The sequence below is a fragment of the Egicoccus sp. AB-alg6-2 genome, from assembly GCF_041821025.1.
Taxonomy (GTDB): domain Bacteria; phylum Actinomycetota; class Nitriliruptoria; order Nitriliruptorales; family Nitriliruptoraceae; genus Egicoccus.
In genome coordinates this window covers 228,976-286,646 of sequence record NZ_JBGUAY010000004.1, presented here as the reverse complement: position 1 = coordinate 286,646, position 57,671 = coordinate 228,976, and the positions used below count along the sequence as shown (strand labels likewise).

The 57,671-nt window shown below is 71.1% G+C and carries 46 protein-coding genes (2 of these 46 only partly in view); 23 read left to right on the top strand and 23 right to left on the bottom strand.

What is annotated here, in order from left to right; translation table 11 throughout:
* Window positions 1-3,607, top strand: partial view of a pyruvate:ferredoxin (flavodoxin) oxidoreductase gene (gene nifJ, locus ACERMF_RS08555; protein WP_373668640.1) — the 3' portion only. It extends 8 nt beyond the left edge of the window; the window shows 3,607 of its 3,615 coding nt (coding positions 9-3,615); its start codon lies off the left edge, out of view; it ends in the stop codon at window positions 3,605-3,607.
* The gene (locus ACERMF_RS08550; RefSeq protein ID WP_373668639.1) at window positions 3,607-4,632 is read left to right on the top strand and encodes a dihydroorotate dehydrogenase-like protein; all 1,026 of its coding nucleotides are present in this window, start codon (window positions 3,607-3,609) and stop codon (window positions 4,630-4,632) included. Before nifJ ends, ACERMF_RS08550 begins: the two co-directional genes overlap by 1 nt.
* 28 nt (window positions 4,633-4,660) lie before the next feature.
* Here the strand turns inward: ACERMF_RS08550 and ACERMF_RS08545 are convergent, their stop codons facing one another.
* Window positions 4,661-5,164 carry an acyl-CoA thioesterase gene (locus ACERMF_RS08545; RefSeq protein ID WP_373668638.1) on the bottom strand — a complete coding sequence of 168 codons (504 nt, stop codon included), beginning with the start codon at window positions 5,162-5,164 and terminating at the stop codon, window positions 4,661-4,663.
* Complete coding sequence (locus ACERMF_RS08540) at window positions 5,164-6,021, bottom strand: tetratricopeptide repeat protein (protein ID WP_373668637.1); 858 nt, start codon at window positions 6,019-6,021, stop codon at window positions 5,164-5,166. The genes ACERMF_RS08545 and ACERMF_RS08540 overlap by 1 nt, the downstream gene beginning before the upstream one ends.
* Window positions 6,022-6,181: 160 nt before the next feature.
* Here ACERMF_RS08540 and polA point away from each other — a divergent pair, with 160 nt between their 5' ends.
* On the top strand, window positions 6,182-8,872 hold the full coding sequence (gene polA / locus ACERMF_RS08535; protein WP_373668636.1) for a DNA polymerase I: 2,691 nt from the start codon (window positions 6,182-6,184) through the stop codon (window positions 8,870-8,872).
* Window positions 8,873-8,938: 66 nt separating this feature from the next.
* Here polA and ACERMF_RS08530 read toward each other — a convergent pair whose 3' ends face one another.
* Window positions 8,939-9,298 carry a PASTA domain-containing protein gene (locus ACERMF_RS08530; RefSeq protein WP_373668635.1) on the bottom strand — a complete coding sequence of 120 codons (360 nt, stop codon included), beginning with the start codon at window positions 9,296-9,298 and terminating at the stop codon, window positions 8,939-8,941.
* A 152-nt stretch (window positions 9,299-9,450) separates the two neighbouring features.
* Here ACERMF_RS08530 and ACERMF_RS08525 point away from each other — a divergent pair, with 152 nt between their 5' ends.
* The gene (locus tag ACERMF_RS08525) at window positions 9,451-10,905 is read left to right on the top strand and encodes a lipase maturation factor family protein (protein WP_373668634.1); all 1,455 of its coding nucleotides are present in this window, start codon (window positions 9,451-9,453) and stop codon (window positions 10,903-10,905) included.
* 49 nt (window positions 10,906-10,954) lie between these two features.
* Here ACERMF_RS08525 and ACERMF_RS08520 read toward each other — a convergent pair whose 3' ends face one another.
* Both ACERMF_RS08520 and ACERMF_RS08515 read right to left on the bottom strand, forming a co-directional pair.
* A complete protein-coding gene (locus ACERMF_RS08520) occupies window positions 10,955-11,371 on the bottom strand; it encodes a hypothetical protein (RefSeq protein ID WP_373668633.1) in 417 nt (138 codons plus the stop codon).
* 46 nt (window positions 11,372-11,417) lie between these two features.
* Complete coding sequence (locus ACERMF_RS08515) at window positions 11,418-12,014, bottom strand: DNA-3-methyladenine glycosylase I (protein WP_373668632.1); 597 nt, start codon at window positions 12,012-12,014, stop codon at window positions 11,418-11,420.
* A 333-nt stretch (window positions 12,015-12,347) separates the two neighbouring features.
* On the opposite strand from ACERMF_RS08515, the gene rpsA reads away from it, so the two are divergent.
* The 5 genes from rpsA to ACERMF_RS08490 all read left to right on the top strand — a co-directional run bounded on the left by rpsA (window position 12,348) and on the right by ACERMF_RS08490 (window position 19,565).
* Entirely contained in the window at window positions 12,348-13,796 is a 1,449-nt protein-coding gene (gene rpsA / locus ACERMF_RS08510) for a 30S ribosomal protein S1 (RefSeq protein ID WP_373668818.1), read from the top strand.
* Between the two features lie 78 nt (window positions 13,797-13,874).
* The gene (gene coaE, locus ACERMF_RS08505; RefSeq protein WP_373668631.1) at window positions 13,875-14,495 is read left to right on the top strand and encodes a dephospho-CoA kinase; all 621 of its coding nucleotides are present in this window, start codon (window positions 13,875-13,877) and stop codon (window positions 14,493-14,495) included.
* A gap of 91 nt (window positions 14,496-14,586) precedes the next feature.
* Window positions 14,587-15,363 carry a GAF and ANTAR domain-containing protein gene (locus ACERMF_RS08500; protein WP_373668630.1) on the top strand — a complete coding sequence of 259 codons (777 nt, stop codon included), beginning with the start codon at window positions 14,587-14,589 and terminating at the stop codon, window positions 15,361-15,363.
* A 103-nt stretch (window positions 15,364-15,466) separates the two neighbouring features.
* Window positions 15,467-17,551 (top strand): excinuclease ABC subunit UvrB, encoded by a 2,085-nt coding sequence (gene uvrB, locus ACERMF_RS08495; RefSeq protein ID WP_373668629.1) that lies wholly within the window; start codon window positions 15,467-15,469, stop codon window positions 17,549-17,551.
* Between the two features lie 118 nt (window positions 17,552-17,669).
* Window positions 17,670-19,565 carry a diguanylate cyclase domain-containing protein gene (locus tag ACERMF_RS08490; RefSeq protein WP_373668628.1) on the top strand — a complete coding sequence of 632 codons (1,896 nt, stop codon included), beginning with the start codon at window positions 17,670-17,672 and terminating at the stop codon, window positions 19,563-19,565.
* Here ACERMF_RS08490 and fni read toward each other — a convergent pair.
* Genes fni through ACERMF_RS08455 form a run of 7 tightly spaced genes read right to left on the bottom strand, consistent with a single transcriptional unit; the run spans window position 19,555 to window position 26,978 of the window.
* Window positions 19,555-20,592 (bottom strand): type 2 isopentenyl-diphosphate Delta-isomerase, encoded by a 1,038-nt coding sequence (gene fni / locus ACERMF_RS08485; RefSeq protein ID WP_373668627.1) that lies wholly within the window; start codon window positions 20,590-20,592, stop codon window positions 19,555-19,557. The genes ACERMF_RS08490 and fni overlap by 11 nt on opposite strands.
* Window positions 20,585-22,078: a phytoene desaturase family protein gene (locus tag ACERMF_RS08480; protein ID WP_373668626.1), complete on the bottom strand. Its 1,494-nt coding sequence runs from the start codon at window positions 22,076-22,078 to the stop codon at window positions 20,585-20,587. The genes fni and ACERMF_RS08480 overlap by 8 nt, the downstream gene beginning before the upstream one ends.
* A complete protein-coding gene (locus ACERMF_RS08475) occupies window positions 22,075-23,274 on the bottom strand; it encodes a cytochrome P450 (RefSeq protein WP_373668625.1) in 1,200 nt (399 codons plus the stop codon). The genes ACERMF_RS08480 and ACERMF_RS08475 overlap by 4 nt, the downstream gene beginning before the upstream one ends.
* Entirely contained in the window at window positions 23,271-24,350 is a 1,080-nt protein-coding gene (locus ACERMF_RS08470; RefSeq protein ID WP_373668624.1) for a glycosyltransferase family 2 protein, read from the bottom strand. Before ACERMF_RS08470 ends, ACERMF_RS08475 begins: the two co-directional genes overlap by 4 nt.
* Window positions 24,338-25,063 carry a lycopene cyclase domain-containing protein gene (locus ACERMF_RS08465; protein ID WP_373668623.1) on the bottom strand — a complete coding sequence of 242 codons (726 nt, stop codon included), beginning with the start codon at window positions 25,061-25,063 and terminating at the stop codon, window positions 24,338-24,340. Before ACERMF_RS08465 ends, ACERMF_RS08470 begins: the two co-directional genes overlap by 13 nt.
* Entirely contained in the window at window positions 25,060-25,965 is a 906-nt protein-coding gene (locus ACERMF_RS08460; protein ID WP_373668622.1) for a phytoene/squalene synthase family protein, read from the bottom strand. The genes ACERMF_RS08465 and ACERMF_RS08460 overlap by 4 nt, the downstream gene beginning before the upstream one ends.
* Window positions 25,962-26,978, bottom strand: a complete 1,017-nt coding sequence (locus tag ACERMF_RS08455; RefSeq protein ID WP_373668621.1) for a polyprenyl synthetase family protein — start codon at window positions 26,976-26,978, stop codon at window positions 25,962-25,964. Before ACERMF_RS08455 ends, ACERMF_RS08460 begins: the two co-directional genes overlap by 4 nt.
* 139 nt (window positions 26,979-27,117) lie before the next feature.
* Between ACERMF_RS08455 and ACERMF_RS08450 the strand changes: the two genes are divergently transcribed.
* Together ACERMF_RS08450 and ACERMF_RS08445 are read left to right on the top strand one after the other, a co-directional pair.
* Window positions 27,118-27,519, top strand: a complete 402-nt coding sequence (locus tag ACERMF_RS08450; protein WP_373668620.1) for a hypothetical protein — start codon at window positions 27,118-27,120, stop codon at window positions 27,517-27,519.
* Window positions 27,520-27,604: 85 nt separating this feature from the next.
* Complete coding sequence (locus tag ACERMF_RS08445; protein ID WP_373668619.1) at window positions 27,605-29,032, top strand: ATP-binding protein; 1,428 nt, start codon at window positions 27,605-27,607, stop codon at window positions 29,030-29,032.
* Here the strand turns inward: ACERMF_RS08445 and ACERMF_RS08440 are convergent.
* A complete protein-coding gene (locus tag ACERMF_RS08440; RefSeq protein ID WP_373668618.1) occupies window positions 28,993-30,060 on the bottom strand; it encodes a cation:proton antiporter in 1,068 nt (355 codons plus the stop codon). The two genes, ACERMF_RS08445 and ACERMF_RS08440, sit on opposite strands and share 40 nt — an antisense overlap.
* A gap of 645 nt (window positions 30,061-30,705) precedes the next feature.
* On the opposite strand from ACERMF_RS08440, the gene ACERMF_RS08435 reads away from it, so the two are divergent.
* Window positions 30,706-30,981 carry a GlsB/YeaQ/YmgE family stress response membrane protein gene (locus ACERMF_RS08435; protein ID WP_373668617.1) on the top strand — a complete coding sequence of 92 codons (276 nt, stop codon included), beginning with the start codon at window positions 30,706-30,708 and terminating at the stop codon, window positions 30,979-30,981.
* Between the two features lie 109 nt (window positions 30,982-31,090).
* Here the strand turns inward: ACERMF_RS08435 and ACERMF_RS08430 are convergent, their stop codons facing one another.
* Together ACERMF_RS08430 and ACERMF_RS08425 are read right to left on the bottom strand one after the other, a co-directional pair.
* Window positions 31,091-31,747: an MBL fold metallo-hydrolase gene (locus tag ACERMF_RS08430; RefSeq protein ID WP_373668616.1), complete on the bottom strand. Its 657-nt coding sequence runs from the start codon at window positions 31,745-31,747 to the stop codon at window positions 31,091-31,093.
* A 21-nt stretch (window positions 31,748-31,768) separates the two neighbouring features.
* Window positions 31,769-32,776, bottom strand: coding sequence for a 2-hydroxyacid dehydrogenase (locus ACERMF_RS08425; RefSeq protein WP_373668615.1), 1,008 nt, complete (start codon window positions 32,774-32,776; stop codon window positions 31,769-31,771).
* 280 nt (window positions 32,777-33,056) lie between these two features.
* Between ACERMF_RS08425 and uvrA the strand changes: the two genes are divergently transcribed.
* Together uvrA and ACERMF_RS08415 are read left to right on the top strand one after the other, a co-directional pair.
* Entirely contained in the window at window positions 33,057-35,951 is a 2,895-nt protein-coding gene (uvrA, locus tag ACERMF_RS08420; RefSeq protein WP_373668614.1) for an excinuclease ABC subunit UvrA, read from the top strand.
* Between the two features lie 81 nt (window positions 35,952-36,032).
* Window positions 36,033-37,445: an S-layer homology domain-containing protein gene (locus ACERMF_RS08415; RefSeq protein WP_373668613.1), complete on the top strand. Its 1,413-nt coding sequence runs from the start codon at window positions 36,033-36,035 to the stop codon at window positions 37,443-37,445.
* A gap of 3 nt (window positions 37,446-37,448) precedes the next feature.
* Here ACERMF_RS08415 and ACERMF_RS08410 read toward each other — a convergent pair whose 3' ends face one another.
* Window positions 37,449-38,642: a mechanosensitive ion channel family protein gene (locus ACERMF_RS08410; RefSeq protein ID WP_373668612.1), complete on the bottom strand. Its 1,194-nt coding sequence runs from the start codon at window positions 38,640-38,642 to the stop codon at window positions 37,449-37,451.
* A gap of 70 nt (window positions 38,643-38,712) precedes the next feature.
* On the opposite strand from ACERMF_RS08410, the gene uvrC reads away from it, so the two are divergent.
* The 9 genes from uvrC (at window position 38,713) to tpiA (ending at window position 50,316) form a co-directional block, all read left to right on the top strand.
* Complete coding sequence (uvrC, locus tag ACERMF_RS08405; protein ID WP_373668611.1) at window positions 38,713-40,653, top strand: excinuclease ABC subunit UvrC; 1,941 nt, start codon at window positions 38,713-38,715, stop codon at window positions 40,651-40,653.
* Window positions 40,650-41,603: an RNase adapter RapZ gene (gene rapZ, locus ACERMF_RS08400; protein ID WP_373668610.1), complete on the top strand. Its 954-nt coding sequence runs from the start codon at window positions 40,650-40,652 to the stop codon at window positions 41,601-41,603. Before uvrC ends, rapZ begins: the two co-directional genes overlap by 4 nt.
* Window positions 41,600-42,517: a uridine diphosphate-N-acetylglucosamine-binding protein YvcK gene (yvcK, locus tag ACERMF_RS08395; protein WP_373668609.1), complete on the top strand. Its 918-nt coding sequence runs from the start codon at window positions 41,600-41,602 to the stop codon at window positions 42,515-42,517. The genes rapZ and yvcK overlap by 4 nt, the downstream gene beginning before the upstream one ends.
* Complete coding sequence (gene whiA, locus ACERMF_RS08390; RefSeq protein ID WP_373668608.1) at window positions 42,514-43,485, top strand: DNA-binding protein WhiA; 972 nt, start codon at window positions 42,514-42,516, stop codon at window positions 43,483-43,485. Before yvcK ends, whiA begins: the two co-directional genes overlap by 4 nt.
* Window positions 43,486-43,645: 160 nt before the next feature.
* Window positions 43,646-44,650: a type I glyceraldehyde-3-phosphate dehydrogenase gene (gene gap, locus ACERMF_RS08385; protein WP_373668607.1), complete on the top strand. Its 1,005-nt coding sequence runs from the start codon at window positions 43,646-43,648 to the stop codon at window positions 44,648-44,650.
* 80 nt (window positions 44,651-44,730) lie between these two features.
* Window positions 44,731-45,927, top strand: coding sequence for a phosphoglycerate kinase (pgk, locus tag ACERMF_RS08380; protein WP_373668606.1), 1,197 nt, complete (start codon window positions 44,731-44,733; stop codon window positions 45,925-45,927).
* A gap of 4 nt (window positions 45,928-45,931) precedes the next feature.
* Window positions 45,932-47,722 (top strand): ABC transporter ATP-binding protein, encoded by a 1,791-nt coding sequence (locus ACERMF_RS08375; RefSeq protein ID WP_373668605.1) that lies wholly within the window; start codon window positions 45,932-45,934, stop codon window positions 47,720-47,722.
* Window positions 47,719-49,485 carry an ABC transporter ATP-binding protein gene (locus ACERMF_RS08370; RefSeq protein ID WP_373668604.1) on the top strand — a complete coding sequence of 589 codons (1,767 nt, stop codon included), beginning with the start codon at window positions 47,719-47,721 and terminating at the stop codon, window positions 49,483-49,485. The genes ACERMF_RS08375 and ACERMF_RS08370 overlap by 4 nt, the downstream gene beginning before the upstream one ends.
* Before the next feature lie 57 nt (window positions 49,486-49,542).
* Entirely contained in the window at window positions 49,543-50,316 is a 774-nt protein-coding gene (tpiA, locus tag ACERMF_RS08365; RefSeq protein WP_373668603.1) for a triose-phosphate isomerase, read from the top strand.
* 77 nt (window positions 50,317-50,393) lie between these two features.
* Here the strand turns inward: tpiA and ACERMF_RS08360 are convergent, their stop codons facing one another.
* From ACERMF_RS08360 to ACERMF_RS08330, 7 genes are all read right to left on the bottom strand, one after another.
* Window positions 50,394-51,461 (bottom strand): ABC transporter ATP-binding protein, encoded by a 1,068-nt coding sequence (locus ACERMF_RS08360; RefSeq protein WP_373668602.1) that lies wholly within the window; start codon window positions 51,459-51,461, stop codon window positions 50,394-50,396.
* A complete protein-coding gene (locus tag ACERMF_RS08355; protein WP_373668601.1) occupies window positions 51,458-52,543 on the bottom strand; it encodes an ABC transporter ATP-binding protein in 1,086 nt (361 codons plus the stop codon). Before ACERMF_RS08355 ends, ACERMF_RS08360 begins: the two co-directional genes overlap by 4 nt.
* Window positions 52,543-53,553, bottom strand: a complete 1,011-nt coding sequence (locus ACERMF_RS08350) for an ABC transporter permease (protein WP_373668600.1) — start codon at window positions 53,551-53,553, stop codon at window positions 52,543-52,545. Before ACERMF_RS08350 ends, ACERMF_RS08355 begins: the two co-directional genes overlap by 1 nt.
* On the bottom strand, window positions 53,546-54,520 hold the full coding sequence (locus ACERMF_RS08345; RefSeq protein ID WP_373668599.1) for an ABC transporter permease: 975 nt from the start codon (window positions 54,518-54,520) through the stop codon (window positions 53,546-53,548). Before ACERMF_RS08345 ends, ACERMF_RS08350 begins: the two co-directional genes overlap by 8 nt.
* Before the next feature lie 124 nt (window positions 54,521-54,644).
* On the bottom strand, window positions 54,645-56,393 hold the full coding sequence (locus ACERMF_RS08340; protein ID WP_373668598.1) for an ABC transporter family substrate-binding protein: 1,749 nt from the start codon (window positions 56,391-56,393) through the stop codon (window positions 54,645-54,647).
* 302 nt (window positions 56,394-56,695) lie between these two features.
* Entirely contained in the window at window positions 56,696-57,229 is a 534-nt protein-coding gene (locus ACERMF_RS08335) for a PH domain-containing protein (protein ID WP_373668597.1), read from the bottom strand.
* A 10-nt stretch (window positions 57,230-57,239) separates the two neighbouring features.
* Window positions 57,240-57,671: the 3' portion of an MFS transporter gene (locus ACERMF_RS08330; protein ID WP_373668596.1), read on the bottom strand. 957 nt of this gene lie beyond the right edge of the window; only the last 432 of its 1,389 coding nucleotides appear in the window; the start codon falls outside the window, past its right edge; it ends in the stop codon at window positions 57,240-57,242.

The following is a 57,671-nucleotide window of genomic DNA, read 5'->3' as shown; positions in this document are numbered from 1 at the left end:
CCACGTCTACGACGGCAACGAAGCTGCTGCCCGGGTCGCCTATGCACTGAGCGAAGTGGTCGCCATCTACCCGATCACCCCGGCGTCACCGATGGGGGAGAGCTCCGACGACTGGGCGGCCGCCGGTCGCGAGAACCTGTGGGGCTCGGTGCCCCGGGTCATCGAGATGCAGAGCGAGGCCGGGGCCGCCGGCACCCTGCACGGCGCCCTCATGACCGGCGCCCTGGCGACGACGTTCACGGCGTCGCAGGGCCTGCTGCTGATGATCCCGAACATGTTCAAGATCGCAGGGGAGCTCACCCCCACGGTGATCCACGTCGCCGCCCGCACGATCGCCACCCATGCCCTGTCCATCTTCGGCGACCACTCCGACGTCATGTCGGTGCGGTCGACGGGTTGGGCCATGCTCGCCTCGGCGTCGGTGCAGGAGTCGCAGGACCTCGCGGCCGTCGCCCACGTCGCCACGCTGCGGACGCGCGTGCCGTTCCTGCACTTCTTCGACGGCTTCCGGACCTCGCACGAACTCAACCGCATCGACGAGCTGTCCGAGGACGACCTGCGCCGCCTCGTCGACGACCGCGACGTTCACGCCCACCGGGCCCGCGGCCTGACGCCCGACGCGCCGAAGCTCCGCGGGACGGCCCAGAACCCCGACGTGTTCTTCCAGGCCCGCGAGGCCGCCAACCCGTTCTACGACGCCGTCCCGGACGCGGTCCAGACCGCGATGGACGCGTTCGCGCAGGTGAGCGGGCGCAGCTACCACCTCGTCGACTACGTCGGGCATCCCGAGGCCGACCGCGTGCTGGTCCTGATGGGCTCGGGGATCGGCGCGGTCGAGGAGACGGTCGAGGAACTCAACCGCCGGGGCGAGCGTGTCGGGCTGATCAAGGTCCGCCTGTACCGGCCGTTCCCCGTCGCGGCGTTCCTGGCCGCCCTGCCGGCGACGGTGCGCAGCCTCGGCGTCCTGGACCGGACCAAGGAGCCCGGCGCGGTCGGCGAACCGTTGTTCACCGATGTGGCGACCGTGCTGACCGAGGCGGTCCTCGACGGCAGTCTCGACGTCGCCTCGTTGCCGCGCCTGTCGGGCGGTCGCTACGGGCTGTCGTCGAAGGAGTTCACCCCGCAGATGGTGGCGGGCGTCTTCGCGGCGCTGGCCGCCGACGACCCACCGAAGCGGTTCACGGTCGGCATCCACGACGACGTCACGCACCTGTCGCTGCTGCCGGCGGCCGACTTCGCGCTGCCGCACCAGGACGGCGACGTGGCCGCCGTCTTCTACGGCCTCGGTGCGGACGGCACGGTCGGCGCCAACAAGAACACGGTCAAGATCGTCGGTGAGCACACCGACCTGCACGCCCAGGGCTACTTCGTCTACGACTCCAAGAAGTCGGGGGCGCAGACCGTCTCGCACCTGCGCTTCTCGCGCCGCCCGATCCGCTCGACCTACCTCATCGACCAGGCCGACTTCGTGGCCTGCCACCAGTTCGGCTTCCTGCTCACCCGCGAGGTGCTCGATCGCGCGAGGCCCGGCGCGACGTTCCTGCTCAACGCCCCGTTCGGCGCCGCGCACGTCTGGAACGCCCTCCCCGAGCCCGTGCAGCGCACCATCATCGACAAGCGCCTGTCGCTGCACGTGATCGACGCCCAGTCCCTGGCACGGGAGCTCGGGCTCGGCGGTCGCATCAACACGATCATGCAGGCCTGTTTCTTCCGCCTGTCGCACACGTTGCCGTGGGACGCGGCGCGGGCCGCCCTGGAGCACTCGGTCCGCACGAGCTACGGCCGCTACGGCCACGAGGTGGTCGACCGCAACCTCGCCGCCATCGACCGAGCGATCGGCGTCCTCGCGGAGGTACCGATCCCGTCGGAGGTCACCTCGACCTTCGGGCGTCGACCGGCGGTCCCGGCCGAGGTTCCCGACTTCGTCGAACGGGTGACCGCCCGCATCCTCGAGGGCGAGGGGGACCTGCTGCCCGTCAGTGCCCTGCCGGTGGACGGAACGTTCCCGACCGGCACCACGAGGTACGAGAAGCGGGCGATCGCGCAGGAGATCCCGATCTGGGACCCCGACATCTGCATCGACTGTGGCAAGTGCGCCATCGTCTGCCCCCACGACGCCATCAAGATGAAGATCTTCGAGCCCGGGACGCTCGAAGGCGCGCCGGGGGGCTACCTCGCGAAGGACTTCAAGGCCCGCGAGTTGGCGACGCCACACCTGCTGACCGTCCAGGTCTCGCCCGACGACTGCACCGGCTGCAACGTGTGCGTCGAGCAGTGCCCCGCCGCCAGCAAGCAGGTGGCCGGGCACAAGGCGATCAACATGGAGCCGTACGCGGACCACCAGGACCGCGAGCGCGAGAACTTCGCCTTCTTCGAAGACATCCCGCGGCTCGAACGGGGCCTGCTGCCCCACGACACGGTCAAGGGGTCGCAGTTGCTCGAGCCCCTGTTCAGCTACTCGAGCGCCTGCGCGGGCTGCGGCGAGACGCCCTACCTCAAGCTGGTCTCGCAGCTGTTCGGCGACCGCCTGCTGATCGCCAACGCCACCGGCTGCTCGTCGATCTACGGCGGCAACCTGCCGACGACGCCGTGGGGGACCAACGCCGAGGGGCGCGGACCGGCCTGGGCCAACAGCCTGTTCGAGGACAACGCCGAGTTCGGCCTCGGCCTGCGCCTGGCGGTCGAGCAGCAGACCGCGATCGCGCGACGGTTGCTCCGCGACCTGGGTCCGAGAATCGGCGACGACCTCGTCACCGCCCTGCTCGACGCCGACCAGCGCGACGAGACGGGCATCGAGGCACAGCGGGGACGGGTCGTCGAGCTCCAGCACCGCCTCGCCGATGCGAACGGCGACGACTGCGCGGCACACCTGCGCACGCTGGCCGGCTCCCTGGTCCGCAAGGACGTGTGGATCATCGGCGGGGACGGCTGGGCGTACGACATCGGCTACGGCGGGCTCGACCACGTGCTCGCGTCGGGCGTGAACGTCAACGTGCTCGTCATGGACACCGAGGTGTACTCCAACACCGGTGGTCAGGCCTCGAAGGCGACGCCGCGCGCGGCCGTCGCCAAGTTCGCCAGCGGCGGCCGGGCGGTGCCCAAGAAGGATCTCGGCGCGCTCGCCATGCAGTACGGCACGGTCTACATCGCCCAGATCGCCATGGGTGCCAACGAGGTGCAGACGGTGCGGGCCCTGCAGGAGGCCGCCGCCTGGGACGGCCCGTCGCTGGTGCTGGCCTACTCGACCTGCATCGCGCACGGCTTCGACATGAAGCACTCGATGCACCAGCAGCGCGACGCGGTCAAGAGCGGCTACTGGCCGCTGTACCGCTACCGCCCCGACGAGGACGCGCACGCCAAGCCGTTCCGGATCGACTCGCGCAAGCCCGCCATGCCGGTGGCCGAGTTCGCCGGTCGTGAGGGCCGGTTCGCCATGCTGATGCGGTCCGACCCCGACCGGGCCGCGCAGCTGATGCGGCTGGCGCAGGCGGACGTCGACGAACGCTGGCGCTACTACGAGCAACTCGCCGGCGTCGAACGCAGCATCCCGCACGAGCCGGGCGCCATCGTCGACGAGGCCGGCATCGCTGCCGAGGAGGTGTCCTGATGGATCTGACCACCGACTATCTCGGGCTGCGACTGCGCTCACCGCTGGTCGCCTCCTCCGGGCCCTTCACGGGCCGCGTCGACAGCCTCCGCGAACTGCAGGCAGCCGGCGTCGGGGCCGTCGTCCTGCCGTCGCTGTTCGAGGAGCAGGTGATCCACGACGAGCTGCAGACCACGGCACTGTTCCTGCTCGGCGAGGGTGGCAATCCCGAGGCCAGCAGCTACTTCCCGGACCTCGCCGGCTACGAGACTGTCTGCGACCGCTACCTGCGCCTGCTCGGCGAGGCCAAGGACGCCCTCGACGTGCCGGTGGTTGCCAGCCTCAACGGGACGAGCGGGGGCGGCTGGACGCGGTATGCCGCCTGGCTCGAGGAGGCCGGTGCCGATGCGATCGAGCTCAACCTCTACCGCGTCGCCGCTGACGTCGCGGTGTCGGCGGCGCAGGTCGAGGCCGAGCAGCTCGAGATGGTGGCGTCGGTCGCCGAGATGGTGAGCGTGCCGGTGGCCGTGAAGGTCGGCCCGCACTACACCGCCTTCGCCGACTTCGCGCGGCGGCTGGTCGATGCCGGCGCGCGCGGCCTGGTGCTGTTCAACCGGTTCTACCAGCCCGACATCGATCCGTTCACACGGAGAGTCGTGTCTTCGTTGGCGTTGTCGAGCCCGGAGGAACTGCGCCTGCCGCTGCGCTGGACCGCGCTGCTGCACGGCTGGGTCGACGCCTCGCTGGCGCTCACGACGGGTGTCCACAGCGGACTCGACGCCGCCCGCGCCCTGTTGGCCGGGGCGGACGTCGCGATGATGACCTCGTCGCTGCTCCGTCATGGACCTGCGCACGTCGCGACGGTGGAGGCCGAGCTGACCGCCTGGGCCCGTGAGCTCGGGGTGACCTCGATCGCAGAGCTGCGCGGCAGCGCCAGCCAGCGAAACGTCGCCGATCCCGAGGCCTTCGAACGTGCCAACTACGTCGAGGGACTGGTCGCGTTCGCCAACAGCTTCGACAGCGCGCAGGGCGGCGGTCCCTGGTAGCGCCGATCTACCACGGCCGGGTCGGCCGTCAGACGACGTGCTCGGGTCGCCATTCGCCGATGCGGGCGATGCGCTCCTTGCGGACCTCGCGGCGGATCCGGGCCTGCGCCTGTCGTCGGCGCTCGTCGTCGGTCTCGGGAAGCAGCGGGGGGATCGGCATCGGGTTGCCGTCCTCGTCGATCGCGACGAACACCAGGTAGGCCGACGTGGTGTGCCGCCGCGCGCCGCCCTGCCACGGTTCGGCCTCGACCCGCACCCCGACCTCGATCGAGGTCCTGCCGACGTCGTTGACGCTGGCCTCGACGATCAGGACGTCGCCGACGTGGACCGGCGCCTTGAAGGACAGCTCGTCGATGCCGGCGGTGACGGCCGGGCGCCCGGCGTGGCGTGCCGCCGCGATGCCGGCGGCGTTGTCCACCTCGCGCATGACGACGCCGCCATGCACGTTGCCGAGGTTGTTCGCGTCGAGCACGGACATGGTCCGCGCCAGCCGGACGCGGCTGGCGGAGACGGGGCGGGGATCGAGCGCCATCAGAACAGTGCCCTCGCCAGCCTCGGGCGGGCGGCACGGACGCGCTCGTCGTCGTCACCCAGCACACCGAAGATCGCCACGAGCTGCTCCCTGGCGGCCTCGCGGTCCTCGCCGCCCAACTCCACCGCGGCGATCAGCCGGTCGATGGCCGGCTCGTAGTCACCGCGGGCGGCGAGGGCGCGACCGAGTGCCCGCAGCGTGGAGCCGTCGGCGTCGCCACGGTCGACGGCGGCCTGCAGTGCACCGAGGTCACCACGATCGTCGGCGAGGTCGACCCGGGTCAGCACGGCCTCGGCAGCGGGGTCGGGCCGGTGCGGTCGGACCAGTTCACGCGCGGCGTCGGGATCGCGGTCCACGAGCAGTTCGGCGAGACCGATCGCGGCCTCGCGGTGACCGGGTTGCGCCGCGAGGGCCTGACGCAGTGCCGCCTCGGCCTGCTCCGCCGGCAGTGCACGGGCCGTCTTCACCAGCACGTCGGCCTCGCTGGGCACCAGGCCGTCGAGGAAGCGCTCGATCTCGGTGGCGGGCACCGCACCGGTGAACGAGCCGGCGGGTCGACCGTCACGGAAGCCCACCACCTGGGGAATGCCCTGGACGCGGTAGGCCTGCGCGAGCGCCTGGTTGCCGTCGACGTCGACCTTGGCGAGCACGACCCGGCCGTCACGCGCTTCGACGGCCTGCTCGAGCATCGGGCCCAGCGTCCGACAGGGTCCGCACCAGGCGGCCCAGAAGTCGACCACCACCGGGACGGCGTGTGAGCGTTCGACGACCAGGCCCTCGAAGCTGGCCTCGTCGACGTCGTACACGCGCGGGAGGTCGCCGGCGTCGGTGTGCGGGAACGAGAAGGGTGAGGTCACGGAAACCACCTCGGTGGCGATCGGACGGGCGCTGTCGCGGCAGGGTAGGACCAGGACGGTGTGGGACACGACCGGTCAGTAGGCTCGGTCGTCCCTGGCCCGCCGCCGTCGTGCACCTGGGTCGTCCGGTCGCCTTCGTACCGTCACCGAGGTCCGCCACGTGAGCTCGCCCCGCCCCGCCGACCGTCGCTCGCTGCTGCTGCTGGACGGTCACAGCCTCGCCTACCGCGCCTTCTACGCCCTGCCGGACACCTTGCGCACGCAGACGGGGCAGCTCACCAACGCCGTCTATGGCTTCACCTCCATGCTGATCAAGATGTTGGGCGACCGGCGCCCGGACGCGATCGCGGTCGCGTTCGACAAGGGCCGCGACGTCATCCGCACCGAGGCGTTCCCGGAGTACAAGGCCAACCGGGTCACCGCGCCCGACGAGTTCCGGCCCCAGGTGGACCTGATCAAGCAGGTCCTCGAAGTCCTCGAGATTCCGATCATCGAGGTGCCCGGTGTCGAGGCCGACGACGTGCTGGCCACCATCGCCGAGCGCGCGATCGACGAAGGTTTCCACGCCTACATCGTCACCGGCGACCGGGACGCGATGCAGTTGGTCGACGAGCACCTGACGGTGCTCTACACGTTGCGCGGCATCAGCGAGATGGCCGAGATGACTCCCGACGCCGTCGAGGACCGCTACGGCGTACGGCCCACCAGCTACGTCGACGTCGCCGCCCTACGCGGCGACAACTCCGACAACCTGCCCGGGGTCCCTGGCGTCGGCGACAAGACCGCGGCGAAGCTGGTCAACCAGTTCGGCGACATCGACGGCATCTACGCCAACATCGACCAGATCTCGGGCAAGAAGGTGCCGGCCATGCTGGTCGAACACGAGCAACAGGTCCGCACCAACCAGCGGATCATGCGCCTGCGCCGCGACGTCGACTGCCCGTGCGACCTGTCCGACCTGCGCTTCGGCGACATCGACACCGCGGCCGTCCGGGCGCTGTTCGGCTCGCTGGAGTTCCGGGCGTTGTACGACCGCTTCGTCGACGAGGTGCTCGGCGAGCAGGAGGAGGCGGCCGCGGAACAGTTCGAGCGTGCGCCGACCCGGCTGGAGGCCGGCGGCCTCGAGGCGTGGCTCGACGGTGCCGCCCAGCCGCTGGCGATCGTGCCGGTCGTCACGGATCGCGTGCCGCACGTGACGCTGACGGCGATCGCGGTGGCCGCTCCCGACCGCGACCCGGCGTCGGCCCGCATCGACGACCTCGATGCGACCGACCTCGACGCGCTCGCGGCGGTGCTCGCTGATCCCACCCATGCCAAGGTCACCCACGACGCCAAGACGCTCGACCATGCGGCGCACGCCCGCGGCTGGACCGTGTCGGGGGTCACCCTCGACACCGAACTCGGCGCCTACCTGCTCAACCCCGAGCAGCGCACCTTCGACCTCGAGCGGCTGGCGCTGCAGTACCTGCAGCGCACGATCAGCCCCGAGGACGCCGCCGACGACGGCGACCAGCTCAGCCTCGAGGTGGAGGAACACGATCCGTGGGAGGAGCGGGCGCTGCGGGCCGAGGCGACCTTCGAGCTGGCCACCTACCTGGCCGGACAGCTCGAGGAGCGCGGCCAGACCGAGCTCAACGAGACGATCGAGCTCCCACTCGCGCCGGTCCTGGCACGCATGGAACGTGCCGGCGTGACCATCGACCTGCACGTGCTCGACGAGATCCGCGAGCGGCTGGCCCGCCGGATCGCCGAGATGGAGCGCGAGGTCCACGACCACGCCGGGAAGGCGTTCAACATCGGTTCGGGGCTGCAGCTGCAGACCGTGCTGTTCGACGAGCTCGGGCTGCCCAAGACGCGCCGCATCAAGACCGGTTACACCACCGACGCGCAGGCGCTGAAGAACCTCGCCGGCATGCACCCCATCATCGACGCCATCTCGGAGTGGCGCGAGACCTCGAAGCTGCTGACCACCTACGTCGACGCGCTGCCGCCGCTCGTGGATCCCGAGACCGGTCGCATCCACACGACGCTGTCGCAGACGATCGCCGCGACCGGCCGGCTGTCCTCGTCCAATCCCAACCTGCAGAACATCCCGGTCCGCCGCGAGGAGGGCCGCGAGATCCGGCGCGCCTTCGTCCCCGGCCCCGGCTTCGCCCAGCTGCTGATCGCCGACTACTCCCAGATCGAGCTGCGGATCATGGCCCACCTGTCCCAGGACGACGGGCTGCTGGACGCGTTCGCGTCGGGCGAGGACATCCATGCCACCACCGCAGCCAAGGTGTTCGACCTGCCGCTCGAGCAGGTGGACGGTCCGCTGCGGGACCGGGCGAAGGCCGTCAACTACGGGCTCGCCTACGGGCTGACCCCGTTCGGCCTCGGCCAGCAGCTGGGCATCCCGCCCGACGAGGCGGTCGAGATCGTCGACGCCTACATGGCGCGCTTCCCGAAGGTGCGCTCGTTCCTCGACGCCGCGGTCGACCAGGCCCGGCGCGACGGATTCACGACCACCCTGTTCGGTCGTCGTCGGTACCTGCCCGATCTGCTCTCGGACAACCGCAACCGGCGCCAGATGGCGGAACGCATGGCGCTCAACGCCCCGATCCAGGGCACCGCGGCCGACGTGATCAAGCTGGCGATGATCACCCTGCAGCACGCCCTGGACCGTTCTGGCCTGCGGACGCAGCTGCTGCTGCAGGTTCACGACGAGGTCGTGCTCGAGGTGCCCGAGGACGAGATGGACGCGGCGCGGGACCTGGTGGTCAGTGAACTGTCCGGCGTGGTGGACCTGGCCGTGCCGCTGGAGGTCGACACGGCGTTCGGCCCGACCTGGTTCGACGCGCAGAAGCACTGAGGGTCGAACGCGACGGCACGCGCGGCCGTCGGGCGCGGCCGTCGGGCGCGGCCGGACGACCCGCCGCTACTGGCGCGGCTCGGCGGCGACGCGGAGCGTGACCCGCTGCCCCTCGGTGACCTGGCGACCCGGCGCCGGCTCGCTGCGGTAGACGAGGTCGGGCTCCATCTCGGTGGTGCGCACCAGCCCGGTGGACACCACGAATCCGAGCTCCTCGAGTTCGGCGACCGCCTCGTCGACCGGGCGCCCGATCATGTCGGGCATCCGGGACGCCTCTTCGGCCTCCTCAGCCGCCTCGTCGGTGGTGGAGCCCGCCGGAGCCTCCTCTTCTGGCGCGGTCGTTCCGGTGTCCCCGCCACCGCACCCCGCGAGCAGCACCGCTGCCCCGAGCACCCCGGCCCACCCTGCCTTCGTCGTCGTCCTCACGTGTCCGACCCATCCTTCTCCCGAGGTGGCTCCCACCGGCGGCGAACGATAGATCCTGCGGCCCCGATCGGTCCGGATTTCCGCCTGCTCGCGCGGGAGTCGCCCGTTGGACCGGGTCGGGACCGGCGGTCCGACCAGCCTCCCGGACCACCATGGTCCCCATGGACCCCTGGAGCGCCGACGGCTACGTGATCGCCCGCGAGCTGTTCCAGCGCGGCGTCGGCCTGGTCTATGTCGTGGCGTTCGCGGCCGTCGTCCACCAGTGGCGCCCGCTGCTCGGTTCCGACGGGCTGACGCCGGTCCCCGCATTCGTGGCGCGCGTGTCCTGGCGGAGCAGTCCGAGCCTGTTCCACCTCGGGTACGCCGACCGGCTCGCGGTGGGTGGGGCCTGGTTCGGCATGGCGTTGAGTGCGGCCGTGGTCCTCGGCCTGCCCCAGGCCGCCGGAACCGCGACGACGCTGGCGACGTTCGCGGTGCTGTGGCTGCTGTATCTGTCCTACGTCAACGTCGGCCAGGTCTGGTACGCGTTCGGTTGGGAGTCGATCCTGCTCGAGGCCGGCTTCCTCGCCATGTTCCTCGGCGGCCACGACAGCGCCGTGCCGTGGCCGGCGCTGCTGCTGGTGCGGTGGCTGCTGTTCCGGGTCGAGTTCGGGGCCGGCCTGATCAAGTGGCGCGGCGATCCGTGTTGGCGCGACCTCACCTGCCTCGACTACCACCACGAGACCCAGCCGCTGCCGAGCGTGTTCAGCTGGCACTTCCACCGCCTGCCCCGGTCCCTGCACCGGATCGAGGTGGCCGCCAACCACGTGACGCAGCTGCTGCTGCCGGCGCTGCTGTTCCTGCCCCAACCCCTGGCGGGAATCACCGCCGTCGCCGTCCTGGTCACGCAGGCGTGGCTGGTCGTCAGCGGCAACTTCGCCTGGCTCAACCTCGTGACCATGGTGCTGGCGACCGCGGCCCTGCCCGACACCTGGCTCGGGGGGACGGGTGGTCCGCTGGGCGTCCTCGCCCCGCGCGAGGTGGCGGCGACGACCCCCGGCTGGTTCGCCGTCCTCGTGTCGATGGTGGCCGCCGCCCAGGTCGTGATGAGCTGGTGGCCGGTCCGCAACCTGCTGTCGCGCACGCAGCGGATGAACGCCTCGTTCAACCCGCTCCACCTCGTCGGGACCTACGGCGCCTTCGGCAGTGTCACCCGCCACCGCTTCGAGATCGTGCTGGAGGGCACGCTCGACCCGGACCCGGACGAGGACGCCGATTGGCATGCCTACGAGTTCCCGGCGAAGCCGACCGACCCCCGGCGACGGCCACCGCAGGTCGCGCCCTACCACCTGCGCCTGGACTGGCTGCTGTGGTTCGCCGCGATGCGCCCCGGGCCCGGTCCCCGCGACCGGTGGTTCCTCGCGCTGCTCGAGCGCCTGCTCGAGGGCGATCCGGGGATCCGGCGGTTGCTGCGTGTCGACCCGTTCGACGGGCGGGCGCCGACCGCGGTGCGGGCGCGCCGCTACCACTACCGGTTCACCTCCCGCGCCGAGCGCCGCGACACCGGCGCATGGTGGCACCGCGAGCGGGCCGGTGACTACACCGGCATCGTGCGCCGCCCCCCGTGACCCGCGACGGCGTCCGACGGCCAGTTGGCGTGGTCGGACGCCTGGCGCGTCAGCCGACCGTGGTCGACGTGGTGACCGGCGCCGCGGCGGGGTCGAAGGTCAGTCCGCCCGCTGCCACGTCCCGTACCTCGATGGCATACGCACCGGCCGGCCCGGACATGCGGAACCGGATGCGACCCATCAGGTCCGTCGTCCCCGAGACCACCCGCTCCCGGTCGGGACCCTGCACCCGGGCCTCGACCGCCAGGTCCGAGCACCGCTTGTCCTCGGCGTCGCGCACCTCGACGAGGAACGTGACGCGGTAGCCGTCGTCGCGTGCCTCGGGGTCGAGCGCCCGCACGGAGGCGACCCGCACCGGTTCGCTGAACAGGCCCGTCTTCGGCAGGGCGTCGGGTTGGCGCTCGAGGGTGAACGGTTGCGCCGGCCGCGCACGCCGCACGGCCCGGCGGAAACGATGGAGCACCACGGGCAGCGATCCTGCTCGGCGACGGGGGCCGCAACGGTACCGGCGGCTACGGCGCCGCCGCGCCGCGACGGAAGCAACCCACGAGGTGGTCGTCGACGATTCCCATCGACTGCTGGAAGGCGTACACCGTCGTCGGACCGACGAAGGCCCAGCCGCGACGCTTGAGGTCCTTGGACATCGCGACCGACTCGGGGGAGGTCGCGCGCACGTCGGCGGGGGAGCGGGGCGCGGATCGGTGCTCGGGTGCGAAACGCCACACGTACGCGTCCAGCGAGCCTTCGACGGCGACCAGGTCCAGGTAGGCACGGGCGTTGGTGATGGTCGCCTCGACCTTGGCGCGGTTGCGGACGATGCCCGGATCGGCGAGCAGGCGGGCCACGTCGTGGTCGCCGAACTGCGCGACGACCGCGGGATCGAAGCCGGCGAAGACCTCGCGGAACCGCTCGCGCTTGCGCAGGATCGTCAACCACGACAGGCCCGCCTGGAAGCCCTCGAGGCACAGCTTCTCGAACAGGCGGGCGTCGTCGTGGACGGGAACGCCCCACTCGGTGTCGTGATAGGCGACGTAGATCGGCTCGTCGCCGCACCACCAGCAGCGGGGGCGGCCGTCGTCGCCGCCGCCGAGTCCCTCGTCCACGGCCACCTCCCGGTCGGGGGCACCGTAGGCCGGCGTCGACCGGTGCGTCGGAGGCCACGGCCGCCTGGGGCGCGTCCGATTGACAGCGGCGGGGTCTGCTGCGACCCTTTCGGGTCATCCGCTGCGCGCGTGCGCTTCCGCATGCCCGCGTTCCGTGGCGGATCGACGTGCGACTCGACGCCGGCGGCCTGCCGGCGCGTCGTCGGCACGCCGTCCCGAACGCCCCTACAACGAAGAGACCCGACCCCGATGTCCGACGCCCCCCAGACCCCCGACACGTCCGCGACCCCCGGTGCCGCCGCGAATCCCGGCGCCGCTTCCCCCGACGCCTTCGTCGTCATGCAGGACCCCGGCAACACCATGACGTCCACCGGTGACGTCATCGTGGAGAACGACCTGTCCGACGAGGACTTCGAAGCCGCGCTCGAGGGCACCGTCGGTGCCGTCGAGGAAGGCAAGATCATCGAAGGCGTCGTCGTCAAGGTCGACCCCGACGAGGTGCTGCTCGACATCGGCTGGAAGTCCGAGGGCGTGATCCCCTCGCGCGAGCTGTCGATCAAGCTCGACGTCGACCCCAACACGGTCGTGCAGGTCGGCGACGTCGTAGAGGCGCTCGTCATGCGCTCCGAGGACGAGGAGGGCCGCCTGGTCCTGTCCAAGAAGCGCGCCCAGTACGAGCGTGCGTGGGGCACGATCGAGAAGATCTACACCGAGGACAAGACGGTCCAGGGCACGGTCATCGAGGTCGTCAAGGGTGGGCTCATCCTCGACATCGGCCTGCGCGGCTTCCTGCCCGCCTCGCTGGTCGAGATGCGCCGTGTGCGCGACCTCGCGCCCTACGTCGGCGAGACGCTCGAGTGCAAGATCATCGAGCTCGACAAGAACCGCAACAACGTCGTCCTCTCGCGCCGCAAGTTCCTCGAGGAGACGCAGAGCGAGTTCCGCAACGAGTTCCTGACCTCGCTGCAGAAGGGCGAGGTCCGCGCGGGTGTGGTCAGCAGCATCGTCAACTTCGGTGCGTTCGTCGACCTCGGTGGCGTCGACGGCCTCGTGCACGTCTCCGAGCTGTCCTGGAAGCACATCGACCACCCGTCCGAGGTGGTCGAGGTCGGTGACGAGGTCGAGGTCGAGGTGCTGGACGTGGACCTCGACCGCGAGCGCGTCTCGCTGTCGCTGAAGGCCACGCAGGAGGACCCGTGGCAGAAGTTCGCCCGCGAGCACGCGGTCGGCGAGGTCGTCGAGGGCGAGGTCACCAAGCTGGTGCCCTTCGGTGCCTTCGTCAAGGTCGCCGACGGCATCGAGGGCCTGGTCCACATCTCCGAGCTCGCGGACCGTCACGTCGAGGTCCCCGAGGCCGTGGTCAACGTCGGTGACAAGATCGAGGTCAAGGTCATCGACATCGACACCGTGCGGCGTCGTATCAGCCTGTCGCTGAAGCAGGCACAGGCGCCGGACGCCGCTCCCGTCGAGCAGGACCCCTACGACGCCGGTCCGGCCGTCTCGACGGCGTACTCCTCCGGTGGCGACGAGGCCCCGGCAGGTGGCACGCTGGCCGCCGCGTTCGCGCAGGCGGGCTTCGGTCGCGACGCCGAGCCGACCCCCGAGGAGATGGCGCTCGCCGAGGCCGAGCTTCCCGCCGAGCCGGCTGCCGAGGAGGCGCCGGCCGTCGAGGAGCCGGCCGTCGAGGCGCAGACCGACGCCGACGCGGAGACGCCGGACGCCGAGGAGCCTGCGGCGGACACCACGGACGCCGACGAGGCGGCCACGGAGGACTCCGACGAGGCATGAGCCCCTCCTGATCCACGCACGCGCCCCGGCCCCTGGCCGGGGCGCACTGCGTCCTCGCGCGCGACCCCGAGGTGGCACATGTTCCTGGTCGGCCTGACCGGCGGCATCGGCAGTGGCAAGTCGACCGTCGCTCGCCGCTGGGCCGAGCTCGGGACCACGGTCCTCGACGCCGACCTGGTCGCGCGTGAGATCGTCGAGCCGGGTGAGCCCGCGCTCGCCGACATCGCGGCGCGCTTCGGCGCGCACCTGGTCGACGACGCCGGACGGCTCGACCGCCAGGGGCTCGCCGACGTGGTGTTCACCGACGACGAGGCTCGGCGCGAGCTCGACCGGATCATGCATCCGCGGATCGCGGCCCGCATCGCCGAGCGCATCGCGGCGCTGGATGCCGATGACGGCCGGCCGCAGTCCCGCCTCGCGGTCGTCGACCACCCGCTGCTGATCGAGACGGGGCAGACGGGCCGGTTCGACGCCGTGGTGGTCGTGCTGGCCCCCGAGCCGGTGCGGTTGCGTCGGTTGGTCGACCAGCGCGGCCTGCGTGAGGACGACGCCCGCGCGCGGCTGGCCGCGCAGTGCACCGACGACGAGCGTCGTCGACACGCCACCCACGTCCTGGTCAACGACGGGGACCTGGCGACACTTCTCCGCGCGGCCGACGACCTGCACGGTCGACTCGTGACGGCCGCGCAAGCCGGCTGAAGGCCGGCGGCAGCTCGGAACGGGGTATCCTGCGCGGGAGCGGGGTCGCGCATCTGGTTCGCTCGGGGATCTGCTCTGGGGTGGTGGCGAGGTGGAGCAACTGGACATGGCGTTGGCGCTCGACGGTGCCGTCGGTGACGACGTCGACGCCGAACGCGCCTATCTGGCGACGCTCGAGGAGCTGACGGCACTGCTCGTCGAGGACGCCACGCTCGACGAGCTGCTGACGCAGGTGCTCGAGCTGACGGCCCGTGCCGTCAGCACGTCGGCGGCCGTCAGTGTCACGGTCGTCGACGATGGCGGCAGGTACCGCACGGCGGCGCGCAGCAGTGAGGACGCGGAACTGGTCGACGTCGTGCAGTACGAGCTGGTCGAGGGCCCGTGCATCGAGGCGCTGGAGTCGGGCGAGACCCAGCACGTCGCCGACTTCGTCGACGACGGGCGCTGGCCGGAGGTGGCTCAGCGCGCCGTCGAACTCGGGTTCCGTTCGGTCGTCGCGGTGCCGCTCGCGGTGAACGGCGTCGTGATCGGCGCACTGAACGTCTTCGGCGGCGAGGCCGGAGGGTTCTCGACCGCCGACCGTGAACTGCTGCACCGCATCGCGGCGCCTGCGGCCAGCACGGTGGCCAACGCGCGCGCCTTCCTGCGCGTCAGCCGCCTGGCCGAGCAGCTGCAGGAGGCGCTCGCCAGCCGGGTCGTGATCGAGCAGGCGAAGGGCGTGCTCATGGCCCGCGAGGGCTGCGACGCGGACCAGGCGTTCGCCCTGCTGCGCAAGGCCTCCCAGGACGCCAACCGACGGCTGCGCGACGTGGCCCGCGCGGTCGTCGACCACGGCGGGGGGAACGGTTCGGGCAACGGCCGGTCCTGACCCGCACCCTCGCAGCGCATCGGCGGTCTCGAGCCCGGGGCGTCGCCGCAACCGGTGAGATGCGGTCGGGGACCGTCCGGGACCCGCGGGTACGCTCGGGCCCATGCCCGAGCCCACCACGCCCTTCGCCGCCCGCCGTCGCGACCTCGACGAGCGCCGCGCCGGAGACGGCCGGTTCCGGGTGGTCAGCGACTTCACGCCCTCCGGTGACCAGCCGCGCGCGATCGAGGAGATCGCGGCGGCGTTCGAGGCGGGGGAACGGGCGGTGACGCTGCTCGGCGCCACCGGCACGGGCAAGACGTTCACGGCCGCGAAGGTGCTCGAACGGCTGCAGCGACCCTGCCTGGTCATGGCGCCCAACAAGACGCTCGCGGCGCAGCTGGCGAACGAGTTCCGCGACTTCCTGCCCGACAACGCCGTCGAGTACTTCGTCTCGTACTACGACTACTACCAGCCCGAGGCCTACATCGCCTCCAGCGACACCTACATCGAGAAGGACTCGTCGATCAACGACGAGATCGACCGCCTCCGTCACCGCGCCACCATGGCCCTGCTGTCGCGCCGCGACGTGGTCGTGGTCGCCTCGGTGTCGTGCATCTACGGCCTCGGCTCGCCGCACGAGTACGAGAACAAGATTCTGTGGCTGCGCTCGGGCGAGGAGGTCGGGCTCGAGTCGGCGATGCGCAAGCTCGTCGATCTGCAGTACGCGCGCAACGACCTCAACCTGATCCGCGGGACCTTCCGGGTCCGCGGCGACACGCTCGAGGTGTTCCCGGCCGACGACGAACGCGCTGTTCGCGTCGAGTTCTTCGGCGACGAGATCGATCGGATCGTGCGCGTCGACCCCCTGACCGGCGAGGTCTCGCGGCCGGTCGAGCAGGTGGGGGTGTTCCCTGCGTCGCACTACGTCTCCTCGACCGAGGCCGTCGTGCGCGCGCAGGCCTCCATCGAGGCCGAACTCGAGGAACGGCTCGCCGAACTCGAGCGCCAGGGCAAGCTGCTCGAGGCCCAGCGTCTGCGGATGCGGACCAACTACGACCTCGAGATGATCCGCGAGGTCGGCTTCTGCAACGGCATCGAGAACTACTCGCGCCACTTCGACGGGCGGGCCCCCGGCACGGCCCCGTACACGCTGCTCGACTACTTCCCCGACGACTTCGTGGTGTTCCTCGACGAGTCGCATGTGACCGTGCCCCAGATCGGCGGCATGTACGAGGGCGATCGCTCCCGCAAGGAGTCGTTGGTCGAGCACGGGTTCCGGCTGCCGTCGGCGTTCGACAACCGGCCGCTGACCTTCGACGAGTACCTCGACCGGATCGGGCAGCGGCTGTTCATCTCCGCCACGCCCAGTGCCTACGAACGCCGCGAGTCCGACACCATCGCCGAGCAGATCATCCGTCCGACCGGGCTGGTCGACCCCCAGGTCGTGGTGAAGCCGACGACGGGTCAGATCGACGACCTGATGGAGCAGATCCGGCAGCGCACCGACCGCGACCAGCGGGTGCTGGTCACCACGCTGACCAAGAAGATGGCCGAGGACCTCACGGACTACCTGCTCGAGCACGGCGTCCGCGTCCGGTATCTGCATTCCGACATCAACACCGTGGAGCGGGTCGAGATCCTGCGGGGACTGCGGTTGGGCGAGTTCGACGTCCTCGTGGGCATCAACCTGCTCCGGGAGGGTCTCGACCTGCCCGAGGTGTCGCTGGTCGCGATCCTCGACGCGGACAAGGAAGGGTTCCTGCGCTCGGAGACCTCGCTGATCCAGACGATCGGGCGTGCCGCCCGCAACGTCGACGGCGAGGTGGTGATGTACGCCGACCACGTCACCGACTCGATGCGTCGTGCCCTCGACGAGACCGAACGACGTCGCGAGAAGCAGTTGGCGTACAACCTCGAGCACGGCATCGATCCGCAGACGGTCCGCAAGCGCGTCGGCGACATCATCGCGGCGGTCCGGGCCGAGGAGCAGGGCGAGGCCTACCAGCCGGACGAGGCGCCGGTGTCACGCGACCTCGTCGACGTCTCGGAGGTGCCGCAGGAGGATCTGCGGGCGCTCATCCAGCGTCTCGAGGAGGAGATGCACGAGGCAGCCGCGGGCCTGCGTTTCGAGTTCGCGGCCCGCCTGCGCGACGAGCTCGCCGACCTCAAGCGCGAGCTGGCCGCGATGGAAGCCGCGAACGTCTGACCACGCGTCGCTGACTAGCCCGACGGCATCCTGTGCCATCTGGGCCTTTATCGACCGTCCGTCCGTGCCGATGGGTGCTTGGGAGCCCCGGAAACGGGAACGAGACGGAGCGGTGGGGATGCTGGACACGCGCGAGGCGCCAGGCGGTGCGCAACTCGTCGAGCGGTTCCGCCGCCTGTTCGGGTTGTTCACCCTCGCCATGTCGGCGTGCATCGTCGTGCAGATCCTCGACGTCGCACCGCGGCTGTGGCCGGGTGCGGCACTGGCGGCGTGCGGACTCGCTGCCTGGGCGCACGCCATGCAGCGCTGGGGCGACCGCTCGCTGCTCGTCGACGTCACGGTCTTCGTCCCGTTGGCCGCGACGGGAATCCTCTTCGACAACCACCTGTACCTGTTCCCGCTGCTGTTCGTCACGGCGTTCCAGCGCGGGTTCCACGCGACGGCCCGCCGGGCCTACGTGCTCGCGCTGGTGTCGGTGGTGGTGTGGGAGCTGGCACGGGCGCAGGTCGGCGAGGTGCCGCGTCCCGGCACCGCCGTCGCCCTCGGGGTCATGCTCGTGGTGGCGACCTCGTTCGCCCGCGTCGTCCGCCGGACGGCCGAGCGCAGCGACCGGGCCGCCCGGCGCGAGCACCGGCTGCTGCAGTCCGTCGTCGCCCTGACCCACGTCAGCGACCCGAGCGACATCTTCGAGGAGGTCGCCCGCACCGGCGTAGACCTGACCGAGATCCCCGGCGCGATCGCCGTCGTCTGGGAGGCGGCCGACGACGAGTTCCGCGCCGTCGCCTCGACGCGCGGCAACCGGGGGAACGGGGTCCAGGCCGCCGTGCTGCCCGGCCAGGTACTCCGCGTGTTCGAGCTCGGCCGGCCGGTCGTGCTGGACGGCCAGGTCGCACGCGAACTGCAGCACGTCGGCGAATCGACCCCGTTCTACCCCGCCTACGTCATGGTCCCGTTGCCGCGGGCGGAGCGGCCCCGTGCGGCCGTCCTGCTGTACTGCCCGGACCATCCCGACGACGACCTGCTCGAGTTGCTGCACCGGTTCGCCGTCGAGGTCGGCCTGGCCGAGGAGCGCGTCGTCCTGCTCAGCAAGCTCGCCGCCCGCGAGGCCCGCCTGTCCAGCATCATCAACCACTCCTCCGACGTGATCGCCCTTCTCGACCAGGTCGGGTGCATCACGATGGTGAACCCGGCCGGTGAGCAGCGGTTCGGTCATCGCAACGAGGACGTGCTGGGCCGCAGCGTGTTCGAACTCGTGCACCCCGAGGACCGCGAGTCGGTCCAGGAGGCCATGCGCGGCATCTTCACCGCCGAAAGCGTCGAGATCGCGTGCCGCTTCCGGACCGCCAGCGGCGAATGGCGGGACGTCGAGAGCCAGATGACGGCCCGCGACGGCGGCGGTTTCGTGCTCAACGCCCGCGACGTCACCGAACGCAAGGCGCTCGAGGCCGAGATCGTCCATCGGGCGTTCCACGACCCGCTCACCGGACTGGCCAACCGTGCGCTCTTCTTCGATCGGCTCCAGCACGCGGTCGAGCGCAGCAAGCGCACCCATGTGCCCGTCGCCGTCCTGATGATCGACCTCGACGACTTCAAGCCGGTCAACGACACCTACGGACACCAGGTCGGCGACGCCCTGCTGGTCGAGGTGGCACGCCGCCTCGAGACGACGGTGCGTCAGATCGACACGCCGGCGCGCATCGGCGGCGACGAGTTCGCGGTGCTCATCGAGGAGGCGGCCGACCTCGGCGAGCTCGCGCTGCTGGCCGAGCGTCTGCACGAGCAGTTGCGGCTGCCGGCGCAGGTGGGGTCGGTGAGCCTGACCATGTCGGCCAGTGTGGGCGGCGCGACGTCGACCTTCGGCGAGACCCACGACAACCTGATGCGGCGCGCCGACGAGGCGCTGTACTCGGTGAAGTACTCCGGGAAGGACCGGGTGCGCCTAGTAGGGCCCGACGACCTGCGGTTGCTCGCCGATGCCGCCGCCCCCGTCGCCGACGGCACGGTCAGCCGCTGATCGTCGGAATGGCCGGGTCCGCGACCCGTCCCATCGCGCGCAGCGACCCGACGTCGCGGACGCCGGCCACGAACAGCACGGTGCGCAACTCGTCGAGGAATGCGTCGATCCACGCCGCGACGGCGTCGGCGCCCTCCAACGCCGGGCGCAGCAGCGGCCGTGCGACGGCGACGGCGGAGGCGCCGAGCAGCAGGGCGCGCGCGGCATCGGTCCCGCTGCGGATGCCCCCCGAAGCGATCCTGGGGACCGTCGGCAGCTCCGCGGCCACCTCGACGAGCGCCCGTGCGGTGGGGACGCCCAGTTCTGCCAGATCCGGCTGGGTCACGCGGCCGTGCCGGACGAACTGCTCGACCCGTGCCCACGAGGTCCCGCCGGCTCCCGCGACATCGACAGCGCCCAGTGGGATGTCCCGAAGCTGCCGGGCGGTCCGGCGGCCGATGCCGTGCCCGACCTCCTTCACGACCACGGGTACGGACAGTGCCGCGGCCAGTTCGGCCAGGCGTTCCCGGCCGTGTCGGAAGTCGACGTCGCCGCCCTGGACCGCTTCCTGCAGCGGGTTGCAGTGCACGGCGAGGGCGTCGGCGTCGACGGCGGCGACCGCCCGTTCCGCGTCGCGCGGCGTGTAGCCGGCCACGAACTGGGCCAGCCCGAGGTTGCCGACGAGCAGGACGTCGGGGGCCAGGTCGCGGACCTGGAAGCTCGCGCGGGTCCGCGGGTGCTCGAGCATGACCCGCTGGGAGCCCAGCATGAAGCCGACGCCGCAGCGCTGGGCCGCCTCGGCGAGTGCCCGGTTGATCGGGCCACCACGTTCCTCGCCGCCGGTCATCGCCCCGATCAGGAACGGCGCACGCAGCCGTCGTCCGAGCAGGTCGGTACCCAGCTCCACCTCGTCGCGGTGCAGCCCTGGCAACGCGGAGTAGGGCACCTCGACGTCCTCGAGCCCGGTGGTGCGGGTCTGAAACCCGACCGGTTCCTCGAGGCACACGTCGAGGTGGCGACGCTTGCGGACGACGAGGGGATCAGCCATGCACGACCTGCCCGAGTCGTACGGGCGGGTGTTCGTCGGCGATCCGTTCGGTGACCAGGCGGGCCGAGAGCATCACCATCGGTACGCCCGCCCCGGGATGGGTCGAGGAGCCGACGTAGTACAGGTCGTCGAGGTGGGGATCCTTGTTGTGCGGACGCAGGTAGCCGACCTGCGACACGCCGTGCGAGAGACCGAAGGTCGCGCCGCGCTCGAGCGAGAACTCCTCGGCCCACCGCGGCGGGTCGATGACCTCTTCGAGCACGATCCGGTCGCGCAGGTCGAACCCCTTGTCGGCGAGGTCGGTCAGCACGTAGTCGCGGACGCGGTCGCGCTCGCTGGCCCAGTCGATGGGGGCGTCCGAGTTGCTGTGGGGGACGAGCACGTAGGCGATGTGGTGGCCGTCGGGCGCGAGCGAGGGATCGACCAGCGTCGGCACGTGCACGTAGTACGACGGCCGCTCGTGCACCCGACCGGCGAACACGTCGGCGAAGTTGCCGGCGTAGTCGCCACCGAAGACCACGTTGTGGGCCCGCAGGCCCGAGAGGTCCCCACGGACACCGAGGTAGAAGTTCATCGCCGAGGGTCCGTAGCGCAGCTTCCGGCCCGGCAGCGGATGACGCGGCTCGCGGTCCAGCAGGCGCCGCTGCGCCCACGGCCAGTCGGCGTTGACGAGGGTCAGGTCGGCTTCGAGGTCGCCGTCGGCGAATCGCAGTCCGGCTGCGCGACCGTTCCGCTCGATCACGCCGGTGGCCGGATGGTCGCAGACGATCTCGACGCCGAGGTCCTGGCACAGTCGCACGAGGCCCTCGACGAGTCCGTACATGCCGCCGTCGGCGAAGTGGACCCCCTCGACGGTGTCGTTGTAGGGCAGGAGCGCGTAGATGGCCGGTGCGGTGAACGGGTTCATGCCGATGTACATGGCGTTGAACGTGAACAGCTGCCGCAGGCGTTCGTCGCTGAAGTGTCGGCCGACCAGCTTGTGCATCGGCTCGTAGACCCGCAGCGAGACGAACTGGGGCAGGTTGGAGATGCCGAACATCTCCCGGAGCGTGCGAAAGTTGCGCTCGACGAAGTGTTCGCGGGCGCCGCGGTAGAGGCGGCCACCGATCTCGGCGAAGTCGTCGAAGCGGGCGCCGGCCCCGGGTTCGATCGCGTCGAGTTCGGCACGGAGTTCGGCCCGGTCGACCTTGGCCTCCATCCGGGAGCCGTCGGCGAAGAAGACCTTGTAGGCGGGATCGAGGCGCCGGATCGAGACGTACTCGGCCGGGTCGGCGCCGACGTCGGCGAAGGTGCCCTCCACGATGTCGCGCATCAGCAGGATGCTCGGGCCCGTGTCGATCCGGAAGCCGTCGCGCTCGATGAGGTTGCTGCGGCCGCCGGGACGCGGCAGCCGTTCGTGGACCTGGACCTGGTAGCCGGCGTGGGCGAGCCTCGCCGCCGCGGAGAGGCCACCGATGCCGGCGCCGAGGACGAGTGCACGGGTCACGGTCGTCTGCTTTCTGCGGGGCCGGTCGTGGCGCCGACGTCGGTGGTAGCTGCCACACGCCCGCGGATCACGGGAAGGGGACCGCGCGGCGCGATGGTGACCGCGGCGACGGGGCTCGGGTCCCCGTGACCGGCGTGCAGGGGGCGTTGCAGGACCAGGTCGATCGCCTCGTCGAGCATGAGGCGGGCGAGATGGGTACCGAGGCAGGTTCGTTGCCCGGCACCGAAGGGGATGTAGGTCCAGGCACGAATTCCGGTCTCGAACCGTGTCGGGTCGAAGCGGTCCGGGTGTGTCCACAGCTCCGGACGCCGGTGGGTCAGCAACGGGCTGTAGAAGACCAGCGTTCCGGCCCGCAGCGGGACGTCCTCGAACGTGGTGTTCCGCGCCACGCGCCGAGAGCCGATGAAGCCCGGGGGGTGCAGACGCAGCACCTCGTCGACCGCGGCACGCCGGCGGCTCTGCGGCTGCCACTCGGGATACGACGCCAGATACCACAAGGCCCAGGCCAGGGTGTGCGCGCTGGTGTCGAAGCCCGCTGCCAGGCCGACGCGCAGTTCCTCGACGGCACCGGGGACGCCGGCCATCGCCGCGGCGAGGTCGTCGGTCCCGGGTTCCTTCCGACGCCGCTGGAGTTGCCGCGCGAGTTCACGGCGGACCGCACGACGTGCGCGTGGCCGGGGGAGCAGGGCGTGTGGCATGCCCTGCTCCAGCGGATGGAGATAGGTGGCCAGCAGCGACGGAGGGAATCGTCCCGAGAACAGCGCCGCGTTGAGCATCACGGGCACGGCCCGCATCGCCCACTGGAGGGCATCGAACTCATCCGGTGGGGCCACCGAGTCCAGGCTCGCGCGCACCCGCGCCCGCAGGCCGTCGACGTCGCGGTACCGCGGTTCGAGCACGACGCGTCGCGGTCGGTGCGCCGGCGCGTCGGTGGTGATGATCCCGCCGCGCAGGTGGGGAACGAGTGCCGCCATGCTGCGCCGGGCGACGAACGTGTCGCCGTCGCGCAGCACGAAACGGTTCCAGGCCGGCGACGAGCCGACCAGCGCCGGGCGGCGCGGCAGGCGGAGTTCGAACACGGGGCCGAGTGCCGCGCCTTCCTCGAGCAGGGCGATCGGCTCGGTGCCCCACCGACCGAGGTGGCCGTGGACGGGATGGCCCACGGGCGAGGGCAGGTCGGTGCGCGCTCGCCTCATCGTGCCACCTCGAAGCTGCGACCCTTCCAGTGCTGACGCCGGCGGAGCGCGCGGAGGGCGACGGGGAAGCCGGCCAGCGGCAACAGCGGGGCGAGCAGCGCCTCGGCCGGATGGCGGCGGGTCGTGGCGCCGACGACGATTCGCTGGACGATGCCGAGGACGAGCGGCAGGCGCCAGGAGCGGACGCGTGGGGCCAGGACGGCGGGCAGGGTGTAGGCGGCCGCGTGCCAGGCCACGTCGGCGAGGAGCAGCGCACGGCTGCGCCCGTGGGCGGTCAGGAGGTTCTTCCCGAACCCGGCCAGTGCCTCGCGGTAGCCGCGGTACATGCGGGTGTGCACCACGCCGTCGCCGAGCACGAGGGCGACCTCGTGTCCTTCGCGCCGGGCGAGCCGCCCGAAGGCGACGTCCTCGACGATGCGTCCGCGGACGGCCGCCCACCCTCCGATGGCGGCGTAGACGTCACGGTGGACGGCGATGGCCTGCCCGTTGAGCGAGACCGCCAGCGGCGACACGTCGGCGTGCAGGATCGGGTACGGCAGCCCGGACAGCAGCACCTCGTCGATGACCGGCACGGTCAGCCGCTCGCCCCACGTGCGCGTGTCCTGCGTCGGGAAGATCGAACCGACGCGCGCCTGCTGGTCGTCCAGGGCGTCGAGGAAGCCGGCGACGGCCCCCGGCTCCCAGTGGACGTCGGCGTCGGTGAACACGTACCACGTCCCGCGCGCCTTCTCCGCCAGTTGCTCCAGCGCCCAGGCCTTGCCCAGCCAGCCGTCGGGCAGCGGAGCGCCGGTCAGCACGTCGACGCCGTCGACGGCCGCGGAGATCTCGGCCGTGCCGTCCTCGGAATGGTCGTCGAGCACAAGGACCTCACCGGCGCCCTGGGCGGCCAGGCCCTGCAGCGTCAGCGGGAGGGTCGCGGCCTCGTCGCGTGCGGGAACCAGGATCGACACCTGCGCGAGGTCGTCGCGTGACGACGGGCGCAGCCGTGGGAACGTCGTGAGGTTGACCACGTTGACGGCGATCCGGGCGAGCAGGAACCCGACGACCGTGCGACGCAGCCACCTCAGCGGGCCCATGCGAGCTCCTCGCGACGCACCGACGCGAACAGGATCAGTCCCTGCGCGACCACCAGGTTGGTGACGAGGAAGAACGTCGCCTCCTCGATCGGCAACGGACCGAGCGCCAGGCCGGTGGTGTAGCGCTCCGAGATGGACCAGATGCCGTTGGCGATCGCGTACCCGTCGGCCAGCCACAGGTAGACCGTCGGGACGGCGACGGCCGGCCACAGCGTCCGCAACCGCTCGGCCAACCACCGCCCGCCGTACCACCACTGCACGGCGAGCGGCGGTCCGATCCAGGCCAGGATCAGCCCCAGGTAACGCGTGGGGGCGAAGATGGTCAGTGCGGCGGCGAGTCCGATCGCGGCCAGCCACGCCGCGACGGTCGTGCCGGCGGTGCGTCGGTCGGGCGGCGGGGGGTTGAGCAGGTCGGCCCGCCGCATCAGCAGCAGGGTCCAGCCGCCGGTGAGCAGCGTCTGCAGGCCGAAGAACAGGTACTCCTCGATCGGCACGTACCAGAGGGTGCCGAGGACGCGCCCGTCGCCGTACCCCCAGACACCGGTAGCGACGAGGTAGTTGTCCCACGGCGTGGTCCACAGGTACGCCACGCCCACCAGGACCGCGAGCCCGGCGGCCAGGAACGGACGCTGCCGCAGGGTGCGCAGGACCGGTACGGACAGCAGCGCCAGCGGCGGCAGCAGGAAGACGAGGTGGAACTGCAGGTAGGTCACCGCACTCCTCCCGCGCCCAGACGCACGGCACGGACACCTCCGCCCGTCCGACCGGGTTCGCGCGTGGCCGCCCGAGCCGTCGAGCCGGCGGTGACCAGCAACTGCGCACGCCGGCCCGCGGGGACGACCGCGCGACGGCGCAGGTTGTCCCAGCCGCTGGCACGCAGCTCGTCGAGGATGCCGCGGTACTGCACCGCGGCGAACGCGATCGCCGTGCGGTGGTGGCGGAGGTGGTGCAGTCCGTCGAGCCCGATCGCGTACCGACGCTCCGCGTCGTGTGCCAGGTGTTCCATCAGCCGCCGGTACCCGGGGCGACGCCGGTCGAGGTGCAGGTCGATGGCTTCCACCCCGTACTCGTGCATCAGCTGCGTCGGGAGGTAGATCCGGTCCCGAGCCAGGTCCTCACCGACGTCACGCAGGAGGTTGGTGAGCTGCATCGCGCGTCCCAGCTGGTCCGCCGCGTCCTCGGCCTCCACGCCGGCGGCGCCGCAGATCGGGGCGATCATGTGCCCGACGGTGCCGGCGACCTGATAGCAGTACCGGTCGAGCTCTGCCATCGTGCCGAGCCGAACCGGCTCGAGGTCGGCACGGAACCCGTCGGCGAGTGCGTGGAAGGCGCTGCGGGGCACGGGGTAGCGGCGTACCGCCCAGGCGAGGGCGCGCTCCCACGGCGCGACGGGACGCCCCAGATAGGCCCGCTCGACGCGCGTCTGCCAGTCGGCGACCGATTCCTGCGGGCGCGACGACAGGTCGGCGGCGTCGTCACCGATCCGGCAGGCGGCGTAGACGGCCCGGGCCGCGCGTCGCCGGTCGCCGGTCATCAGGCAACTGCCGAGCCAGAACGTCCGCGAGTGCGTCCGGATCAGGGCGCTGACCTCGGGCCAGACGGCATCACCCCTCATGCCCCGACCCCGGCAGGGGTGCGGACGGGCGCGGCGGCTGGGACCAGCGTCCGCGACAGTGCCCGCAGAGCGGAACATGCCGGCCCCGGCGGCAGGATCTCGAGGTGGTGGTCGGCGCGGTCGAGCAGGCGCTGCACCAGCGCGTCGGCCCGTTCGAGGGAGCCACTGCTGCGGACGATGCCCATCGCCTCCTCGACGACCCGCGGTGGATGAGGCGGCGGGGCTGCCAACACCGTACGCAGTCGCGCGCCGGTCCGCGACGCGCTCGCGTCCAGTACCGGCCACGTGTAGACGCCGAGTTCGAGGTCGCGACCGACGGGCTTGCCGGCACGCGCTTCCGTCGCGGTGAGGTCCTGCAGGTCGTCGGCCAGCTGGAACGCGACGCCCACGGTCCGCCCCCAGGACTCGATCCCGGCGCGCACCGCGCCCGGTGTGTCCGTGGTCACCGCTCCGGCCCGTGCGGCCGCGGCGAGCAGCGACGCCGTCTTGCCGTCGACGACGTCGAGGTAGGCGCCGGGTCCGCCGTCGAGCCGACCGACGAGGCGGGTCTCGAGCCGCTCTCCCTCGACCAGTCGGCGGTACGTCCGCGACATCAGCGCCGGCAGCTCGTCACCGACGCCGGCGGCCGCCTCGAACGCGAGGGCGGTCAGCCGGTCCCCGACGGCGACGGCCAGCCGCTCGCCCCATCGTGCATTCACGCTCGGGACGCCGCGCCGGGTGGCGGCACCGTCGATGACGTCGTCGTGACAGAGCGTCGACAGGTGCAGCAGCTCAACGGACGCCGCGGCGTCCCGGATCCTGGCGGGGGTGGCGTCGGCATCGAGGGCCGCGGCCACCAGCAGGGTGACCAGGGGGCGGAAGCGCTTGCCGCCGGCCGACAGCAGGTGGCGTCCGCTGCGATCGGTCAAGGGCGTGGCCGATCCGGCCAGCGCGTGCAGCCGCTGGTCGACCTCGCCGAGCCGCTCGTCCAGCCACCCTCGGACCGGCGGTGCCAGGAGGTGCAGGAACTCCATGTGCCCTCCGAACGCCGACGTCGCTGCCTCGTGGACATTCGTGCTCGGCGGTGCCGTGGATGGTCCGGCCGCGGGCTCAGGGCCTGACCAGGACGGACGACGGTGGCGGCTAGGCTGCGCCGCGATCAGGAGGCAGCCCGTGGATGTCGTGACCACGATCCACCAGTTCACCGGCTACGTGGTGGCCGCGGTGGTGCTCGTCGCCGTCGTGGCGGCGTTCGGTCGCGCCCGCGACGCGCGTGAGTTCGCTGCTGGTCCCTACGTCGCGGCGGCCGTGTTGCTCGACATCCAGGTGCTGGTGGGACTGGTGATCTACGGCATGGGGCAGTACTGGGACCACCCGTCGGCGCTGCTCCGCTACGTGCACCCCGTCCTCGCGTTGCTGGCGCTGGTCGCCGCACACGTCGGGGTCAAGCGTGGCCGCAGGCAGCAGATGGCCGTCGACGCCCACCAGGCCGCGGGCCGTGGCCTCCTCGTCGCCCTGGTGCTGGTCTTCGGCGCGGTGATGGCGTCGACGCTGGCCGTGCGCGGCATCGTGTGAGCGGACGTTCGGCCGGTCCTCCCCGGCCGAACTGCTGGGGTACCGTCGCGACCGATTCCACGTCATGCAAGGAAAGAACGAGTCGGTGAAGCAGCTGCCGCAGCTGGCGACCTCGAACGTGCGCCGTTCGGTCGCCGGTCACGGGCCGGGTGACCACCTCGTCGGGTTCTACGAGGACGAGACCTACCTCGCCGACGCCGTGGCCTCGTTCCTCGCGCCGGCCCTCCGTGCCGGCGATGCCGGTGTGGTCGTCGCCACGCCGGCGCACCGCGAGCAGTTCGCGGCGGCGCTGCGGACCGAGGGGGTCGACGTCGAGGCGGCCATCGAGGCCGACGCACTGATCCTGCTCGACGCCTCCGACCTGATCGATCAGTTCCTGCGGGACGCGGTCACCGACCGTCAGGCGTTCCGCCGCGTCGTCGGCGAGGTGCTGGCCCGTGCCGGCACCGGCGGCCGCGAGGTCAACGTCTTCGGCGAGATGGTCGCGCTGCTGTGGGAACGTGACAACGTCACCGCGGTCGTCGAGCTCGAGGACGCGTGGAACGACCTCGCCCACGAGCACCCGTTCGTGCTGTTCTGCGCCTATCCGATGCACGGGTTCAACCAGCCGGAGGCCGCTGAGGCCTTCGGTGCGGTCATGGAACGCCACACCCACGTGCTGCCGAGCCAGGCACTGCACGAGCCGGGCGGGCTGGATGCGCACGCGCGCCTCGTCGCCCTGCTCGAGCAGGAGCTCACCTCGGCCCGTCAGGACCGCGACGCCCTGCAGGCCCGACAGCGCGAGCTCGAGGCGATGCTCGACGAGATGCGCGAACGCGACGCCCTGCGCAACGAGTTCGTCTCCATGGTCGTCCACGACATCCAGAGCCCGACGACCGTGGTCTCGGCGCTGCTCGGGCTGCTGCGTGACAACTGGCCCGACATGCCGGACGACGTCGTCGACGACCACCTCGACACGGCGTTGGCGAGCATCCGCCGGATCGAACGGCTGACCGCGGACATCCTGACGGTGGCGCGGATCCAGTCGGGCAACTTCACCTACGACCTGCACGACGTCCGTCTCCGCGATGTCGTCGAGCGGGCGGTGACCGACGTCCACGGCGCCACGGGCCGTCGGATCGACGTGGCCGCCGGTGCCGATCTCGGACGGGTCCGGGCCGACGCCGACCGCCAGCTGCAGATCCTCACCAACCTGCTCACCAACGCGGTCAAGTTCTCGCCGGAGACGGCGGCCGTGCAGGTCACCATCGAGCCCGGGCTCGACCACCAGGTCGTCCGGGTCCGCGACGAAGGTGTGGGCATCAGCCCGGAGGAGCAGGCCGGGCTCTTCCTGCCGTTCTCGCGCCTGCACAACCGCTCGGACCGGGTCGTTCGCGGCACCGGCCTCGGACTGCACACCGCGAAGGCGCTGGTCGAGGGGCAGGGCGGTCGGATCTGGGTCGAGAGCGACGCCGGCAAGGGCGCGACCTTCTGCTACACCGTGCCGCTTGCCGACTCGCCCGCCGAGGCGTAGAGCCGTCCGGTCCGGCGATACAGCAGGCGGGCGGGCCCGGCAGTGATGGCGTGGACCACCGTGCTGACGGCGACGACGAGGCTGCCTGCCGTCCACAGCCGGGGATCGGTCACGCCCTCCTGGTGTGCCTGACCGAGGTACAGCACCGCCGCCACGCCGATCGGGCCGAACCAACCGAGCCAGGTGACCTGGGCCGGCGACGCCCGCAGTGGACGGCGCAGGGCGACCACGACCGGCAGCCGGCGCAGCAGCAACGCCACCACCACGAAGCCGGGTCCGGCCCAGCCCAGCTCCGCCCAGCCGTCCCACGGCAGCACGACCCCGAGCAGCACGAACACCGGGATCACCAGGAACTGGTTGAGGGTCTCGTCGACGGCCATCTCGCGTTCCCGGTCGCCGCTGCTGATGACGCCGCCGTGCACGAGTCCGGCGACGAACACCGCCAACAGGTCGTTGACCCCGAGCAGCCCACCGGCACCGAGGAGGAACGCGGCCAGGACGAGCGTGTACAGCGAGCGGATCGCGCGGTTCATCTCGCGATGCTGCTCGGCCCAGCGCATGGCGCGTCCGGCGACGAACCCGCCGGCGGCGCCGAGCGAGACGCCGCCGAGGACCTCGGCCATCGCCCGACCGAGCTCGGAGGCGAGGGAGCCGCCCGCCGCCGCCGCGATCGCCAGCAGGACGAATGGTCGCGCGAGCCCGTCGTTGAAGCCGGACTCGAGCGACAACAGGCGGCGGTCCGTGCGCGGGATGTCCTCCTCGGCCGGTTTGCCGGTCACGATCCCGGAGGCGAGCACCGGGTCGGTGGGGGACAGGGCGGCGCCGAGCACCAGGGCCACGCCGAGCGGCAACTGGAGCAACCAGACCGCGCCGCCGGCCAGGACGGTCGCCATCGCCGGCAGCACGACGAGCAGGAGCAGCGCCAGTTCCCGCACGTGGCCGCGCACCTCGTCGACCGGATACCGCAGCGCCGTCGCCATCAGCGCGACGGCGAGCAGCAGCCGGGCGGCGACGTGCAGGACGCGCAACTGCTCGGGTGCCGGGATGCTGACCGCGTCGAGCAGGCGGGGGCCCGAGGACGACCCCGGTCAGCAGCCCCAGGAGCGGCGGCGAGATCGACCAGCGTTCGAGATGCGTGAGGAGGACGCCGACCAGGATGGCGACGGCGCCGGCGCCGAGCAGGACCACATCCACGGACCACGCCGAGGTTCGGTTGCGGCCGAATGGATACCCGTCCCCACGGTCGGCGGCAATGCTCGCGCGGTCGGGGCCGGTCGGACCGTTCCTGTCGCGTCGTCCCCGAACGGGCGTCTCGGGCAGTGCGAGGTCGAGGGCGCTTCTACTTGCGCCTACCGCGGTAGGACGTGGACAGTGCCGTCGGCACCTTCGTCCCGTGCCGCTGCGGCCCCGTCGTCTCTCCCCGACGGGGCCGCCACGTGTTCGTGTCGTCGCTACGACGGCACGCACGTCGGCGCGAACGGCCTGACGACCTCCGCATGCACGCGATCCTGGCCGGCCTGGAGTTCTGGCTCGACGCGTACGGATGACCCAGGCTGGTCTCGGACCGCCCTGGCACTGGCCGCGGACTGGCCGAGTGGGCCGGCCCGGTGTGCGGCATCCCTTTATGGTTGACCGGGCAGACACCCACGTCGCACCTGGACAAGGAGGCCCAGATGGGCATCATCGCGTTTCTCATCCTCGGGTTGCTGGCCGGCGCGATCGCGAAGGCCCTGCTGCCGGGCGACGACCCGGGCGGCATCATCGTGACGATGATCATCGGGGTCATCGGCGCCATCCTGGGTGGATTCCTCGCCGGACTGATCTTCGACGTCGATCCGGTCGACGAGTTCTTCAGCATCTCCACCTGGGTGGCCGCCATCGTCGGCTCGATCATCCTGCTGCTGATCTACCGGGCCGTCACCGGGAACAAGCGCCGTACGAACCGGTAGCCGGGCCGCGCGTCCACGCACGGTGCCATGTCATGCGAGCTCATCCGTGTCGCGCCTGATCGCCACCGGTGACGATCAGGCGCGACATCGACGATGAGCGGTGACATCGTCACCAGCCGCGCTCGCGCCACTCCCGCAGATGAGGGCGCTCGGCGCCGAGGGTCGTGTCGTCGCCGTGGCCGGGATAGACCCAGGTCCCGTCGGGGAGGCGCCCGAAGATCTTCGCCTCGAGGCCGTCCATGATCCGCCGGTGATTGTCGGCACTCCCGAACGTGTTGCCGGGTCCTCCGGGGAAGAGGGTGTCGCCGCTGAACAGGTGCGGTCGCTCGTCGCCCTGGACGAGGTAGAGCAACGATCCCTCGGTGTGGCCGGGCACGTGGATCACCTCGACCTCGAGGTCGCCGACCGGCAGACGCTCGCCGTCGGACAGTTCGCGGTCCACCGCGCGGGGGAACAGCGCGGCGTCGCCGGCGTGCCCCCACACCTCGATGCCGCCGTCGTCGCGGATGCCGTCCCAGGCGCGGACGTGGTCCCAGTGCCCGTGGGTCTGCACGGCGGCCACGGGCTCGAATCCCTCCAGAGCGTGACGCAGCCGGTCCGGACGGGCGGCGACGTCGACCAGCAACGCGTCGCCGGTGACCGTGCACCCGATCACGTACACGTTGTTCGCCATCTCCTCGACGGCGAGCTTGCGTACGAACAGGTGTCCGTCGCGTCGGTCCTGCCAGTCCCCGTCGGGCTCGACGTGACCGGTGTACTCGCGCATCGATTCAATCCTGACGTCGACTCAGCCGCGAACGGCGTGGACCTGGACCTCGTTGCCGCTGCGGCGCCCCTCGGCGAACGCCGCGGCGTTGCCGAGCGTCGCCTCGGCGATGTTGCGCAGTGCCTCCTCGGTGAAGAAGGCCTGGTGGGCGGTGATCAGCACGTTGGGAAACGTCAGCAGGCGCGAGAAGACGTCGTCGCGGATCACCGTGTCCGAGAGGTCCTCGAAGAACAGGTCGCCCTCCTCTTCGTAGACGTCGAGGGCGAGGTGTCCGATACGACCGTCCTTGAGCCCCTCGATGACGGCGCGCGTGTCGATCAGCGCCCCACGGGAGGTGTTGACGATCATGACGCCGGGCTTGGTCTTGCGCAGGGCCTCGTCGTCGATGATGTGGTGGGTGTCCGGCGTCAGGGGGCAGTGCAGCGTGATCACGTCGCACTCCCCGAGGAGGGTGTCGAGGTCCTCGTAGCGGACGCCGAGGTCCTTGACGTCGTCGCTGGGGAAGGGGTCGTAGGCGCGGATCGAGCACCCGAACCCGCGCATGATCCGGGCGACGATCATGCCGATCTTGCCGGTGCCGATGATGCCGATGCGCTTGTTGCGCAGATCGAAGCCCAGCAGGCCGTCGAGCGCGAAGTTGCCCTCGCGTACCCGGTTGTGGGCCCGGTGGATCTTGCGCTGGACCGAGAGCATCAGCGCGACCGTGTGCTCGGCGACGGCGTACGGGGAGTACGCCGGCACCCGGGCGACGGTGATGCCGCTGGCTTCGGCGGCCTCGAGGTCGACGTGGTTGTAGCCGGCGGAACGCAACGTGAGCAGACGGGTGCCGTTGGCCGCGAGCTGCGCGATGGTCGGGGCGTCGACGGTGTCGTTGACGAACACGCAGACGCCCTCGTACCCGTCCGCCAACGCGACCGTGCTGGCGTCGAGTCTGGCCTCGAGGTAGTGCAGTTCGTGTCCGTACCGCTGGTTCGCCTCGTCGAGGAAGCGGCGGTCGTAGGCGCGGGCGCTGAAGACGGCGATGCGCACGGGATCTCTCCGGAGGAGGGACGACGCCGGCATGCGTCGGCGTCCGGTGGTGGATCCTAGGGAGGTCCTGGGGGCGCGCGCTGCTCGAACCGGCCGGGCGCGCCACCGCCGCCTACACGAACAGGTGTTCGACTCCCGGACGCCATGGCGCTAGCGTGATCGGCCAGTACCCTCGCCGATGCTCGGGGACCAGCCGGGCCGAAGGCGACCGGTGCGTCGCCTCCATTCGTTCGCGAGGCCGACTGCGGTCGTGCCCGCACCTGTGCGCAGGGGAACGCCCGTGGCCACTCGCCGTCGTGACGCCCACGACCGCATCGTCGTGCGCGGCGCCCGGGAGCACAACCTCAAGGACGTCGACCTCGACATCCCACGCGACGCCCTGGTGGTGTTCACCGGTCTGTCCGGCTCGGGCAAGTCCAGCCTCGCCTTCGACACCATCTACGCCGAGGGCCAGCGGCGCTACGTCGAGTCGCTGTCCGCCTACGCGCGCCAGTTCCTGGGGCAGATGGACAAGCCCGACGTCGACTTCATCGAGGGCCTGTCGCCGGCGATCTCGATCGACCAGAAGTCCACCTCGCGCAACCCACGGTCGACCGTCGGCACCATCACCGAGATCTACGACTACCTGCGACTGTTGTACGCCCGCATCGGGCAGCCGCACTGCCCCAACTGCAGCCGACCGATCGCGCGCCAGACCGCCGAACAGATCGTCGACCAGGTCCACGAACTGCCGGCCGGCACCCGCTTCCAGGTCCTGGCTCCGGTCGTCCGCGGCCGCAAGGGCGAGTACGGCGCCCTGTTCCAGCAGTTGTCGACCGAGGGCTACGCGCGCGTACGGGTCGACGGCGACGTGCATCCCATCGACGAGGTGCCCCGGCTCGAGAAGAACAAGAAGCACAGCATCGAGGTCGTCGTCGACCGCCTCGTGCAGAAGTCGGACATGCGGCGCCGGCTGGCCGATTCGATCGAGACCGCGCTCCAGCTCGCCGACGGGCTGGCGATGATCGAGGTGATGCCGACGCGTGAGTCGGTGGACGAGGCGCGTGCGACCGGATTGCCCGAACCGCAGGCCGAGACCCTGGTGTTCTCCGAGCACCTCGCCTGCGCCCACTGTGGCCTCAGCTTCGAGCAGCTCGCGCCCCGCAACTTCTCGTTCAACTCGCCCTACGGCGCCTGCGAGACCTGCTCCGGGCTGGGCACGCAGCTGACGGTGGACCCCCAGCTGGTCGTGGGCGACCCGTCGCTGTCGGTCGAGGAGGGCGTGGTGCTGCCGTGGGGGACCGGCGCCCAGTCGAACTACTACCAGCAGTTGCTGCGCGCGACCGTTCGTCACGCCGGCGGTGATCCGTCCACGCCCTGGCAGGACCTCGCGGACGAGGTCAGGCAGGCGGTGCTCCACGGCGTCGACGGGCGCGTCCAGGTGTCCTACACCAACCGCTACGGGCGTCGCCGCTCCTACAAGGCGCAGGTCGAGGGCGTCATCCCTTCGCTGCTGCGCCGACACGCCGAGACGGAGTCGGACCACGTCCGCCAGCAGGTCGAGCAGTACATGCGCGAGGTGCCGTGCCCGGCTTGTGCCGGCAAGCGCCTCAAGCCGATCGTGCTGAGCGTGACCGTCGGTGGCCTCTCCATCGCCGAGCTGACGGGCCGGTCGGTGGCCGAGGCCGACGCGTTCGTCCGCGGCCTGGCGCTGAGCGAGCGCGAGACCCTCATCGGCGCGCGGGTGCTCAAGGAGATCCGCGCGCGGCTGCAGTTCCTCCTCGACGTCGGCCTCGAGTACCTGACCCTGGACCGCGCCGCCGGCTCGCTCTCCGGCGGAGAGGCCCAGCGCATCCGGCTCGCGACCCAGATCGGCGCCGGCCTGGTCGGGGTGCTCTACGTCCTCGACGAACCCTCCATCGGCCTGCACCAACGCGACAACGAGCGCCTCATCGAGACGCTGATCCGGCTGCGGGACCTCGGCAACACGCTGATCGTGGTCGAGCACGACGAGGCCACCATCGAGGCCGCCGACCACGTCGTCGACATCGGGCCGGGCGCCGGCGAGCACGGCGGCGAGATCGTCCACTCCGGGTCCGTCGAGGGACTCAAGCGCCTGACGCGCAAGTCGCTGACCGGCGCGTACCTGTCCGGTGAGCGCAAGATCCCGCTGCCGACCGAGCGGCGCTCCGGAAACGGCAACGCCATCACGATCGAGGGGGCGGTCGAGCACAACCTGCGGGACGTGACCGTGTCGTTTCCGTTGGGGGCGTTCACCTGCGTCACCGGCGTGTCGGGATCGGGAAAGTCGACCCTCGTCAATGAGATCCTGTCCCGGGTGCTGATGCGGCACGTGTACGGCTCGCGTGCGCTGCCGGGCCAGCACCGGCGCACGACCGGGCTCGAGCACGTCGACAAGGCCGTCGTGGTGGACCAGTCGCCCATCGGCCGCACCCCGCGGTCCAATCCCGCCACCTACACCGGCGTCTTCGACCGGATCCGGCAGCTGTTCGCGGCCACCCAGGAGGCGAAGGTCCGTGGCTACCAGCCCGGCCGCTTCTCCTTCAACGTCAAGGGGGGCCGGTGCGAGTCGTGCCGCGGTGACGGGACGATCAAGATCGAGATGCACTTCCTGCCCGACGTCTACGTCCCGTGCGAGGTGTGCAAGGGGCGGCGCTACAACCGCGAGACCCTCGAGGTCCACTACAAGGGCAAGACGATCGCCGAGGTGCTCGAGCTGTCGGTGGACGAGGCACTGGAGTTCTTCGCCAACATCCCGGCCATCGCGGGCTACATGCAGACCCTGCACGACGTCGGGCTCGGGTACGTGCGGCTGGGGCAGCCCGCGACGACGCTGTCGGGTGGCGAGGCACAGCGGGTGAAGCTGGCCACCGAGCTGCGCAAGCGCTACAACGGCCAGACCGTCTACATCCTCGACGAGCCGACCACCGGACTGCACTTCGAGGACATCCGCCGGCTGCTCGACGTCCTGCACCGGCTGGTGGACAAGGGCAACTCGGTGATCGTGATCGAGCACAACCTCGACGTCATCAAGACCGCCGACCACCTCATCGACCTCGGTCCCGAAGGCGGCACGGGCGGTGGCACGATCGTGGCCGAGGGGACCCCCGAGGACATCGCCGCCGCCCCGGCGAGCTACACGGGAAAGTTCCTCCGCGACCTGCTGCCGAGCTGATCGTTCCCTCGGCTGGACGGCCCGCTTGAGCATCGCCTCAGGCGGTCGACGGGGGTGGCGGATCCCCGCTCGAGGACGGCCATGACGTCGACCGCGCCTGCCACCCGCCGCACCGTGGCGCTGGTCGTCCTGCTCGTGCTGCTCGTCGGCTGGTGGTCACCGTCACCGGCCGCGGCCGCGCCGGACCGCAGCGGTCACGAACGCGTCGCGGAGTCGCGGCTGTTCGATCGCATGAACCTCGCCCGGACCGACCCGGGGTCGTACGCGCAGACGATGCCGGCGGCCCCCGCGCTGCGGTGGGCCGAGGACGTCGCCGAGGTTGCGCGTGACTGGTCCGACACCATGGCCCGCACCGGCGTCTACACCGCCAACCCCAACGCCTCGACGCAGGTCTGCTGCGCCGTCCAGGTGACCGAGATCATCGGCCAGGTGAAGGGCGTCGAGGGGTACTACACCGTCGAGGCCGCGGCCGACCACATCGTCACGATGGTCATGGCCTCGACCGGGCACCGCAACCGGCTCATGACCCCGCAGTTCACCCAGGTCGGAGCCGGTGCCACGATCGACAACGCCGGCCGGCTGTGGGTGTCGATCATCCTGCGCGAGCCCGGCCCCGGGGCGCCTCCCGGCACGACGACGTATCCGCATCCGCTGCCCGCGCCCCCGCCCTCGGGTGGTGACACCGGGACCGGCGGTGGATCGGGATCGGGCGGTGGCACGGGTGGAAGCACGCCGGGGACGGGCGGCGGCACGGGTGGCAGCACCCCCGGGACCGGCGGCGGAACCACGACCGACCCCAACGACCCCGGTGGCGCGGGGACCCCACCACCGGCGACGCCGCCCACCGGCGGGCTCGCGGACCTGAACCCGCCCCCACGGGCCGTCGCGGCAGCATGCCCCGCCTCCGTGCCGCGGGCGCCGTTCACCGACGTCAGTCGACCCGAGGCCGTGCGTGCCGTCTCGTGCCTGGTCTGGTGGGACATCGCCAAGGGAACGTCACCGACCACCTTCGCCCCAGGCCGGGAGGTGCGGCGGGACCAGATGGCGTCGTTCCTCGCCCGCGCCATCGAGCAGTCGGGGGGCAGCCTGCCGACTCCGACACGTCACCACTACCCGGACGTCCCGGTCGATTCGGTCCATGCGGCCGCCATCAACAAGCTGGCCGAGGCCGGCATCGTCGGCGGGCGCGCCAACGGCACCTACGACCCCAGCGCCACCATCTCGCGCGGGCAGCTGACCCAGATCCTCGTCCGGGCCTTCGAACACCGTGCGGGGACGCCGATGCCCGAGCCCCGCTACCGGTGGTTCTCCGACGTGACCGGCACGACGTTCGCGCGCAGCATCAACCAGGCGGCGGACGCGGGCTGGACCGGCGGGTTCGGCGACGGCACCTTCCGCCCGGGTCAGGGCGTGCAGCGCGACCAGATGGCGATCTTCCTCACGCGCTGGCTGGCGAACCTCATCGACGACGGGATCGCCGCCCCACGCCGTTGATCGTCAGTCCGGACGGGGCTCCCGCCCCCGCTCGAGCCGCAGCTCGGTGGTCTGGTCGCGGCCGAACTCGCCGGTGTCGACGTCGGCCGGGTCGCCTGCCGGCCGTTTCGGTGGCTGGTCGAGCGGACCGACGTCGGTGGGGACCAGGCCACGGCGGCGCGGGCGCTGTTGCTGGGCGCCTTCGCCGCTGGGCGCCCTGCTCAGCAGCGGATAGCCGGACGCCATCCCGCCGACCTCGACCAACCGCCCCTGCATGCGGATGTTGGCCTGGCCGAAGGCGCGGTGCAGTCGCTCGCGCAACTGGCGGTTGATGTCCCAGTTCGCCATCGGCTTCGTCGGGATCACGAGGCGGATCGACAGGCCCTCGGGTCCGAAGTCCTGGACCCCCCAGATCTCGGGCGGCCCGATGATGTCCTCGCCCCAGATCGGGTCGGCGGCGAGGTCGCTGGCGACCTTGTGGATGATCGCCTTCGCAGCCGGGACGTCGCTGTCGAGCGCGAGTGGGACGTCGAGGAGCGAACGACTCCACTCCTGCGACAGGTTGCCGACCTGTTGGACGTGGCCGTTGAGGGTGTGCCAGACGATGCCGTCGAGGTCGCGGATCGAGGTCGCGCGCAGACCCACGCGCTCGACCTGCCCGATACGACCGTCGACCTCGATCCAGTCGCCGACGCCGTACTGGTCCTCGATCAGCATGGCGATGCCGGCCAGGACGTCGCGGACCAGTTGCTGGGCTCCGAAGCCGATCACGATGCCGGCGAGTCCGGCGCCGGCGAGGATGGGACGCAGGTCGATGCGCAGCGTCTGCAGGACCGCGAAGACGGCAACGACCCAGACCAGGACGCCGGCCGCGCCACGCATCACCCCGGTGATGGCGTGGAGGCGCTGGAACCGGCGGACCCGGTAGCGGGCCACGTCCAGCGTGCCGCGACGTTCGCCACGTTCGAGGCGGGCCTCGATCCGGCGCTCCATCGTGGCGCCGAAGCGGCTGATCGCGCCGCGCAGCAGCCGGGTGACGACGAAGGCGACGACGAGGATCAGCAGCAGCTGCAGGCCGGCGCGGACGATGCCGCCGGCCCGCGCGACGAGGTCGTTGCCCGTCAGGCGGAACAACACCTCGCAGACGAAGTCGATCTCCAGGTCCTCGCCGACACCACACACCCGGGTGAGCTGGTCGGCGGTCTGCGCGAGCAGCACCGGTCCTCCTCGATTGGTCGTCGCCGCCGAGCCTAGGGGTCGCGTCCGGGTCGCTGGCTACCCTCCCGGTGTGCGCAACCCGGCCCATGCCTTCCGACCCGAACCCGGTGCCATCCCGGAGGCGCCGGGTTGTTACCAGTTCAAGGACGCGCACGGGCGCGTCGTGTACGTCGGCAAGGCGAAGTCCCTGCGCCAGCGACTGGGCAACTACTTCCAGGCCTGGCACAACATCGCGCCGCGCACGCGCGCGATGCTCGAGGCGGCGCGCTCGGTGGAGTGGATCGTCGTCGACAGCGAGGTCGAGGCACTCCACCTCGAGTACACGCTGATCCAGCGCCACCGCCCGCGCTACAACGTGCGCTACCGCGACGACAAGTCCTATCCCTACCTCGTGCTCACGGCCTCCGAAGCGGTGCCACGCGCCCGGGTGCAGCGCGGCAAGGTCGCGAAGGGGGACCTGCGCTTCGGCCCCTACGCGCACGCCTACGCGATCCGCGAGACGCTCGACCTGCTGCTGCGCACCTTCCCGGTGCGGACCTGCTCGCAGGGCATCTACGACCGCGCCGCACGCACCGGCAAGCCGTGCCTGCTGTTCCACATCGACCGCTGCGCGGCGCCATGCGTCGGCAAGATCTCGCTCGAGGACCACCGTGAGCTCGTCGGGCGGCTCGGCAGTTTCCTCGACGGCGAGACGGGTCCGGTGCTCGCCCAGCTCGAGCAGGACATGCAGGCGGCCGCTGCCGAGCTCAACTTCGAGGCGGCCGCGCGCCACCGCGACCAGCTGACGGCGGTGCGCAAGGCCCTCGAGAAGCAGCAGGTCGTGTCGGCGAAGGCGGAGGACTTCGACGCCATCGCGGTGCACGAGGACGAGCTCGAGGCCGCGGTCCAGGCGTTCTTCGTCCGGCGCGGACGGCTCGTGGGACGCAAAGGCTGGACCGTCGACAAGGTGGAACCGCTCACGACCGCCCAGCTGTTGACCTCGTTCGCGCTGCAGCTGTACGCCGACCGTGACGACGACATCCCCCCGCAGATCCTCGTACCGGTCGAGCCCGAGGACGCCGAGGCACTCGGGACCCTGCTCGCCGAACAGCGTCGTCACACGCGCGCCGGCACGCGGGGGCGGCCGATCCAGCAGGTGCGGTTCCAGGTCCCGCAGCGCGGGGACAAGGTGGCGTTCCTGGAGACGGTGACCGAGAACGCCCGGGAAGCCTTCCAGCGGGCGCGGCTGAAGCGGGCCAGCGACTTCGACAGCCGCAGTCGCGCGCTCAAGGAACTGCAGGACGCCCTCGGGCTCGAGGAGGCGCCCCTGCGGATCGAGTGCTTCGACATCTCCCACCTCGGCGGCACCGAGGTCGTCGGCTCGATGGTGGTGTTCGAGGACGGCCTGCCGAAGAAGTCCGACTACCGGCGCTTCAAGCTCTCGATCGACCGCAACGACGACTTCGCGTCCATGCAGGAGGTGATCCGTCGCCGGTTCGCCCGCCTGGCGCAGACCTCGACCGCGGAGCCGCCCGACGTCGACGGCGACGCGCCGCTGGCGGAACCCGCCGCACGTCAATTCGCGTATCCGCCGAATCTGGTCGTCATCGACGGCGGCGTCGGCCAGTTGAACGCGGCGTTGCAGGGAGCGGGGGAGCTCGCGACTTCGTCGGTCGCGTTCGTCGGGCTCGCGAAGAAGTTCGAGGAGCTGTGGCTGCCGGGGCGGGACCGGCCCGTGGCCCTGCCACGGGGCAGCGAGGCGCTCTACCTCGTCCAGCGGGTACGCGACGAGGCGCACCGGTTCGCGATCACCTATCAGCGCACTCGGCGGAGCAAGGCGGTCGCGTCGTCGGCGCTCGACGGGGTCGCGGGGGTCGGACCGACCCGGCGCAAGGCCCTGTTCCGCCACTTCGGCTCGGTCGCGGCCATGCGCCGCGCCAGCCTCGAGGAACTGATGGCGGTCGAGGGGGTCTCCCGTACGATCGCGACGGCCGTCCACGAGCATCTGCACGCCAACGAGGAGTCCACGTGACCGACCACCAGGCCGCGCCGACGGCCGACGACGGGGCCGGCCCCGAGGGTCGCGAGTTCGACCGCATCGTCGACGAGGAGACGACCGAGCGTCCCGAGATCATGATCATCACCGGCCTGTCCGGTGCCGGGCGGTCGACGGCCTCGAACGTGGTCGAGGATCTCGGCTGGTTCGTGATCGACAACCTGCCACCGACCCTGATCAGTCGGGTGACGGAGCTGGCCTTCGCCCCCGGCTCGTCGGTCGGCCGGCTCGCCCTGGTGGTCGACGTCCGCGGCCGCGAGTTCTTCGCCGCACTGCTCGACACGCTGCGCGAGCTGCGGTCGAGCGAGGCCGACGTCCGGGTCCTGTACCTCGACGCCGACGACGACGTCCTCGTCCGGCGGTTCGAGGAGACCCGGCGGCGGCATCCGGCGGCGGACGGCGCCGGCGTGCTCGCCGGGATCCGCAACGAGCGGGCGCTGTTGAGCGACCTGCGGGGCATGGCCGACCTGATCATCGACACCAGCGGGCTGAACGTGCACGAGTTGCGCGACCGTCTGCTGGAGGTGCTGCAGGGGCACGAGTCCGCGCAACTGCGCATCGAGATCGTCTCGTTCGGTTTCAAGCGCGGGACGCCGCGGGACGCCGACCTGCTGTTCGACGTGCGGTTCCTGCCCAATCCGCACTGGGTCGAGGAGCTGCGACCCTTCACCGGACGCGACGAGCCGGTGCGCGACTACGTGTTCGGGCAGCCGCAGAGCGAGCCGTTCATGCAGGCGCTGCAGCGACTGCTCGACGTCGTCGTTCCCGGGTACGTGCAGGAGGGCAAGCGCTACCTGACGATCGCGATCGGCTGCACGGGCGGCAAACACCGGTCGGTCGCGATCAGCGAGTCGATCGGCCAGTACCTGCACGAGACGACCGACCTGTCGGTCAACGTGCAGCACCGGGACCTGGGCCACGAGTGACCACCCGGCCCGAGCCCACGCGCGCCGTCGCGATCGGAGGTGGTCACGGCCTCGCGCGGACCCTCGCCGCGCTGCCCGAGGTCGTCGACGAGGTGACCGCCGTCGTGACCGTCGCCGACGACGGCGGCTCGTCGGGCCGTCTGCGTCGCGACCTCGGCGTGCTGCCCCCGGGTGACCTGCGGATGGCCCTGGCCTCACTCGCCCGTGAGCGACGCATCGCCGAACTGCTGCAGTACCGCTTCCCGCGCGGCGAGCTCGGTGGTCACAGCCTGGGCAACCTGGTCCTCGTCGCCCTGCAGGACCTGGCCGGTGGGGACCTGCAGACCGCCCTGGACGAGTTGGCCCGGGTACTCGACGTCCCCGGCCGGGTACTGCCGTGCACGACGGCGCCGGTGGTCCTGCACGCCAGCACCGGCGACGCCGAGGTCAGGGGACAGACCGCCGTCTCGTCGACGCCGGGCCTGCAGCGGGTGTGGCTCGACCCCGCGGACGCCCCACCGGGACCGGGTGTCGTCGACGCCGTCGCCGAGGCGGACCTGATCGTGCTCGGTCCGGGGTCGCTGTTCACCAGCCTGCTGCCGAACCTGCTCGTCCCCGGTCTTGCGGACGCGCTCGCCGCGGCCGCGGCGCCGGTCGTGTTCGTGGGCAACCTGCGCGAACAGCCGGGCGAGACCGAGGGCATGAGCCTGCGCGACCATCTCGATGCGCTCCGTGCCCACGTACCTCAGGTCCGGATCGACGTCTGTCTGGCGCACGAGGGACCGACCCCGACCGGCGGTGGGGCGCCGCTCCACGGCGTCGGCCTCACCGGGGCCGTCGGACGGGTGGTGACCGCGGACCTGCTGGACGGCAGCGACGGGCACGACCCGACGTCGCTGGCCGCCGTCTTCACCGACCTGCTCGGTGGGCGATGAGCGGCTCCTTCACCGAGGACGTCCGCCAGGAACTGGCGCGTCTGCCGCTTGGCGACGACGTCGGCACACGCGCCGAGCTGACCGCCCTGCTGCGGCTGGCCGGGACGCTCACCGTCAGTGGTGGCGAGGAAGGCATGCGGCGCCGGCTCGAGGTCGTCACGAGCTCGGGAGCGGTGGCCCGCCGGGCGTTCACGCTGCTGCAACGCCGCTACGGGCTGCGTCCGCAACTGCTGGTACGTGCTCCGGGCGGGGTGCACCGCCGCTCCACCTACGGCGTCCGGGTCGAGGTCGGCGCCGACGAGGTGGCCCGCGACCTGGGGCTGGTCGATGCCGAGGGCCGGCCGCGGGACGGCCTGCCGGCCGACCTGTCACGCGCCGCCGCGATCGCGTTTCTGCGTGGCGCCCTGCTCGCCGCCGGCTCGGTGTCCGATCCCGGCCGCGAGCCACACCTGGAGATCACCGCCAGGTCCGAGGCGACGGCCAGGGGGCTGGCCGGTCTCGTCGAACGCTGCCTCGACGGCAGCGCCCGCGCGGTGATCGAGACCGGAGGCCGCGAGCGGCACCGGATGGTGGTCAAGTCGGGGGCGACCATCGGTGACCTGCTGGCCGCCGTCGGGGCAACGGTCGCGTTCCTGCAGTGGGGCGACCGCCGCCTGCGGCGACAGTTGCGCAGCGACGCCAACCGGCTCGCCAACGCCGACGCCGCCAATCTGCGCCGCACCATCGACGCCGCCGGTGCGCAGGTGCGCGTGGTCGAGGAGGTGGTGGCGGCCGCGGGCTGGGACGCCCTCGACGAGGATGTCCGCGTGGTCGCCCTCGCGCGCCTCGCCAACCCGGGCGCGACGCTGCAGGAACTCGGCCAGCTGCTCGACCCACCGGTCGGCAAGTCCGCCGTCCACCGGCGCATGCGCAAGCTCGAATCGCTGCACGCCGAGCTCGGTGCGTCCCGCCCGGTCGGCCCCCGTTGAACGGGTGGGATCGGCCGCGCGAGGGCCGACAGCCCCGACGATCGGTGCCGTGCGGCCCGGTGTCGGATCAGGGGGCCGGTGGTAGGGTCGGCTTCCCGCGCGGGCGGCCGCGTACCGGACCGCCGCACCGTCGTCCCACCTCCCCAGGAGCGAAGAGCAGATGTCCTTGCGCGTCGCAATCAACGGCTTCGGTCGCATCGGTCGCAACTTCCTTCGGGCCGCGAAGAAGCAGGGGCTCGACCTCGACATCGTCGCGGTCAACGACCTCACCGACACCGCCACCCTCGCGCTGCTGTTGAAGTACGACAGCGTGCACGGCCGCTACGACGGCACCGTCGAGACCGACGGTGACGACCTCGTGGTCGACGGTGACCGCATCCAGGTCCTGGCCGAGCGTGACCCGGCCAACCTGCCCTGGAAGGACCTCGGGGTCGACGTCGTCGTCGAGTCCACGGGGTTCTTCACCAAGCGTGCCGACGCCGCCAAGCACCTCGATGCGGGCGCCCGGAAGGTCATCATCTCCGCGCCGGCCAAGGACGAGGACGTGACCATCGTCCTGGGCGCGAACCAGGACGAGTACGACCCCGCCGAACACGACGTCATCTCCATGGCGTCGTGCACCACCAACTCCGTCGTGCCGATGGCGAAGGTGCTCGACGACGAGTTCGGCATCGTCCAGGGCCTGATGACGACCGTCCACGCCTACACCGGTGACCAGCGCCTGCACGACGCCCCGCACAGCGACCCGCGGCGTGCACGCGCGGCGGCGCTGTCGATCGTGCCCACCACGACCGGCGCGGCGAAGGCCGCGGCGCTCGCGCTCCCACAGCTGAAGGGCAAGCTCGACGGCCTGGCGCTGCGGGTGCCGATCCCGTCGGGGTCCATCACCGACCTCGTGCTGGTCCTCGGTCGTGAGGTGACGGCCGACGAGGTCAACGCTGCGGTCAAGGCCGCCGCCGACGGGCCGCTGAAGGGCATCCTGGAGTACAGCGAGGAGCCCCTGGTGTCCATCGACATCGTCGGCAACCCCCACTCGTGCATCTTCGACGCGCCCAGCACCATGGCCAACGGCACGCTGGTCAAGGTCATGGGCTGGTACGACAACGAGATGGGCTACTCGACCCGTCTCGCCGAGGCTGTCGTCTTCGTCGGCGACAAGCTGTAGGCGACCACCACTTCCGCTCCGTACCGGCGGCCCGCGCTCCGAATCCGGAGCGCGGGCTGCTCGATGCGAAAGGCCTGCCCGTGAACGCGCTGCTGTCCGGCGTCCCGACCCTCGACGACCTCGACGCCTCCGGGAAGCGGGTCTTCGTCCGCGCGGATCTCAACGTGCCGCTGCGTGACGGTCGCGTCACCGACGATCTGCGCATCCAGTCGTCGGTGCCGACGATCCGGCGCCTGCTCGACCAGGGCGCGGCGGTGATCGTCGCCTCCCACCTCGGCCGGCCCAAGGGTGCTCCGGACCCCGCCTATGGCATGGCGCCCGTCGGCGCCCGCCTGCAGGAACTGCTCGGCACCGAGGTGGTCGTCGCCGCCGACGTCGTCGGCGACGACGCGCGCGCCAAGGCCGACGCCCTGCGGCCGTGGCAGGTCCTGCTGCTGGAGAACCTGCGGTTCGAGCCGGGCGAGACCAGCAACGACGACGCCCTCGCCGACGCGCTCGCGGCCTTCGCCGACGTCTACGTCGACGACGCCTTCGGTGCGGCCCACCGGGCACATGCGTCGATCTCCGGCGTTCCGGCCCGGCTGCCCGGCTATGCGGGACTCCTGCTGGCGCGCGAACTCGAGGTGCTCGGCACGCTGCTCGAGGACCCGGCCCGTCCCTATGTCGCGGTGCTCGGTGGCGCCAAGGTCAGCGACAAGCTGACCGTGCTCGACAACCTGCTCCAGCGCGTGGACGTCGTCGCCGTCGGCGGCGCCATGGCCTTCACCTTCCTCGTCGCCGAGGGCCACGCGGTCGGCGCCTCCCGCGTCGAGGAGGACCAGGTCGACACCGTCCGTGAGCTCGTCGCCGCGGCCCGCGACCGGGGCGTCGAGGTGCTGCTCCCGCACGACGTCGTCGTCGCCCCGACGTTCGACGAGCACGCCCCGGCAACGATGGTCCACGTCGACGACATCCCCGCCGACCAGATGGGACTGGACGTCGGGCCGGCCACCGGCCACGCCTACGCCGAGGCGATCCGCGGTGCGGGCAGCGTGTTCTGGAACGGCCCCATGGGCGTGTTCGAGTGGGCCGCCTTCGAGGCGGGCACGCGCACCGTGGCGCAGGCCATCGCCGCGGCGCCCGGCTTCACCGTCGTCGGCGGTGGCGACTCGGCCGCCGCGATCCGGCAGTTCCGGCTCGACGACCAGGTCGACCACGTCTCGACGGGCGGCGGCGCGTCCCTCGAACTGCTCGAGGGCAAGCAGCTCCCGGGCGTCGTCGCGCTCAGACGCGGGTGAGGTCGTGAGCACCTCGACACCGGCGCGGCCGATGGAGCCTCGCGGGGTCGTGCGTGCGGCCGGATCGCTGATCGGCGGCTTCGTGCGCGAGCAGCCGGTCATGTTCACCCTCGCGGCGGCCGGTGCGATCGCCTTCACGTCGGCGATCGTGGCCAGCGCCGTCGTGGTCGGCTGGGTGACCGACGCCGTGATCATCCCCGTGCTCGGTGACGGTGAACCAGCCGCCGGCCGGCTGCGCACCGCGCTCGCCCTGATCCTCGGCGTCGCCGTCTGGAAGGCGGTCGGCATCGTCGTGCGGCGCACGGCCGCCACGCGGATGCAGTTCGGGGCGCAGACCCGGCTTCGCAAACGCCTGATCGGCCACCAGCTCGGGCTGAGCCTGCGCTGGTTCGGCACCCGGGGGGTCGGGGACCTGCTGTCCGTCTCGGACGTCGACAGCCGCCAGGCGACCATGGTGCTCGCGCCGCTGCCCTTCGCGACCGGCGTCAGCTTCCTGCTCGTCGGCTCCGCGGTCGTGATCACGCTCACCGACCCTGTGCTCGGCCTGCTCGCCATCCTCCTGCTGGGCGTCGTCGTCGCGCTCGACCTGCAGGGGGCATGGCGCACGTTCCATCTCATGGAGGAGGCACAGGCCAGACGGGGACGGGTGGCCGGCGTCGCCCACGAGAGCTTCGACGGTGCCCTCACCGTCAAGTCGTTGGGCCGCGAGCAGGTCGAGACGGCGCGTTTCCGGGGAGCGGCCGACGCGCTCGCCGACCAGTTGATCGAGGTCGGCCGTGTCTGGACCGGCTACCGCGCGTTGACCGAAGGGCTTCCGGCGATCGGCACCATCGTGGTGCTGGTGGTCGGCACGGCGAGGATCGCCGCCGGCACCCTCAGTGCCGGGGAACTCGTGCGCGTGGCCTACCTGCTGTCGCTGCTGGCCGTGCCGACGCGGCTGATCGGCTACCTGATGTGGGACGCTGCCCACAGCGTGGCGGGTTGGCGGCGCGTCGAGACCGTCCTGGATGCCGACGACGTCCAGACCCACGGCAGCGACCGGACCTCGCCGCCGTCACCGGCGGCGCACCTGGTCGCCGACCGGCTCGTGTTCGGCTACGAGCCGCAGACGCCCGTCCTGCAGGACCTCGAGCTGACGCTGACCCCCGGCCGCACCCTGGCCGTGGTCGGTCCGACCGGCTCGGGCAAGTCGACCCTCGCCCTGCTCCTGGCCCGCCTCTGGGACCCCGACACCGGCGCGGTGCGGCTCGACGGGCGCGACGTCCGCGACCTGGCGCCCGGCGTGCTGCCGTCCGAGGTGGCCTACGTCGCCCAGGACGCATTCCTGTTCGACGACACGGTCGCGGGCAACGTCGCACTTCACCTCGACCTCTCCGACGACGACATCCGTGACGCACTGCGGCTCGCCAATGCCCTGGACTTCGTCTCGGCGCTGCCCGACGGCCTGCACACCCGTCTCGGCGAACGCGGGGCCACGCTGTCGGGCGGGCAACGCCAGCGGGTCGCCCTCGCGCGGGCGCTCGCGCGGCGGCCGCGCCTGCTGATCCTCGACGACGCCACGTCCGCGGTCGACCCGTCGGTCGAGACGACGATCCTCCGGGCGCTGCGGGGCGCGGAGCTCCCGTCGACGATCGTGCTCGTGGCCTACCGGCGCTCGAGCATCATGCTCGCCGACGAGGTGGTGTTCGTCGACGGCGGTCGCATCGTCGCGCAGGGCAGTCACGACCAGTTGCTGGGCACGGTCCCGGGCTATGCGGCTCTGCTGCGCGCCTACGAGGCGGAGCACCCGGCATGAACTCGCGATCCGCGGTCGCCGCGATCCGCCGCGCGCTGCACGAGGCCCCCGCGCTCGCCGTCGGCCTGCGCACCACCCTGATCCTGGCGGTGCTCGGCACGGCCGGGCAGCTCGTGGTGCCCATCGCCGTGCGGGAACTGCTCGATCGGGAGGTGCTGTCGGGGGACACCATCGACGTGGGGTCCGTGGTGGTCGCGGGTGCGGTCGCGGTCGTCGCGCTGCTCGGTGCCATGCTCGCCAACCGCATGGCGCAGTACCGCCTGGCGATCGCCGCGGCACGGGGCCTGGCCGAGCTGCGGGTCAAGGTGTTCCGTCACGTCCACGACCTGTCCGTGCTGCACGTGCAGTCCGAACGCCGTGGCGTGCTGGTGTCAAGGGTCACCTCCGACATCGAGGCCATCTCGATGTTCCTCGAGTGGGGCGGCGTCGGGATGCTGGTCGGCGCGGCACAGGTCGCCCTGGTCCTCGGTCTGATGGCGGTCTACGACTGGCGGCTCACGCTGCTGGTCCTCGTCGCAGGCATCCTCTACGCGATCCTGCTGCTGGCCTTCCAGCGCATCCTCTCGCGGGCCTACGACCGCGTCCGGGTGCGTGTCGCCGATTCGATGGGGGCGATGTCCGAGACCATCGCCGGACTGCCGACCATCCGCGCCTTCGGCACCGAGGATCGCAGTCGCCAGAAGGTCGACGCGGCCCTCGACGCCCAGTTCAGGACCGAGTTCCGCACCGGCGCGCTGGGCGCCGCGATGTTCTCCAGCGGCGAGCTGTTCGCCGCGTCGGTCACGGCGATGGTCGTCGCGGCCGGTGTCCTGGTCGGCCCCGACGTCGGCCTCACGGCGGGGCAGCTGGTGGCGTTTCTGTTCCTGGTGACGCTCTTCATCGAGCCGGTCCAGCTGCTCGTCGAGGTGCTCGACCAGGCGCAGACGGCGGCCGCCGGCGTGCGCCGGGTGGTGGACGTCCTGGACACCCCCCTCGAGCTCGCCGACCCCGGACGGTTCGGCGACGGCAGGCAACTGCCGGCTGGCCCGCTCGCCGTCCGCTTCACCGCGGTCCGATTCCGGTATCCGGACGGCCCGGACGTGCTGTGCGACCTCGACGTCGTCATCGCGCCGGGGGAGCGCGTCGCGGTCGTCGGCGAAACCGGTTCGGGCAAGTCCACGTTCGTCAAGCTGATGACGCGCTTGGTGGATCCGGTGGAGGGCACGGTGTCGCTGTCGGGCATCCCGCTGGAGCAGGTGCGCTTCGACTCGCTACGCCGCCGGGTGGCCTTCGTGCCGCAGGACGGCTTCCTGTTCGACACGACCCTCGCCGAGAACGTCCGCTACGGCGTCCCCGAGGCGTCGCGCGACGACATCGTCACCGCCTTCGAGGAACTCGGGCTCACCGAGTGGGTCGGCGGGTTGCCGGGTGGATTGGACGCCAGGGTGGGGGAGCGCGGTTCGCGCCTTTCGGCCGGCGAGCGGCAACTGGTGGCCCTGGTGCGTGCCTGGATCGTCGCGCCCGACCTGCTCGTGCTCGACGAGGCCACCTCGGCCGTCGACCCCGCGCTCGAGGTGCGGCTGCGCCGGGCCATCGAGCGACTGACCGCCGGACGCACCAGCGTCACGGTCGCGCACCGGCTCTCCACCGCCGAGGCCGCCGACCGCGTCCTGGTCTTCGACGCCGGCCGGCTGGTCCAGCAGGGCACGCACGCCGAACTGGTGCGGCAGGCCGGCGTGTACCGGGAACTGCACGCCGACTGGTCGGCCGTATCCGGCAGCTGAGCCGGAGCGATTAGGGTCGCAGCCTGCCGACACCAAACGCCACGAAGGATTCGAAGCGTGACCGAGCGGGTACCCGTCATCGCCGGGAACTGGAAGATGCACCGCGACCACCTCGAGGCGATCCAGCTGGTCCAGAAGTTGGCCTACCACCTCCGCGAGGAGGACTACGAAGGCCAGGAGATCGTGGTGTGCCCGCCGTTCGTGGCCCTGCGGTCGGTCCAGACGCTGCTGCAGTCGGACCGGTTGCCGATCCACCTCGGCGCGCAGAACTGCCACACCGAGGACGAGGGCGCCTTCACCGGCGAGATCTCCGCCACGATGCTGGCCCGGCTCGACGTGCGCTACGTCGTCGTCGGCCACTCGGAGCGGCGGGCGTTGTTCGGCGAGACCGACGAGATCGTCAACGCCAAGGTCGCCGCGGTGCAACGCCACAAGATGCGGCCGATCCTGTGCGTCGGCGAGTCGCTCGACCAGCGCGAGGCGGGCCAGGCCGTCGACGTGGTGGTGTCGCAGCTGCGCGGCAGCCTGGCCGGGATCGCGGTCGCGGACCCCGAGGAGCTGGTCGTGGCCTACGAGCCGGTCTGGGCCATCGGCACCGGCCGGACCGCAACGCCGCAGGACGCGCAGGACATGTGCGCCGCCATCCGCACCGAACTGGCGGCGCTGTACGACGAGGCGACCGCTGCCGGCATCCGGATCCAGTACGGCGGCAGCGTCAAGCCGGGCAACGTCCGCGAGCTGATGTCGCGGCCGGACATCGACGGGGCGCTCGTCGGCGGCGCCAGCCTCTCGAGCGAGGACTTCGCGCTCATCGTCGGACACCGGAGGTAGGGGCGGCCCGGCCCCGGTCCGCTGTCCGCGCGCGCCCCGACCTGGACGCGTCGTCGCAGGTCGGGGCGGGTTTGCGATCAGCCGCGGATGACGGCCCGCGGCTCGGCGAAGTGGCAGGCGCTGGGATGGCCGTGGCCGAACCGGTCGATCAGCTCGGGTACCTCGGTCGCGCAGATCTCCTCGGCCTTCCAGCAGCGGGTGCGGAACCGGCACCCCGACGGCGGGTTGGACGGACTGGGAACGTCGCCCTCGAGGACGATGCGCTCACGCTTGCCGCGCAGGCGGGGGTCGGTCAGGGGGACGGCTGACAGCAACGCCTGGGTGTACGGGTGGGTCGGGTTGCGGAAGATCTCGTGCTTGGTACCGAACTCCACCACGTGTCCGAGGTACATCACCGCGACGCGATCGGAGAGGTGGCGGACCACCGACAGGTCGTGGGCGATGAACAGGTAGGCGAGTCCGAACTCCTGCTGCAGTTCCTGGAGCAGGTTGATGACCTGCGCCTGGATCGACACGTCGAGGGCCGAAACGGGCTCGTCGAGGATGAGCAGCTGCGGATTGAGCGCGAGTGCGCGGGCGATGCCGATGCGCTGGCGCTGGCCGCCGGAGAACTCGTGCGGAAACCGGTTGCCGTGCTCGGGGTTGAGCCCGACGATCTTCATCAGCTCCTTGACCCGGTCCTTGCCGCCGTTCTTGTACCGCCCGTAGATCCGCAACGGCTCGGCGATGATCTCGCTGACGTTGATGCGGGGGTTGAGCGACGCGTACGGGTCCTGGAACACGATCTGGATCTCGCGTCGCATCTGGCGCATCTGCCGGTGCGACATCTCGGCGAGGTCGTGCCCCTTGAAGTAGACGTGCCCGGCGGTCGGGTCGAGCAGTCGCACGATGCAGCGGCCGGTCGTCGACTTGCCGCAGCCGGATTCGCCGACGAGGCTGACCGTCTCGCCGGCGTTGATCGTCAGGTTGACCCCGTCGACGGCGCGCACGGCGCCGTACTGGCGGTTGAACACCCCGCCACGCAGCGGGAAGTGCTTCGTCAGGCCCTCGACGCGCAGGATCTCCTCGCCGCGTTGCGCGCGGACGTGGAGCTGGTCCTCGGGTACCGGCTCGGGACTGGTGGTGGCGGAAACGGCGGTGCTCATACCTCGTCACCCTCGATCGTGGTGCCCGTGGTGCGCTCGACGAGATGGACCTCGTCCTCCATCTCCTGGTGGAAGTGGCACGCCGAGGCACGCATCGGTCCGAGCTGGAACAGCGGCGGTTCTTCGGTGCGGCACTTCTGCCGGCCCTCGCCGAGGTGGCACCGCGGGTGGAACGAACAGCCGCTGGGCAGGTTGATCAGGCTGGGCGGCTGACCCGGGATCGGGACCAGGCGCTCCATGTCGACGTCCGGCCGCGGCAGGCTCGACAGCAGCCCGAGGGTGTAGGGGTGGCGGGGGGAGTGGAAGATCTCGTCGACGGTGCCGGTCTCCACGACGCGGCCGCCGTACATCACCACGACCCGGTCGGCCATCTCGGCGATGACGCCGAGGTCGTGCGTGATCAGCACGACACCGGCGTTGGTCTCCTGCTTGGCGCGCTCGAGCACCTCGAGCACCTGGGCCTGGATGGTGACGTCCAGGGCGGTGGTCGGCTCGTCGGCGATGAGGATCTTGGGCCGGTTCGCCATCGCCATCGCGATCATGGCGCGCTGGCGCATCCCGCCCGAGTACTCGTGGGGGTACTGGTCGAAGCGGTCGTCGGCGTTCGGCACGCCGATGAGCTCGAGCAGTTCCACGACCCGCTTGCGGGCGTCATCGGCACTGATGTCCTCGTGGACCAGGATCGCCTCGGCGAGCTGGTCGCCGACCGTGAGCACCGGGTTGAGCGACGTCATCGGGTCCTGGAAGATCATCGCGACGTCCTTGCCGCGCACCCGCCGCAGCTCGCGTTGCGAGAACTGCAGCAGGTCCTGGCCGTCGAGGATGATCTCGCCCGCCGCGATACGTCCCGGCGGCTGGGGAATCAGCCCGAGCACGCTCATGACGGTGACGGACTTCCCCGATCCCGACTCACCGACGACACCCAGGGTCTCGCCGGGGAAGACGTCGTAGCTGACCCCGTCCACGGCGTGGACGATGCCGTCGGGGGTCTTGAACTCGGTGACGAGGTTGCGGATCGACAGCAGCGGCTGGACGTCGGTCCCGGCAGCCGGTGCGTCGACGAACTGGGGCTCGGCGCCCATCACTTCTCCTGCTGGGTCGGGTCGAGTGCATCGCGCAGGCCGTCCCCGACGAAGTTGATCGCGAGGGCGATGGCGACGATGGCCAGACCGGGCATGACGACGAGCCACCACTGGGTCTGCATGGAGCTGCGCCCGTCGTTGATGAGCAGCCCGAGTGCCGGCGTCGGTGGGTTGACGCCCTGGCCGAGGAAGGCGAGCGTGGCCTCGAGGAGGATCGCGGCAGCGAGCACGAGGGTCATGTTGACCAGGATCGGGCCCATCGTGTTGGGCAGCATGTGCCGGAACATGATGCGCAGGTCACCGGCACCCGCCGCCCGGGCCGCCTGGACGTACTCCTTCTCGCGCAGGCTCAGGAACACGCCGCGCACGATGCGGGCCAGCGAGGGCCACACGAGCAGGGCGATGATGATCGCGATGCGCATCGGTCGGCCCTGACCGAGGAAGGCGGCCGCGATCAGGAGCACGGCCAACAGCGGCACGATGATGATCAGGTCGGCAAAGCGCATCAGGAACGCGTCGACCCAGCCGCGGTAGTACCCCGCGATGGCGCCGATGACGGTGCCGATGACGGTGGAGACGACCGCGACGACGGCCGCGACCTGCAGCGACACCCGCGTGCCGTAGATCACCCGGCTGAAGTAGTCGCGTCCGAGCTGGTCGGTGCCGAACAGGTGCCAGCCCTCCAGCGTCGGCGGCGTCGAGCGGCGGATGACGTCGATGTCGGCGTAGCCGTAGGGAGCGATCCGCTCGGCGTTGAACGCGACGATGGCAACGATGGCCAAGAACAGCAGGCTGCCCATCGCCAGCTTGTGCCGCAGGAACCGGCGTCGGAACAGCTGCCACTGGCTGCGCACGACGATCTGGCTGCCGTCGTGGTAGTCGTGGTGCTCGTTCGCGGGCTCGTTGGGCGTGTGCAGGCCGGCGTCGTCGGTGGCGATGTCCGCCCCGCCGGCGCTGCCGGGGGCCGGCACGTCCTGGGCCGCCATGGGTCGCTCGGAGCGGTCACTCATAGCGGATCCTCGGATCGAGAAGGCCGTACAGCAGGTCGGCGACGAGGTTTGCGATCATCAAAAAGAAGCCGACGAGCAGCAACCAGGCCATGATGGGGTACGGGTCGCGGCGGCCCAACGCGTTGACGAAGTAGCGCCCCATCCCGTCGAGGCCGAACACGCTCTCGATGACGATGGCGCCCGAGATCAGGGTGCCGAAGGAGAGCGCCGCGACCGTCACGGTCGGGATCAGCGCGTTGCGCATCATGTGGCGCGTCGTGATCTTGCGCTCCGGCAGTCCCTTGGCACGGGCCGTTCGGATGTAGTCCGACGACATCACCTCGAGCATGGAAGCGCGCATGTAGCGGCTGTAGCTGGCGACCGAGAAGATCGCGAGGGAGGCGATCGGCAGCACGAGGTGGTGCGCGCGGTCGAGCCAGAACGCCAGTCCCGTGCCGGGATTGGGCGAGGACAGGTTCGCGATCGGGAAGATGCGGGTTCCGGTCCAGTTGTAGACGATCAGCACGCCCACCTGCAGCAGCAGAGCGAACCAGAAGGCCGGCATCGAGAATCCGATGAAGCTGAGCGTGGTCGTCGAATAGTCGAAGACGCTGTACTGCCGCTTGGCGGAGACCGCGCCGAGACCGACGGCGACCACGAAGGCGATCAGCTCGGCGGCGACGACCAACTGCAGGGTGTTGCCCATGACCCGCCGCAAGTCCGGCCAGATCGGGCGCGGCGAGATCAGGTACTCGCCGAAGCCGCCCTGGGGGATCTGCTCGACCCAGCGCAGGTACTGCACGGGGAACGGGTCGTCGAGGCCACGGGCCTCGCGAACCCGGTTGATCTGCTCCTGCGTGATGTTGGGCTGCGCGCGCAGGTCGGCGAGCGGGTCACCCACGGACGACACGAACCCGAAGGTCAGGAAGGTCGACAGGATCAGGATGGGGATGGTGATGAGAAGACGGCGCAGCGCATAGTTGAGCACGCGACGGATCCTTCCCGGTAGGAGGAGACGAACCGGGTACGACGGGGTGGCCGGCGCCCGCTCCCGAAGGAACAGGCGCCGGCCCGGAAGCTACCGAACGCCTCCGGATCCCGTCACTCGTGGGTCACTCGGTGCGCGCCCACTCGGAGGAGTTCCAGAACTGCGTGGCGTTGGTCGGGTTCAGCTGCGGACCCGTGATGTCATTCGCGAACGCGAGCAGCTGCGGCTGCTGGAACAGCGGCACCACCGGTGCGCCGTCCGCGAAGACCTGCGCGGCCTGGTTCCACAGGTCGGCGTTGGCCTCGGGGTCGACGGTGGAGTTCGCCTCGTCCATCAGGTTGGTGATCTCCTCGCTGCACCACGCGGTCCAGTTCTGGGCACGCGGTTCATCGCCGTCACAACCGTAGATGTTGGCGTTGCCCGACGGGTCGGGCGAGCCGACCCAGGCGAACAGACCGATGTCGTAGTCGCAGACGCCACCGCAGTTGTCGGGGGTGTTGAGACGCTCGAAGAACGTCGCGCCCTCGTCGTTCTCGATGGAGATCTCGATACCGACCTGCTGCAGGTCGGCCTGGATCAGCTGCTGGGTGAGCTCGCGACGCTCGTTGCCGCCGGTGGTGCTGATGCGGAACGAGAGGCGCGTGCCGTCGCACTCGAAGATGTCGCCGTCGCCACGGGTGCAGCCGTTCTCCTCGAGGAGGCTGATCGCGGCGTCGGGGTCGTAGTCCCACTGCGAGTAGACGGGCTCGTAGAACTCGGAGTTCGCCATCCAGAACGGGTTGTTCAGGACCTCGGCCTCCGGGTCGACCGGACGGACGAGCGTGTCGACGATCTGCTCGCGGTTGATGCCGAGCGCGATGGCCTGACGCACGTATTCACGGTCGAGACCGTCGACGAGCGTGTTGAAGTCGATGTGCTCCCACACCGGGCCGAGACCGACGTCGTACTGCAGCTGGTCGGACGCGCCCTCGAGGGTCTGGACGAGCTCGATCTGCGGCTGCGGGTCGTACATGTCGATCTCGCCACCGATCATCTGGTTCGTGAGGGTGGTGGTGTCGGGCACGTACCGGAAGATGATCTCGTCGAGCATCACGTCGCCGTCCCAGTAGTTCTCGTTCTTGACGAGACGCAACTGGGTACCGCGGTCCCACGAGTCGAAGATGTACGGACCACCGGAGACGTCCGGCAGCTCGTCGTTGAGGACGGTGGTGAAGTCCTCACCCTCGAGCACGTGCTGGGGCAGGATGCCGCTGAAGAGCAGCTGCCAGGCGGCGTAGGGCTCTTCGAAGTTGAAGGTGACCGTCTTCTCGTCGACGACCTCGTAGTCGGTGATGAGGTCGTAGCCGTTGCGCGAGGTGATCTGGTCGGCCCAGGCGGCCTCTTCGTCCATGATCGTCTCGAACGTGAAGACGAAGTCCTCGGCGTCGATGGGCTCGCCGTCGGACCACACGGCCTCTTCACGGATGGTGTAGGTGACGCTGAACGGGTCCTCGGTGAACTCCGCCTCGCCGTCGAGCAGCCACGGCGCGTAGGAGAAGTCCGGCTGGATCACGTAGGCGCCGGGGAAGATGTTCGCGTTGACCTTCGAGGTGACCAGCGAGTTGCCGTCGATCAGCCAGCCGTTGAGGATGGTCGGCTCCTGCTCGTCACCGAACAGGATGGTGCCGCCTTCGACGGGGCCGCCGGCCTGCTCGTCGTCCTCGGTCTCCTCGGGCTCCTCGGGCTCTTCGGTGTCGTCGTCCGTCGGTGCCGGTTCGGTGGTCTCGGGCTCCGGCTCTTCAGCCGTGTCGCCGCCGCCACATGCTGTGACGACGAGCGCGGCAGCCATGACGAGGCCAACGCCCCGCCATCGCCGGATGCTAGGTGACCGCATGTATCACTCCTTGGTAATGGGAAGTGCGAGTCCCGGACGCTGTCAGCGGATCCACCCGGGGGGTGTTCTCCCGTCCGATGACTGGGTCCTTCTTGCGCCGCGGAAGACCGATACGCGGCCTACTACGGTGGCCGTAGGAACCTATCACCGGCGCAACGCGCGTCATGGAAGCGTGTTCGCCCACCGGACGTTCGGCCACGACTGCGCCAGAAATGCCCCCCAGAAGGACGTGGTCCGCGGTATGGGGACAACGGCGTGCACCCTCGGTGATCGCGACGCGCTCGAACCGTCGTGGATGCCGGTCAGCGATCGACGCGGCGCCGGTACAGCGAGGTCGGAGGGGTTCCCTCGAGGGGGCGCTTCGCCACGACCCGGGGCGCACCGGGAGCCGCCGCCGCAATCGCGCGCAGGTGGTCGTACTCGTCCGGACTCTCGACGTGGTCGGTCAGCATCCAGCGACGCCGGCCGTGGCCGCGGGCGAGCAGTCCGCCGGTGACCGGACGCGGGCCGTCGCCCGCCGTCCGCGCGCGCGCCATGGCCGCCGCCCCCGGACGGGTGCGTTCGATGGTCCGCACGGCGTCCCAGGGGAGCATGCGGCGGCGGAGCACACTCGCCATCTGGATGCCGTCCGGCGTGACCACGACCCGGTGCGGATAGCCGAAGAGCCCCAGCGCCGCGGAGGCGATGCCGACGAGCACGAAGCCGAGGGCGACGGTGCTGCCACCGGCCGAGAGACCCCAGGCGCCGAGCAGGATCAGCAGATGCGGCGTCAGCAACACCGCCAGCAGGCCCCGCAGCGACGGGTACAGGGTCAGGGGCTGGTCGAGACGGCTCACGGGGACGAGGCTACCTCTCGGTGGCCCTGGCCTCGTCGTCCGCTGCGGCGACGGCGCGCGGTGTCACGATCGGAAGCGCCAGCACGATGGCCACGCTCATCACCGCTGCGGCGGTGAACCAGGGTGCCCGGAGGCCGAAGGCGGTGGCGGTGAGTCCTCCGACGAGGGCGCCGAACGGCATCGCTCCCCAGCCGAGGAAGCGGAACACGCTGTTGACCCGTCCGAGCAGTTCGTCGGGGACGAGGCGTTGCCGCAGCGAGACCGTGATGACGTTCCAGGTCACGGCGGCGAACCCGTACATCGCCTGGGCGACGAGGTACACCAGCACGTTGCCGGTGGCGCCGATCGCGAGGGGCACCAGGCCGACGACCAGCAGTGCGGCCCGCAGCGCGGTGCCGCGCCCCAGCAGAGATGCGGTGCGCTCGGCGCCGAAACTGCCGAG

Excerpts from the sequence above, each read along its gene's own strand:
- ACERMF_RS08550 (WP_373668639.1), top strand. The coding sequence starts at position 3,607 with ATGGATCTGACCACCGACTATCTCGGGCTGCGACTGCGCTCACCGCTG.
- ACERMF_RS08545 (WP_373668638.1), bottom strand. The coding sequence starts at position 5,164 with ATGGCGCTCGATCCCCGCCCCGTCTCCGCCAGCCGCGTCCGGCTGGCG.
- ACERMF_RS08525 (WP_373668634.1), top strand. The coding sequence starts at position 9,451 with ATGGTCCCCATGGACCCCTGGAGCGCCGACGGCTACGTGATCGCCCGC.
- rpsA (WP_373668818.1), top strand. The coding sequence starts at position 12,348 with ATGCAGGACCCCGGCAACACCATGACGTCCACCGGTGACGTCATCGTG.
- coaE (WP_373668631.1), top strand. The coding sequence starts at position 13,875 with ATGTTCCTGGTCGGCCTGACCGGCGGCATCGGCAGTGGCAAGTCGACC.
- uvrB (WP_373668629.1), top strand. The coding sequence starts at position 15,467 with ATGCCCGAGCCCACCACGCCCTTCGCCGCCCGCCGTCGCGACCTCGAC.
- ACERMF_RS08490 (WP_373668628.1), top strand. The coding sequence starts at position 17,670 with ATGCTGGACACGCGCGAGGCGCCAGGCGGTGCGCAACTCGTCGAGCGG.
- fni (WP_373668627.1), bottom strand. The coding sequence starts at position 20,592 with ATGGCTGATCCCCTCGTCGTCCGCAAGCGTCGCCACCTCGACGTGTGC.
- ACERMF_RS08475 (WP_373668625.1), bottom strand. The coding sequence starts at position 23,274 with ATGAGGCGAGCGCGCACCGACCTGCCCTCGCCCGTGGGCCATCCCGTC.
- ACERMF_RS08470 (WP_373668624.1), bottom strand. The coding sequence starts at position 24,350 with ATGGGCCCGCTGAGGTGGCTGCGTCGCACGGTCGTCGGGTTCCTGCTC.
- ACERMF_RS08460 (WP_373668622.1), bottom strand. The coding sequence starts at position 25,965 with ATGAGGGGTGATGCCGTCTGGCCCGAGGTCAGCGCCCTGATCCGGACG.
- ACERMF_RS08455 (WP_373668621.1), bottom strand. The coding sequence starts at position 26,978 with ATGGAGTTCCTGCACCTCCTGGCACCGCCGGTCCGAGGGTGGCTGGAC.
- ACERMF_RS08435 (WP_373668617.1), top strand. The coding sequence starts at position 30,706 with ATGGGCATCATCGCGTTTCTCATCCTCGGGTTGCTGGCCGGCGCGATC.
- ACERMF_RS08430 (WP_373668616.1), bottom strand. The coding sequence starts at position 31,747 with ATGCGCGAGTACACCGGTCACGTCGAGCCCGACGGGGACTGGCAGGAC.
- ACERMF_RS08415 (WP_373668613.1), top strand. The coding sequence starts at position 36,033 with ATGACGTCGACCGCGCCTGCCACCCGCCGCACCGTGGCGCTGGTCGTC.
- whiA (WP_373668608.1), top strand. The coding sequence starts at position 42,514 with ATGAGCGGCTCCTTCACCGAGGACGTCCGCCAGGAACTGGCGCGTCTG.
- gap (WP_373668607.1), top strand. The coding sequence starts at position 43,646 with ATGTCCTTGCGCGTCGCAATCAACGGCTTCGGTCGCATCGGTCGCAAC.
- ACERMF_RS08370 (WP_373668604.1), top strand. The coding sequence starts at position 47,719 with ATGAACTCGCGATCCGCGGTCGCCGCGATCCGCCGCGCGCTGCACGAG.
- ACERMF_RS08360 (WP_373668602.1), bottom strand. The coding sequence starts at position 51,461 with ATGAGCACCGCCGTTTCCGCCACCACCAGTCCCGAGCCGGTACCCGAG.
- ACERMF_RS08355 (WP_373668601.1), bottom strand. The coding sequence starts at position 52,543 with ATGGGCGCCGAGCCCCAGTTCGTCGACGCACCGGCTGCCGGGACCGAC.
- ACERMF_RS08350 (WP_373668600.1), bottom strand. The coding sequence starts at position 53,553 with ATGAGTGACCGCTCCGAGCGACCCATGGCGGCCCAGGACGTGCCGGCC.
- ACERMF_RS08340 (WP_373668598.1), bottom strand. The coding sequence starts at position 56,393 with ATGCGGTCACCTAGCATCCGGCGATGGCGGGGCGTTGGCCTCGTCATG.